This window comes from Streptococcus suis (assembly GCF_002964575.1).
Taxonomy (GTDB): domain Bacteria; phylum Bacillota; class Bacilli; order Lactobacillales; family Streptococcaceae; genus Streptococcus; species Streptococcus suis_R.
The window spans coordinates 1-56,611 of sequence record NZ_POQQ01000026.1 but is presented as its reverse complement, the minus strand read 5'-3'; the positions used below and the strand labels follow the sequence as shown (position 1 = coordinate 56,611).

Genomic DNA, 56,611 nt, shown 5'->3' with positions numbered 1-56,611 from the left:
GATTCAGATGCCATGAAAGCTGTTGTCAATTATCCGACTAAATTAGATGCCAATAGACAGACTGGCACAGCTAAAGATTTCTACTTTGGTGAAAGCTTTGACCAGGTGAAAGCTAACCTAGAGAGCAATGTCCGTAAGATTTTAGTTGCTAGCCTAAACGGTCAAGGACAGGCTTCTGAAGCCTACATAAAAGAGAAGATTACTGACAATAAGGAAGCCTTTCTTCTTGGTTTGACTTACTTGAACCGTTGGTATGACATCAATTACGGGGATGTAAATACCAAAGATTTGACCATCTTTGAACCTGATTTCTTCGGAAATGATGCTGCCTCTGCCCTTGATATGATTTTAGCAATCGGTAATGGTGGCTATGATGTTCTTCGTGCCCATAACAACGTAAGTACCTATGCTTCAGCTATTGGTAAGCAGAATAAGCAGGCTTCGCTCTTTGATATGGTGGAGGCTTATCGCAAACTCTTCTTGCCAAATCTGACAGACAACGAGTGGTTCAAACAAACAACCAAAGCCTATGTTGTTGAAAGCAAGTCGCAAGTAGCGGAAGTGGCTGCAAAACAGGAGGCGGCAGATACTTATAGTAAGTACAATATTGGTGCATACAGTAAGATTGTGAATAATAAAGTGACGAATCCAGAATGGAAATACGCTCACATGCTCTTACCGCTATTGACCTTGCCACAAGAGAATATCTTCATCATTACCAACCTGAATACAATTGCCATTGGTTCCTACGAGCATTATGTTACGGATTATTCAACAGCAGAAAATCGTGATAAGGTACGTCAGATGGTTGATTTAGCTGCTCAACGTCAACGGGATAATGCTGATTTCTGGTATAAGATTCTTGATGAAGAAAATCGTGAGAAGCTCTTCAGAACAATTCTTAACAATGAGGGGTATCTCATGTACGATGCGGCTGGTAATAAGTCCTATCGTGACTTAACGGCTGATATTGATGCCATTCAAGATTTCTACGGTCCAATTAACAAGTGGTATGGAGATAAAGGGGTTAAGACTGCCTACGCAGATGGTAAGGAAACCTATTTTGTTCATTATGATATGTTGTCGGACTACGGAACTGCACTCTATACGCACGAAATGGTCCATAACCAAGATGGTGATATTTATCTGAAAGGATACGGTCGCCGAAATGGACAAGGTATGGAAGTCTATGCTCAGGGTCTTCTTCAAAATGTCTTTAATACAACAGAGATGAACCTCGGTTTGAATGCTGTCTTCCTAGATTCATCAACCAATCGTGTGCATGTTGGTGAGCCAGTTAGTCGCTTCAATAGTGAGGCTGATTTGAATGCCTACTACCATAATCAGTTCGATGCACTTTATCTATTAGATTACTTAGAAGGTAGCGCTGTTCTTGGTAAGACGGATCAAGAGAAGAAAACATGGCTTCGCAAGATGGAGAACTATTATATTCAGAATAATGGCGTTGATACGCATGCTGGAAATAGTGCCCGTTCCTTGACGGATGACGAGGTTTCGAATCTGAAATCATTTGAGGATTTGATTGATAACAGCATTATTGTTCAACGTCAATATATGAATCCGAATCAGACAAGCAAAAAATGGGATCGCAATGGTTATATGAGTACGCCAATGTTTGCGGCCAACTTCTCTGCCCTTTCAAATTCGAAAGGTTCACCTGGCGACATGATGTTCCGTCGCATGGCCTTTGAGTTGCTTGCGGCTAAGGGTTATACGGAAGGATTTGTTCCGTATACTTCTGGTCAATTGTCTGATTATGCAATGAGTCAAAATTCTATTATCTATGATAATTGGAATAAGAAAGATACTGGACTGATTACAGACCAGCATGTTTTGGATCAAGTCTTTAAGGGTCAATATAAGACATGGGAAGAATTTAAGAAAGCTATGTTTGCTGAGCGTGTCAACAAGGCAACTGCAGGTAAGTTGAAACCATTTACCATGCAGTATGAACTTGGTAATTCAAACTCAACCAAGGAAGTGACTATCACAAGCTTTGAACAACTTCAAAAATTGATGAATGAAGCTGTGGATGCTGACTTAAAAGGCAAAACATTTACTCCAAATAACAGTAAAGTCCATGCATTGAAAGTTAAGATTTACCAAGCGATGATGCTGGATACAGCTGATTTCAGAGCATCTATTTTCAATCCATAATCTAAAACAAGTTGGTCTTGTGCCAACTTGTTTTTTGCTGTATACTAGAGGAAAAGTTCAGGGGGTATCGTATGCTTATCAAACCTATGGAGTCAGAGACGGAAATACAAGGCAAGGCTTATGTGCATTGGAAGTCTTGGCAGGAAGCTTATGCAGACTTGTTGCCACAGGAGTTTTTAGAGAATGTCTATACCTTAGAACGTTGTCAAGATTGGGCTGTTCGTTATCCTCAAAATATTTTGGTAGCTCTGGTGGATGAGCGGGTGGTCGGCTTTACCTGCTACGGCGCCAGCAGTCAGGAGGATTTACAGCCAGCGGGGGAGATTTATGCTCTTTATGTTTTGTCGGACTACTACGGACAAAAGATTGGTTATCAGCTCATGCAGGCGGCTTTGGAAAAATTGCAGAGCTACAAACAGATTTCCCTCTGGGTTTTGGAGGGGAATGCGCGTGCGATTGCCTTCTATGAAAAAGTTGGTTTTCGATTTGATGGTGTCAAAAAAACTGTCAATTTAGGGGCAGAACGTACAGAATATAGAATGATTTTTAAACAGAAAGAGAGAGAAAATGGCTAGAAAAGAAACGGTTACCTTGACCAATATGTGTTTGATTGAAGATAAGGATGGGAATGTCGTCGTGCAAATTCGGGACCCTGAACGCTATCGTTGGTCAGGTGTTGCCTTTCCTGGTGGGCATGTTGAAGAAGGTGAGAATTTTTATGACTCGGTTGTTCGGGAAGTTGAGGAAGAAACTGGCCTGGTCATCACAAACGCTCATCTGGTTGGTATCAAGCATTGGCCTGACAAGGAAGGGCATCGCTATCTGGTCTTTCTCTATAAGGCAACGGAGTTTACTGGAACCCTTCAATCAACTGAAGAGGGAGAGGTACGTTGGGTCAATAAAACAGACTTACCGCAGATGGACTTAGCCTATGATTTGCTAGAAATCCTAAAAGTCATGGATGACCCAGATTTGTCTGAGTTCTTTTATACTCGAAAAAATGATGATGGAGAGTGGGATAAGAATTTTAGGTAGGCTTGCTTCATTTTTTAAGTTGACGAAGACTGGAATATAGTATATACTATACTTGTTAATATATAAAAGGCAAAGGGGCCTGTTGTTCGCAATGAAGCGGAAGTTATAGAACAACGGGATAACTTTGCCTTTTTTATTTCTAAATTAGTTGATGACAGAGCATTTCTCTTTTGGAAAATATGAATCGAGAGGATGATTACATGGGGCTTGAATCGAAAAAAATTATGTTTGTTGGTCCAGTTGGGGTTGGAAAAACGACGTTGACACAACGGTTGAAAGGGCTTGATATCAATTACTTCAAAACACAAGCCATTCAATTTTATGATTCCATTATTGATACACCTGGGGAATTTTTACAACATCGGCGTTATTACAATGCCTTGTCTGTAACAGCAGCAGAAGCGGAGGTAATTGGATTACTAGCTTCAGCAACAGCCACCATGCAGACTTTTCCACAAGGATTCTCCTCTTTGTTTAACAAACCAGTGATTGGAATTATCACCAAGGTTGATTTGGTGACGGATCCTAGCAGCCTTGAGAAGGCTAGAGCGCAATTACTGGCAGCAGGTGCTAAGGAAATTTTTGAGGTATCATTAACAGATAATCAAGGAATTGACGAGATTCGGCGCTATTTGACCAAGGAAAGTTGAGGTGATGGGATGAAGGTAGAGCACGGTGGAAATATGAATCAGCTTGCCTGTGATTTGGGCTTTCATCCAGAGGAGTGTTTGGATTTTTCAGCCAATATCAATCCTCTTGGTCTTTCAGAAAACGTAAGATTAAGTGTCATACAAAGTTTAGATAAATTGGTCCATTACCCTGATGTGACTTATTCACAGTCCAAGGCAGCCCTGGCTGAATACCATTCTTGTCCGCCCCAGCAAATTCTTCTATCGAACGGTGCGGTAGAGATCTTTTATGACCTGGCTAGGTATTTGAAGCCTAAGAAGATATTGCTTTTAAGTCCGACATTTATGGAGTATGAAAAAGCCTTTAAGCAGGTTGGTGCAGAGCCTATTTATCATGTATTGGAAGGACCAGATTATAGTTGGACTTTTGAATCAATCTTACCCAACTTGGAGAAGCTGTCATCTGGGGATTTGGTCCTGATTTGTAACCCAAATAATCCAACAGGGACTTTGGTATCCAATCAATTCTTGTTATTGGTAGCTGAATTTCTAAGGCAAAAAGTGGCCTATTTGGTTCTTGACGAGGCCTTTATGGACTTTGTTTTAGACAAGGCTGTCTATTCTATGGTGGATCATTTGAAGGACTATCGAAATGTCATTGTTGTTCGCTCTTTGACAAAATTTTATGCTATTCCTGGCTTGAGGTTGGGTTATGCCTTATCTAGTAATACAGACTTTATTACAGCAATGGATGACATGCGACCACCTTGGACCATCAACGCATTGGCAGATGCCTTGCTACCTGTGATTCTCAAGGATAGTGAGTATCACCATGCGACAGAAGAGTGGCTCAAGAGTGAGCAGGAATTCCTTTATAGAGAATTGACTGCCTTGCCTTATTTGAAAGTCTTGCCACCGACTGTCAATTACATTTTCTTTGAATACGAGGGAAATGACAGTCTGAGGGAGCTTTTAATTCGAGAAAAAATATTTATTCGTTCCTGCCATAATTACCATCATCTGAACGACCGCCACTATCGAGTAGCCATTCGATCAAGAGAGGAAAATGGTCGCTTGATTGAGGCTTTAAGATCTGTGCTAGGAAAGTGTGATGGTCATGTCTAGGAACAAATGGTTTTCCTGTCCAGGTTCATGTGGGGAATTGTTTCAGGGGGTGAAGGACGGTCAAGAATTTTTGCTGACCTACGGTATCAATCGCAAGTCCTATGCAAGACTCATCAGAGAGGAGGAAGAAACGGAATTTGCAATAGGAGAAAAGGTTGTCAAGGTCTTGGATTATCTTGATCCGATAGAGGATGGATGGAAGCTAGAAAAGAAGTCCAGTCTTCCAATCGGAAAAGGAATGTCCAGTAGCACGGCAGATATGCTGGCAAGCCTACAAGCCTTAGCCTTTGTTCAAAATAGGCATTTGACTGCCGACGAAGTGACTAAGTTTTGTTGTCAGATTGAGCCAACGGATTCGATTGCCTTTGCTGACTGGACGGTCATCAATCCCTTGACGGGGCAGATATTGTTCCAAACGGATTGGAAACCAGAACTTTATGTCTATATTCTTGAACCCAGAAAGACTGAGTGGACAGTCGAGCTGGCAAGAATGACAGAATGTCCTACTTATCCAGTCCAAGCCTCAGAAGGACTGTTAGAACTGTTTCAGCAGGCTTGTCAGTCAAAAAATGAAATTCTTTTGGGGCAACTTGCAACTACTAGTGCCTTGTTGAACAATACTCGTCTGCCCAAGCCCTATTTGGCAGACATCCTGTCCATTGTGAAATCATTGGGACTGCTAGGTGTCAATGTGGCTCACAGTGGAACGGTTGTAGGTATATTGATGACAAAAAGTCAATTACCACTGATTTCTACAATAGAAGCTAATTTTTCTAAGGGAGAAATTGGCAAGTATTATGACCAACGCTACCTTTCAAAGATTTGTTTTGAAGGTGTTCGAAGGGTGAAAGGAGGTTAAGGTGGAAAAACTACAAGATATTTTGAGTGAAATTAGACCACTAGAAAAGCTTGAAATGGAAAAGGGCAAGAAGGTTTGTGACCAGCTAGCCAAGCCACTGGGTGCTCTTGGTAAAATGGAGACCATCTATGCGCGCTTGTTTGCCATGTTTCATGGAGACATTGACCTTTCTAAACAGATGGTAATGGTTTATGTAGCTGATAACGGCGTGGTTGCAGAGGGAATATCTGCTAACCCGCAGGAAACGACCTATATCGTAGCCCGTAATATGTTAGAAGGCAAAACGGGTCTGTGTGCCATTTCAAGACATGTAGGTTCAGATGTCAAGGTAGTGGATATAGGGTGCATGAAAGATGTTAATAGCGACCAAGTTTGTAAGGTCAGGAGAGGGACAGGCAATATTTTGAAAGAGCCTGCTTTGACTAGAGAGCAAGCTGTCGAAGCGATTTTGGTTGGCTATAGAGAAACGGTTGCCTGTATTCAGAAAGGCTATAGACTTTTTGGAACTGGGGAGATGGGAATTGGCAATACGACAACCTCAGCAGCTGTGATCAGTGCTCTTTTGAATGTAGAAGCTAGTCAAGTTACTGGCTACGGAGCAGGGTTGACAGAAGGGATGAAATCCCATAAAACACAAGTGATTGCTTCAGCAGTTGCTCGCCATGCTCCTTATAGTGATGTTCTGGACATTGTTGCAAAAGTTGGTGGATTAGATATGCTGGGTATGGTAGGAACCTATCTGGCCTGTGCTCATCATCAACTTCCCTGCGTGGTGGATGGCTTGATCTCCATTACAGGCTTGCTGATCGCTAGTCAATTAAATGCTCATGTTTTAGATTATTGTTTTGCTTCCCACCTTTCCACAGAACCTGCCTCTCGTTTGGTTTGTGAGCACCTGGGATTAGACCCCATGCTCTTGATGGATATGAGATTGGGAGAGGGATCGGGTTGTCCTTTAGCCTTCTTTTTAATGAGCAATGCAGTTTATACGATTGAATCAATGCCTACTTTTTCAGAGGGAAAATTGAGTAGGGATGATTATATCGACATTCGTCAATCAAAATAGAAAGTGAGAATTCAAATGCAGTTATATACAAAAACAGGTGACAAAGGCTTGACCAAGCTGGTTGGTGGTCAGAGTGTTGCAAAAGATGCAGAGCGTGTTAATGCTTATGGTACCATTGATGAATTAAATTCTTGGATTGGTTATATCATTACTAAAATGGATCCAGCAGATGCCTTGAAAGATGAATTGTTGCAACTACAACATTATCTTTTTGACTGTGGTTCGGATTTATCAACGCCGCATGGTGTCTATCCTTACAAGGTTGACAAAACCATGGTTGATTGGATTGAGGAGCGCATTGATACCTATGCGGATATCCCGCCAGCCTTGGAAGTGTTCATTTTGCCAGGTGGAAATGAAATTGCAGCAATGGTCCATATTGCACGCACTATAGCTAGACGTGCAGAGCGACACATTGTAGGCACTATGTGGACTACGGAGATAAATAAGGAAGTCTTGGTATTTGTAAACCGTCTGTCTGATTACTTCTTTGCCTTGGCGCGTGTGATCAATTTTACCCATCAGCAGCCAGATATTGCTTATGAAAGAGGGGCAAAAGTCTTTCATAATATTACCAAAGCTGATGTGGAGCGTTGGGCTAAGGCTAGGGAAGAAGGAAGATAGAGCATTTTTAAAACCGTTTTCGTTTACATATTGACATAATGCTCTAGAAGGTGTAGAATGATTTTATAAGAAAAATCATTTGACACAATGGCGTGTTAAAATCAATAAATGTGAGCAACGGGGCTACAAAAAATATCACTATTTTTTGTAGCCCTTTTTTGTTTGATAGAGGTGGAAATACATGAAACAATTTATGTTAGCAGGTGTTTCTAGTGGAGTTGGAAAAACAACTGTTACTCTAGGGATTTTAAAAGCTTTGACCGAGCAAGGTCTACGAGTACAACCATATAAGGTTGGTCCGGATTATATTGATACGGCTTATCATAGTCGGATTAGCAAGCGAATTTCCCGTAATTTAGATAGCTTTATGATTCCTGATCAAGCTGCTTTAGACTGGTCGTTTAGAAAATGGCATCAGGATGTTGACATTGCCCTTGTTGAAGGGGTGATGGGTCTATTTGATGGTTTGGGTACGGATAAAGATTGTGCTTCGTCGGCTGCGATTGCGAAGAAATTAGATATACCTGTTGTCTTGATCATCGATGGGAAAGCCACTTCAACATCAGCGGCGGCCATGGTACACGGTTTTTCAACCTTTGATCCAGACTTGACTATTGCAGGAGTAATTATCAATCGAGTTGCTTCACAAACGCATTATGAACTGATAAAAGGAGCTATTGAACGCTATACGGATGTGGAAGTTTTAGGCTACTTTCCTAAGAATATTCAGGTAGAACTGCCTTCACGACATCTAGGCCTAGTGCCTGATGTTGAGATGGAAAACTTGGAGAAACATTTCTCTATCTTAGGTCAGTTGGCTCAAGACCATATTGACTTAGACCGCTTGCTTGAGAAGGTAGATATAGCTGGTGAAGAACCGTCAAATCCATTCCGCACTTCAAAACATTTCCCGCTAAAAATTGGCTATGCTCTTGATGATGCCTTTCATTTTTACTATGAGGATAATTTGGATTTGTTAAGGGAATATGGGGTGGACTTGATTCCCTTTAGTCCCCTTAATGACAAAGAATTACCTGAAGCAGATGCTTACTATTTTGGAGGAGGGTTTCCAGAGGTCTATGCAAAGGAGTTGATGGAAAATCATTCTTTCAGGAAGTCTGTTTTGCAGGCCCATCAAGAGAACAAATCCATCTACGCAGAATGTGGGGGCCTGATGTATCTAGGTAAGGAACTGCAAACTGGAGAGGGTTCTTATGATATGGTAGGGATATTTGATGGTGTCAGTCTTATGACAGACCGGCTAAAAAGCTTTGGTTATTGCCAAGCTAAGACTCAGGTTAGGAGCTTATTTGGTCCAAAGGATACGGTTGTTAGGGGCCATGAGTTTCACCATTCAGTATTCCAAACCAATGAACCCACCGTCTTGCAACTGGAAAAAGTTCGAGATGGGCAGGTTGTTTCTAGCTGGACAGGTGGCTATCAAACTGGTAAAACCTTTGCTAGTTATCTGCATGTTCATTTTTATCAAAATCAGGTCTTGTTGGAAAATTGGCTCAGGAGTATTGGTGAGGAATAGCCTATGTATTTGATTGCGATATTCATTGCCGTTTTATTGGATTGGTTACTGGGAGATCCCTATAGTTGGCCTCATCCAGTCAAGCTGATCGGTCATTTTATCAGCCTGTTTTTGAAAGGCCAGCCTAATAGTCCAAAAGGGAAATATGTCTACGGGCTTTTATTATGGTTGGTTACAGTTGGACTGACAGTGGGAGTCACCTATTTCTTGCTGGCCCTATCTGCACGTTTTTCACCGATTCTTTATTGGGGAATGTGGATCTATCTAGCCTATACCACCTTATCGACAAGGTGTTTGGCTTTTGAGGCCTTGAAGGTCTTGAATACGTTAAAGACGGGGACTATTGAAGAGGCTAGATATCAGGTTAGTATGATTGTTGGACGTGATACTAGCCAGTTGACTGCAGAGGAAATTTCTAAGGCTACTATTGAAACAGTGGCGGAAAATACCAGCGATGGCGTCATTGGTCCCTTGCTATGCTTGTTCATCGGTGGACCAGTTCTAGCGATGGGCTATAAGGCAGTTAATACCTTGGATTCTATGGTTGGTTACAAGACGGAAAAATACAGGCAGATTGGCTTTGTTTCTGCCAAGTTGGACGATATGGCAAACTTGATCCCTGCTCGACTGACTTGGCTCTGCTTGATGATTGCTAGTCATATTTTACAATTAGATAGCAAAGAAGCTTGTCGCATTGGTTTTAGAGATCGTTACCAACATGCCAGTCCAAATAGTGCCTTTTCAGAAGCTGTGGTTGCAGGTGCCTTAGGTATTCAGCTTGGTGGTGCCCATATTTACCATGGCGAATGGGTTGAAAAACCAACCATTGGTGAAGCTGTTCGTCCTGTAGCATTTTCGGATATTGAAACGACTGTTCACTTACTATATATGAGTACAACAGTTTCTCTGATGCTATTTAGTGTGATTTATTCATTATTGACTAATTTTTAGGAGCCATACATGACTTATATTCAAAATCCATCCTCTATTGAGGAAACAAGTTTTAAGATTATCCAGTCCATTATTGATGAGGAGCATCCAGATTATCGTTTTCAAACAGAGATGGAAGAGTCTATTATCAAGCGGGCTATCCATACCTCAGGTGACTTTGATTATCTTTATAATTTGCGTTTTACCCATGACGCTAATCAGAAAATTGTAGAGGTTTTAAAAAATAAAGGGACCTTGGTACTGGATTCCAGCATTTCTCTCAATGGTATCAATAAGCGTGTCTTGGATCAAATGGGTGTAACCTATACCTGTCTGATAAACGATGAAGCTGTTGCACAACTAGCTAAGGAAAAAGGGATTACACGGGCTATGGCTGCTGTGGAAGTGGCAGCTAAGATTCCAGGTCCAAAAGTCTATGCCTTTGGCGGTGCTCCTACAGCCCTATCTTATTTGTTGGAATTGGTTGAGGCAGGACAAGTAGATGTTGAGGCAATCATTGGTGTACCAGTGGGCTTTATCAATGTTGAAGAATCCAAGTCAGACTTGCTGGCTTCGCCCATTCCTGCCATTGCAACGATTGGTAGAAAGGGTGGTAGTACCATTGTCGTCGCGATTATAAATGCTATCATATATCAGTTAAAAGAAGTTTTGACTGGGGATTATGTTCGCTATTCAACCCCAAAAAACAAGTAGGAGATGTTTATGGTTTATATGACAAATGCACATCAGATTGAGGCAGCAAGTTACAAAAAAATTCAGGAAATCATCACTGAGCAACACTCTGGGTTTGTGTTCACAGATCCCTACCAGGAGGCAGTTTTAAAGCGAGTTGTTTTTACCAGTGCAGACTTTGATTACCTCTACAATATACAGTTTTCTAATTATGCTATTGAGGAAATTGTAAAGGTCTTGAAAAATAAGGGGACCATCTTCACAGATACGACTATGGTGTTGGGAGGTTTCAATAAAAAATTGCTGGATCAACTTGGTGTTGCCTACCGTTGCTTAGTGAATGAGCCAGAAATTTTCAAAGAGGCCAAGGAGAAGGGAATTACCCGTTCAATGGCGGCTGTGGAACATGCAACCAAGGTCGATGGTCCCAAGCTCTTTGTTTTCGGAAATGCTCCAACCTCTATTTTTAAGGTTTTGGAAATGGTTGAAGCAGGTCTACTAGAACCTGTTCCAGTCATCGGGGTTCCAGTTGGTTTTGTTGGGGCAGCAGAATCAAAATTACAGCTCCATGAGAGCCAGTTACCAGCCATATCTGCGCTTGGTCGAAAGGGTGGCAGTACGATTGCAGCAGCTATCGTGAATGCTATACTCTATCAGTTGAAAGCTGAGGATAAGGAAGGGCAACTTTTCTCACCTTCAAAAAAAGGCTATTGTCAAGGTAACTAAGATGGATGAATATGTTTATGTTGATGGAAAAAAGCTAAAAAGAGGCTTTACGACAGGAACCTGTGCGACAGCGGCGACCGTTGCAGCTGTAAATATGATTTTACAACAGGAAATCGAGGAGAAGGTGACGGTAAAAACGGCTTCAGGCGTTCAAGTTACTATGGACGTTCACAAGCCTTCCTTTGGTGAACAAACAGCTACGGCAGCTATTCAAAAAGATGGAGGCGATGATGCCGATGCGACCCATGGATTATTGATTTTTTCAACGGTTACCTTATTGCCCCATCAGACGGAAATTGAAATTGATGGAGGTGAGGGAGTTGGTCGGGTGACGGAGGTTGGTCTGGCCAATGCGGTCGGTATGGCAGCTATAAACCCAACCCCTCGAAGGATGATTGAAGAACATGTTCGTGACTTGATTGGTCCAGATTGTGGAGCAAAAGTCTTGATATTTGTTCCTGGAGGCGAGGAAGTTGCTAAGGCAACCTATAACTCACGGCTGGGTATTTTGGGCGGTATTTCTATTTTAGGTACTACGGGGATTGTCAATCCCATGTCTGAAGATAGCTGGAAGGCAGCCATTACAGTCGAGTTGTCCATGCTTTATAATAAAGGCTATCGCTCCGTTGTCCTATCGCCTGGCAAATATGGCGAAGCCTTTGGAATGGATGGTCTAGGCCTGCCCAAAGAGCAGATTGTCAATATGAGTAATTTTGTGGGGCACGTTCTAAAAGAAGTTCAGAGAATTGGATTTACAAAGGTACTGATGGTTGGGCATATGGGCAAGTTAGTCAAGGTTGCATCGGGAACCATGTCCACTCATAGTAAGGATTCTGACGGACGCATTGATACCTTAATAGCTAATTTAGCCCTCATGGGTGCTCCTCTGGAAATGTTACAGAAGGTCAATGCTTGTTTGACAACAGATGCAGCAGCAACCATTATCAAAGAATATGGATATGAAGGGATTTATCAGATTTTAGCAGACAAGATTAAGGCTAAGACAGAGCGGTTGCTCAAGTACCGTCAACCTACGGTGACCATTGATGTTGTCTTATTTGGAACAGAGGATGGCTACCTAGCTTCAACCAAAAGCTTAGCGGAAATCCAGGAGGAGTGGTCATGATAGATGTGATTGGCATTGGTCCAGGAAATCCAGCCTACTGTCTGGTTGGTCAACTGGATCGTTGTGAGCAGGCAGACTATATCTTGGGAAGCGAGCGTCATTTAGAAGTCCTTCCTGATAGGCTCAAGGAGAAAGGGGTTATAGCTCCTAAAAAATTGAAAGACCTAGAAGCCTTATTGGCAACATATCCCCTAGAAGCTTCTATAGTTTACTTAGTTTCAGGAGATCCCTTGATCTACGGATTGGGCAAGTGGATGTCTGAGAAGTTTCCAGGTAGAGTTAGCATTTTATCGGGGATTAGCTCCATGCAATATTTGGCCAGCAAGGTTTGTTTGCCTATGAATGATGCTTATTTAACTAGTAGTCATGCTAAGCTTCCAAACTTTGATTTGATCATGAGTTTGCCCAAGGTCTTCATGGTGACAGATGCCCAGGTTGGTCCCTATCAAATTGCGCAGGAGGTCCTCAAAAGGGGACTTAAACGGAAAATCATTGTCGGTGAACATCTGAGCTACGAAGATGAGGAAATCAGTATTCTAGCAGCAGAAGATGTGGTTGATCGTGACTATAAAATGAATGTGGTGGTAATTGTAGATGAAGGATAGTGAATTTATTCGGACCAAGGTCCCTATGACAAAATCAGAGATTCGCGCCATTAGCATTGATAAACTAGATTTGACACATGCTAGACGGATGCTGGATGTGGGGTCTGGGACTGGTAGTGTTACGATTCAAGCGGCTTGTAGCTATCCTCAGTTAGAGGTAGTAGCTGTGGAGCAGAATCCTGATGCTTTAGCCCTAACCAGACAAAATATAGAGAAATTTCAGTGCCAAAACATCACTCTTTATGAAGGGAAGGCACCGATTGAACTGCAAGGTCCCTTCGATGCTATTTTTGTCGGTGGGACTGGTGGAAACATGCAGGAAATTTTTGACTGGTGTCAGAAACTTCTCCTTCCTGGAGGCAGGCTGGTCTTGAATTTTATACTTTTGGAAAATGCCTTAGAGGCAGCCCAGATTGCTGAAACCATGAATTGGGAAGACCTAGAACTCACCTCAGTACAAGTTGGCAACTGGACAAGTTTAGGAAAAGGTCATTACTTCAAACCACAGAATCCAACAATCGTGGTTTCTTGTCAAAAAGCTAAAAAGGAGTAGAGAGAATGTCGAAAGTACATTTTGTTGGTGCAGGTCCTGGTGATGTGGAACTGATTACCTTGAAGGGGTATAAGCAGTTATCCCAGGCGGATGTTGTGATTTATGCAGGTTCCTTGGTCAATTCAGCCCTATTGGATTACTGCAAGGAAGGTGCAGAAATTTATGACAGTGCAGGAATGCATTTGTTGGAAATTATTGATGTCATGGAAGCAGGTGTCAAGGCGGGCAAGGAGGTTGTTCGTTTACAGACAGGTGATTTCTCCATCTACGGCTCTATCCGTGAACAGATTGAGGAGATGAAGAAGCGAGGAATTACATTTGATTGTACTCCAGGTGTCAGCTCCTTCTTAGGAGCGGCTTCTAGTATTGGAACAGAATACACAGTGCCTGAAGTTTCCCAAAGTGTCATCATTACCCGCATGGCTGGCCGTACGCCTGTTCCAGAACGCGAGTCCTTACGAAGCTATGCCCAACACCGTACTTCAATGGCTATTTTCCTATCTATTCAAGGCATTGAAAAAGTGGTGGAAGAATTGGTTCAAGGTGGCTATCCGACCACTACACCTGTTGCGGTCATCTATAAGGCAACTTGGCCAGAGGAGAAAAAGGTTTTTGGCACACTCGAAACGATTGCAGAGAAGGTCAAAGAAGCGGATATCAGTAAGACGGCTCTGATTCTGGTTGGTGATTTTCTAGGTCAGGAATTCTATTATTCAAAACTTTACCATGAAGAATTTGAACACGAGTATCGCCATGGAAAAAGTAGCCATGCCCAGTAAGGTTGCCCTTGTTGCCCTAACAGAAACTGGCAAAGAAACGGCTCTAAGGTTGAAAAGCAAGTGGGCACGTCCCTGTCATATCTATAGCCTAGCTAAATTGGCAGATAATCAGGTGACAGGTTTTGATAAGCGTCCTACTCAGGCAATAGCAGAGCTCTTTCAACAAGTGGACGTTCTGGTCTGTATCATGGCGACCGGAATTGTTGTCCGTGCCATTGCCCCTGTTGTTCAGGACAAAGCAGCAGACCCAGCCGTCATTGTCCTAGATGAAAATGCGACAAATGTCATTAGTCTACTAAGTGGTCATCTGGGTGGAGCCAATGAAGTGACTAGGGAAATTGCTACTCTTCTGGAAGCTAATCCAGTCATTACAACGGCAACGGATGTTCAAAATGTTGTTGCCCTGGATACCCTTGCCAAATCCGTCAATGGTTGGCGATCTGACCTACGCCCCTTGGTCAAGGAATTTAATGGCTTGTTAGCAAATCGGGAAAGGGTCTATTTTTACCAAGAAAAACCTTGGATAGAAGATGTGCGGGGCTTAAGCCTTCTTGAAGCCAATCAAGTGGAAGAAGTCCTAGCTGGAGATGCCCCTCTTATTCTCTTGCAGACAAAGGAAATGGCCAGCAAACGTGAACATCTTGCAGTCATTTATCCTAAGCCCTATGTACTTGGAGTTGGGGCACGAAAAAATGTATCCTCTGAGATTTTTTATCGGAACTTTCAAGAATTTTGTCAGGAACAAGGTATTGAACAGACCGAAATTGCGAGGATTGTCAGTATTGACATCAAGAAGGATGAAGAGGCCATTTTGGATTTAGCAGAACAACTATCTTGCCCCTTTGATGTGTATAGCAAGGAGGACTTAGAGAAGGTTGCTGACAAGTATCCTTGTTCGGATTTCGTGAAAAAAACAGTTGGGGTAGGAAGTGTGGCGCTTGCTAGTGCAGACCTTGCCAGCGATGGCCAGGTTCTAACAAATCGATTTGCAAAAGATGGGTGTACCTTTGCTTTAGGTAAAGTCCCTATAAACTAATAGATATAAAGGAGAATGCTATGCTCTATGTGATTGGATTAGGTCCTGGGAAAGAGGAACTAATGTCTGGAGAAGCCCTCAAGGCTATCGAGGATTGTGAGATTATTGTTGGTTATTCGACCTATATGCGTTTGATTCTGCATTTGGTAGAAGGTAAGGAATTAGTGGCGACAGGTATGCGGAAAGAAATTGAACGCTGCCAAAAAGCGATTGATTTGGCTTTGGAAACAGGTAAGAATGTCGGTGTTGTATCCAGTGGTGATGCAGGCGTTTACGGCATGGCTGGCTTGATTTTAGAGCTGATTGGTGATGATTCTGATTTAGAAGTTAAGGTAATTCCAGGCATTACAGCTAGCTTGGGTGCTGCAGCAATTATGGGGGCTCCCTTGATGAATGACTTTTGTCATATCAGTCTGAGTGACTTAATGACTCCTATGCCTGTTATTGAAAAACGACTCCACGCAGCTGCACAGGGTGATTTTGTGATTTGTCTCTACAATCCACGTAGCAAGGGTCGGCCGGACCATCTGTCCAAAGCCCTTTCAATCATTGCGGAGTATAAATCACCAGATACCATTGTCGGCATCGGTAAGGATATTGGTCGAAAGAAAGAGGAGTATATCTTAACAACCATTAAAGACTTGGATGAGTCCTTGGTCGATATGACAACTATTGTTATCGTTGGAAATAAAGAAACCTATATCAAAAATGGTCGCATGGTCACTCCTAGAGGATACACTCTATGATGAAATTACTCTTGGGAGGAACCTCAGATAGCACAGAGATTTTGGCTCTGCTAAATGATCTAGATATCGAGGTAACAACATCGGTGGTGACAGATTATGGGAAACATCTGGCATCTAAATTCGGTCAACCAGTCATTCAGGGGCGTTTGACGGCAGAGGATATGGTCAGTTTTGTCCAAGAACACCAAGTGGATGAAATCATCGATGCCACTCACCCATTTGCTGATTTGGTTTCCAAGGAGGCTATGAGAGCAGCAGAGCTTGCTGGGATTTCTTACCTGCGGTATGAGCGGAAGGAAACGGGGGATTTGACGGGAGCCCTAGTGGTAAACTCTACAGAAGAAGCTATTTCTCTGATAAAAGAAAAAGGCTACTCTACTGTTTATTTGGGAACAGGAAGTAAGACCTTGCCCCTCTTTGTTAAGGGCTTACCTAATGTACGAATTGTGGCCCGTGTTCTTCCAACTTCTGAGGTTTTGCTGGCTTGCGAACGCTTGGGCATGGTCGCTGATCAGATTGATGCCATTAAGGCACCCTTTTCCAAGGAGTGCAACAAGGAATTGATTTTACGGTCCAAGGCTCAAGCCTTTGTCTCCAAAGAAAGTGGCAGTGTTGGTGGTATTCGTGAGAAAATCACAGGCTGTCAAGAATTGGGTGTCGATTGCATTATTATCGGCAGGCCTAAGGTGGACTATCCTAAGAAGGTGTCGTCCATAGAAGAATTAAAAGACTACATAGAAATAGTTCAAAACGAATGCCAAATAGTTTAACAATGAAAGGAGTTAGAATGACAGGATTTGTAAGTTTGTTGGGGGCGGGACCTGGTGACGTTGAACTGATAACGGTCAAGGGTGCTAGAAGATTGCGTGAAGCAGATGTTTTGGTTTATGACCGTCTAGTTAATCAGGACTTGTTTTCCTATCTATCAGACAAGTGTCAGCTGATTGATGTTGGAAAAAAACCAGGCATGCCTTGCATTCGCCAGGAAGAAATCGAGCGAATTCTCATTGAGAAAGCTAAGGAAAACAAACGTGTTGTCCGACTGAAAAGTGGAGATCCCTATATCTTCGGACGAGGTGGTGAGGAAGCACAAGCCTTGGTAGAGGCTGGAATTCCTTTTGAGATTGTTCCAGGAGTCACATCCGCTATTGCAGGAGCCACTTATGCAGGCATCCCAATGACTTTTAGGGATAAGGCGACCAGCTTCCATGTCTTTACAGGTCACCTGCAGGATGAAATGGAAAATCTGAATTGGGCAGCTATTAGTCAGCTCAAAGGTACCCTAGTCTTCTTAATGGGGATGAAAAATCTGTCGCTTATTACACAAGAACTTGTCAACAATGGTTTTTCCAAGGATACCCCTGTTGCTATTGTAGAATGGGCAACCCATCCAAGCCAACGTTCTATTGACGGTACCTTAGCTACCATTGAAGAATTAGCCCTGCAAGAGAATATGAAAGCTCCTTCTATCATCCTAGTAGGTGATGTGGTTTCGTTCAGGAAAGAATTAAATTTCTATGAACATCTTCCCTTGCATGGCAAGCGAATCTTTTTACAAGATTCTGCGACTGGGAAGTTACCAATCTACTTAAAAGATGATGGAGCGACCTTGGTTAAATTTCCAAGTCGTACACGGGTTAACAAGCTGGCCTTTGAACTACCAGATTGGTCACAAGTGGATGGAATGGTATTTTCTGATAGGCAGAGTTGGGAGCTGTTCTTAGCTCGATTGCGAGAAGAAGGGATTGATTTACGAAGTCTATCCCATGTTCAATTTGCAGCCATTGGTCACCATACTGCTAAGACACTGGAAGAAGCAGGGATTTTATTGGTAGCAAAAGGGATACAAAGTAAGGATCCGGTCATTAAGGATTTACTAGAAAAGACTGAGGACTCTTGGTATTTAGTGGCTCCAGAACACAAGCTGGCAGATTTAAGAAGCTTATATGACTTCCCTGTGCTGGTCACCCATAGTCTTGCATTTGATAAAGAATTAAGTCCTCAAGATTGGACGAATCTTGATTGTGTTTGCTTGCCAAATTCAGTTGCTGCGGCTAATTTTGTGACTCTCGTGGAGGAAACAGGGCTAGACCTTCAGGAACTGCCAATTATCGTTATGGGAGAAACAACACGTGATAAGCTGGTGGAAGCAGGCTATTCAAATATTATTGAAACGGACCAACCAACTATTCTAGCTGTTCGGGATAAATGCCGTGATATTTTAATAAAGGAGACTCTATGACAAAAGCTATATTATTGGTGAGTTTTGGAACAACTCATCCAGAAACCAGACAAAAAACGATTGGTGCCTGTGAATTGGCCATTAAAGACGCTTTTCCCCAGTATGCTGTTTATCAAGCCTTTACTTCCACAGTTGTTTTAAAACGCATAAAGGAAAATGAGGGACTGGACATTCCAACTGTTAAACAAGCTCTGGAACAAATGAAGGATGAGGGTATTCGAGAAGTTTACATTCAACCATTACACATTATTGCTGGATCTGAATTTGAAAAAATCTTGAATCAATCAAAAGAATTCCAATCCTATTTTGACATCATAAAAGTTGGTCAGCCCTTGCTCCACAGTGAAGACGACTATCAGCAAGTCAAGCAAGTACTGATTGACCAATATGGTCATTTTGGTGAACAGGCAGCTACTGTTTTAATGGGACATGGAAGCCAACATAATGCTTTTGTAGCCTATGCGGCTTTGGATCATATGTTGGCAGGGAGCTCAGTCCATATTGGTTGTGTAGAAAGCTATCCACCTGTTGAGCAGATTGAGGAGAAATTAAAATCTAAGGGAATCAAAGAAGTGCATTTAGCACCATTCATGCTTGTGGCGGGAGAACATGCAACCAATGATATGGTGTCAGACGATGAAGATTCGTGGAATACCTACTTTAGCCAACGCGGCTATGAAGTGATACCTCACTTAATTGGTTTAGGAGAATATGCAGCTATTCGGGATAGATATATTCAACACCTTAGTAAAATTATTGAATAGGAGTAGCTTATGGCGAGATTTTATGGAATCGGTATTGGACCTGGTGACAGCGAGTTAGTGACAGTAAAAGCCAGTCGTATCCTAGGAGAGCTTGATATTCTTTATACTCCCGAAGCCAAGAAAGGCACCAAAAGTTTAGCACTAGAAATTGCTAGTCCCTATGTTAGCGAAGACTTGACCATCAAGCAACGGCATTTTCCAATGGTGCGGGATAAGTCGCATAAAGAAAGTCAGTGGCTAGAAATCGCTGAGGAAATTGTTGCAGATGTTCGAGCAGGTAAGAATGTAGGCTTTATCACTCTCGGTGATCCCATGGTTTTCAGTACCTATAGTTATCTATTAGATATTATCGGAAACCGTATCGAAACCAAGACCATACCTGGAATAACATCTTATAACAGTATCGCTGCAGAAGCAGGCTTGCCCTTGGTCATGGATGAGGAATCCTTTGCAGTTGTTCCAGCGACTGCAGGTGTTCAACGCTTAGAGGCTGTATTAGCAACACATGAAACGGTTGTTATCATGAAGGTGGCCAATCATCTTGCTGAAGTGCTTCCCTTGTTAAAACAGTTTGATCTGCTTGAAAAAACGATTCTTGTTAGTCGTTCTAGTACAGAACAACAAGAGATTCGTCGTGGCATTGCCAATCTTTCTCAGGATGAAACATTATCCTATTTCTCAACTATGTTAGTCAAAAAACATTAAAAAATTAAAGGAGAATAACATGAAAAAGTTATTGAATCTTTTAGCACTTGTTGCTTTGCTGACCCTAGTTACAGCTACGCCAGTAGCAGCCATGCACATTATGGAAGGTTACCTACCACCTGCACATGCCTTGCTTTGGTTTGCTATCTTTGCACCCTTCTTCCTTTATGGATTGTTTCAACTAAAAAAATCGGTTCAGAGCAATCCTGAAAGCAAGGTTGGCTTGGCTTTGTCAGGTGCCTTTGTCTTTATTCTGTCAGCCCTGAAAATTCCATCTGTAACAGGTTCAACATCTCATCCAACAGGTGTCGGCTTTGGTACAGCTATGTTTGGTCCAAGTGTCATGGTAGTTTTAGGAACAATCTGTTTGCTTTTCCAAGCTCTTTTCTTGGCTCACGGTGGTTTGACAACTCTGGGAGCAAATGGATTTTCAATGGCAGTCGTAGGCCCATTTGTCGGTTACTTTGTCTATAAATTAGCTCTGTCTATGAAAGTCAATAAGCGCGTGGCTATTTTCCTCTGTGCCTTTGTAGCTGACTTGGCAACGTATTTAACTACTTCGCTACAATTATCATTGGCCTTTCCAGATGCACAAGCAGGTGTCGTTGGTGCTGCAATGAAATTTATGGGTGTCTTCATGGTTACACAGATTCCAATCGCTATCATTGAAGGTCTTTTGTCAGTAGTATTGTATAACTTGGTTGTAGCCAATGCTAAAAAAGAAGAAGTAGGGGTATTCTAAGATGAAAAAGCAAAATATTTTCTTGTTATTGACCTGTGTCTTAATTGCTGTCGGTGCCTTTTTCCTAGCACCTAAAGATGCTGAATTTGGTGGTTCGGATGGGGGAGCTGAAGTAGCCATTACAGAGGTTAATCCAGACTATGAACCATGGTTTGCTTCGATTTACGAACCAGCTAGTGGCGAAATTGAGAGTCTTCTCTTCACGCTTCAAGGTAGCATTGGTGTTGGTATTATTACCTATGTATTGGGTTATCATAAGGGAAAGAAATATGTTAATCATTGATCAATACGCCTACCAGAACAGACTGGTCGGGCTATCTCCCAAAGTAAAATTAGGGATTTACCTATTGTTGCTAGGAATTTCTTTTACAGGAATTCCTAGCCTACAATGGGCTATTATAGTGGCCGTATTTCCGGTGACTTGTTATGTAGCAAGGTTACATTGGAAAACCTATGCAAAATGGCTATTGTTAACCCTGCCTTTCGTTCTTATCAGTTTAGTAACCATGGCCGTGAGTTTTCAAGCATCTCCTTCGCAGGATGTCCTTCTCGCCTTGCCTTTGTGGAAGGGCTATGCAGTCATCAGCCAGGCCAGTCTAGTTCAAACCCTTGAGGTGTTTGTGAGAAGTTATGCTTGTTTGATGTCTACCTACTTTTTTGTTCTTACTGTACCATTTAGACAGTTGATTGACTTGCTAAGAAGTTTTCGTATTCCAAACGAATTATTGGAAGTTATTGTCTTTATGTATCGTTTTATCTTCATGTTTTTGGAAGAATTTCTCGTCATGCGGGATACACTTGATTTGAAATTTGGTTTTGGAACAATGAAACAGAGTTATCAAACCATGGGCTTATTAGCTAGTCAATTATTTACTAGATTGATGAGAGCAAATCGACAGATCAATGATATGTTAGAATTTCGCTTTGATCGTTAGGAGGTCATCATGCTGAGTGTGGAGAATATCAGTTATACCTATAATTTCGATTTTGGTAAGGTCCTAGAAGATGTGAGTATGGACTTTGACAAGGGGCAAATCGTCGGTGTCTTAGGAGCCAATGGTTCTGGTAAATCTACCTTGATGAAGGTCATCATGGGACTTTATCAGCCCCAAAATGGGAGGGTATTTTACCAAGAGAAACCGCTCGTTTATTCTAAAAAAGCATTATATGCCTATCGCCAAGAGGTCGGAATTGTTTTTCAAGACCCTGAACAACAATTGTTTTATTCAGTCGTGGAAGATGATGTGGCTCTTGCCCTTCGAAATCTTTCCTATCCTGAGCAAGAAATCAAGGAGCGGGTGGATAAGGCTTTAAAGGATATGCATATTGAACATCTGCGAAATCGGCCTGTTCACTATCTGAGCTATGGGCAGAAGAAAAAGGTTGCGATTGCAGGTGTCTTAGCCTTACAACCCAAGTACTTGTTGCTGGATGAGCCGACTGCAGGACTGGATCCGCGTGGTCGAGATCACATGATGATTTTGATGAAAAAGTTGGCCAAGCAAGGTACGAAGATAATCTTGACCAGTCACGATATGGATTTGATGTATGACTGTTGTGACTACGTTTATCTACTTGATAAGGGAAGATTGGTCTTGGAAGGAGATGTGGGCAGTGTCTTTTTAGAGAAGGAGACACTAGAGAAGGCGCGCCTATCTTTACCTTGGCTAGTTAAACTACATCTAGCAATGGGCCTTCCATTGGCAGAAAATGAACAGGTATTTTTTGAAAGGATTGGAAAAGACTATGGCAAAATCGTTGATGGTTCAAGGAACTGCATCTGATGCTGGTAAGAGTATTATCGTAGCGGGATTGTGTCGTATTTTTAAGCAGGATGGCCTGCGGGTTGTGCCCTTCAAATCACAGAATATGGCCCTGAATTCCTACATTACTAAAACAGGTCAGGAAATGGGACGGGCTCAGGTCTTTCAAGCAGAGGCTGCTCAGGTTGAACCAGATGTTCGCATGAATCCTGTTCTCCTCAAACCAACTTCTGACCGAAAATCCCAGGTTGTTTTCATGGGTCAGGTTTTGACCGATATGGATGCTGTTGAATATCACGAATTTAAGCAGGAACTGCTTCCTAAGATTAAGGATGTTTATGAGGAACTGAGTTCTGAAAATGATGTCATCCTTCTTGAAGGGGCAGGAAGTCCTGCTGAAATCAATTTGAACGACAGGGATATTGTCAATATGGGCATGGCGAGACTGGTGGATGCACCTGTTATCCTGGTTGCAGATATTGACAAGGGCGGTGTCTTTGCCTCGATTTATGGGACAATCATGCTCATGCCAGAGGAGGACCGCCAGCGGATCAAGGGAGTGATTATCAATAAATTCCGAGGGGATGTTGCCCTTCTTCAGTCAGGAATTGATATGATAGAAGAGTTGACAAAGGTTCCTGTCTTGGGTGTTGTCCCTTACGCTCAGCTCCATATTGACAGTGAGGATAGCGTGGCCCTTGTTCAGAAAAGTAGGAAATTCAATCTAGAAAAAGACCTGGATGTAGCGATTATCAACCTGAACAGGATGTCCAATTTTACAGATTTTAATAGTCTGGAAATGCATCCAGATGTATCTGTCCGCTATGTTGGATCCGCTGATGAGCTTGGCAGTCCAGATCTCTTGATTTTACCAGGAAGCAAGAATACCATTGAAGATATGGTCTATTTGGCAGAGTCAGGCTTGGATAAAGAGATCCATCGTTGTTTCCAAGAAGGAAGTGCTATTTTTGGCATCTGTGGTGGCTATCAGTTGCTGGGGCAAGAGCTCTCCGATCCTCTAGGGGTGGAATCGAGCATTGAGGATATGGCGGGGCTAGGTCTTCTGGAAACGACCACTATTTTCCGAGCCAACAAATGTACCACTCAAGTTCAGGCTAAGCAGGGAGATTACAGCTTAGAAGGTTATGAAATTCACATGGGGGAAACCCAGTTGGCTGACGGTGTTCAACCATTTTCAACTATTGTCTTGCAAAATGGAGAAGCGACGGACCGCCAGGACGGAGCCATTGGACATGGAGGTCAGGTTCAAGGAACCTATCTACATGGCATTTTCGACAATGTGGCCTGGACTCGTGACTACCTCAATCAACTGAGGATCAAAAAAGGTTTGCCTGCTCTCGACCAACAAGTAGAAACCATTCAGACCATGAAAGATAGAGAATACGATAAATTAGCAACTATTTTGAGAGAGTCGCTAGATATGACAGCTATCTATGACATCTTAGCTTGACCGTTAGGAAGGGAAAATGTATGCGAATTTATACAGGATATGGAGATAGAGGGAAAACCCGTCTTTATGGTGGTGACCGAGTTTCCAAGACCCATGAGCGCGTGGAAGCCTACGGGACTATGGATGAACTGTGTTCCCTGCTTGGAAGAATTGTTGCGGAGATGAGAGAATACGTAGAACTGGACGACCTTCGACTAGAGTGTGAGCAAATCCAGCAGCAGCTTTTTGATTGTGGCAGCGACCTAGCTACACCAAGGGAATTGCGGCCCTACAAGCAGGAAGAAGCTACTGTGAATTGGCTGGAAGAACGTATGGATGCCTATATGCACCAGCCACCGCAGTTGGAGAAGTTCATCATACCAGGTGGGCATTTGATTGCCAGTTCTTTTCATATGGCAAGGACGCTAACTCGACGATTGGAACGTCGGATGGTAGCCTTAATGGAGATAGAAGAAAAAGTAAATCCAGTCGGTCTTGTCTATATTAACCGTTTATCAGACTACTTTTTTGTCCTAGCTCGCCTGGTTAATTTTAGACTAGGGATTGCTGATACAGTCTATGAACGCAGCTCTAAGATTTTTCGAAGTCGGAAAAAGGAGGCATGATTATGTACCCTGTTATGATCAACATAAATGGAAAAAAAGTAGTTGTGATAGGTGGGGGAAAGGTTGCTTCCCGAAAAATTAAGGGCTTGCTAGATCAAGGAGCTTTGGTGACTGTCATCAGTCCAGACCTGCATTCCAGTATTGATGCGACGCAGGTGAACTGGCTTGCTAGACCCTATCAAAAAGGAGACTTAGAGGGGGCAAGATTAGCCTTTGCCTGTACCGACCAAGCCAGTGTCAATCTGCAGGTAATGGCGGATGCTGGACCTAGTCAGCTGGTCAACAATACAGGTGACAAGAACCATTCAGATTTTTATAATGTAGCAATGGCCAAGGGAAAAAATTGTTCAGTCATGATTTCAACAAATGGTGCTTCAGCTGCCTATTCAAAAGCTATACGTCAGAAAATCGAAGCACTATTAGAAGACTTAGAATGAAAAAGGTTAGTATGTTATGGACCTATTATATGTTGGATTGACCCATCAAAATACACCGTTTAGTTTGCTGGAGAGGGCACATTTTTCCGACGAGGAAGTGGACCAGGCCTTAGAGGCACTGAACCAAGAGAAAAGTATTTTTGAAACGGTCATTGTATCGACCTGTAATCGAACCGAGCTGTATCTAGTGGTGGACCAGCTCCATACCGGACGCTATTATGCTAAACGCTTTTTACTGAACTGGTTCCAGCTAGAAGCGGAGGAAGTGGAACCTTGTCTAATCTTCAAAGAAGCCAATCAGGTCTTAGAACACCTGCTCAGAGTGTCCATTGGCCTGGAATCGAAGATTTTAGGGGAAACTCAAATTCTAGGTCAGTTGAAACGGGCCTTTGCCCGAGCTCAGACAGTAGGAACGACTGGTGTCATCTTAAATCAAGTCTTTAAGCAGGTCATGACCTTTGCCAAACGAATGCATGAAGAGTACCGCATCAATGCTCGGCCTATTTCCATAGGATTAACAGCAGTGCAACTGTTGGAACAGACTGATTTTGACTATTCTGGAAAAAGGGTAGCGGTTATCGGCCTGGGTGAAATCGGCCAACTTGTGACCAAGTATTTGCTGAAAAAGCCTTTTGAACAAGTCCGTTTGGTCAATCGAACAGTTTCCAAGGCCCAGCATTTTCTGCAGGACCAACGTGTCCAGGCTTTTGGATGGGATCAGCTTGAAGCGGCAGTTGCGGATGCGGATGTCATTTTCTCAGCTGTAAAAGTAGGAGGCTACATTCTCTTTCCGCCTATGTTGAAAGAAAGTGTCATTGCCTTCGACCTTTGCCTGCCAAGGACTATTCACCCAAGTGAGCAGATGACCCTTTACACCATTGAGAATCTCAGCAATCAACTAGAAGTCTATCATGAAGAACGGAGAGAGATTGCTGAACAGATTGTTTTGGAAATAGAAGGAGAGTTGGTCAAATACCAAGCCTGGCAAGCTCAGTTGGGAATTGTGCCTCTCATCCGTGAACTGAGGGAGAAAGCCTTGCAAATTCATGCTACATCCCTAGAAAGTATCAATCGGAAGATACCAAATTTGACCGAGAGGGAACAGAAACAAATTTCTAAACACATGAAAGGAATTGTCAATCAGTTGATTCGAGAGCCCATTTTACAACTCAAGGAAATGTCTGTTGGAGAAAGGTCTGACTACGACATTGCCTTGGTCTGTAAACTGTTTGGCTTACAAGCAGATAGACTAGGAGAAGACGATGACAGTAATTAGAGTAGGGACCCGCCAAAGCCAACTAGCACTGACTCAGACCAATATGGTTGTAGATGCCCTTAAGACCTTGCATCCTGATCTTGCGTTTGAACTGGTTCCTTATAAAACGACAGGGGACAAGCTAGTCCATGTCAGCCTCCAAAAAATTGGTGGAAAAGGCGTTTTTGTCAAGGATATTGAAAAGGCATTGGTGGAAAAAGAGATTGATATCGCAGTTCATAGCTTGAAAGATGTTCCGGGGTTACTAGCTGAGGGATGTGTCATTGGAGCCAGTCCGGAGCGTGAGGATGTGCGTGACTGTTTGATTTTCAAAGAAGCTGGTATGACCTTGACTAGCTTGCCAGCTGGATCAATAGTGGGGACCAGCAGTCTCCGCCGTCAAGTTCAGCTCGAGGCTGTTCGGCCTGACTTGGTCTACAAGTCCCTGCGTGGAAATATCGATAGCCGTATCCAAAAGGTCCGTGACGGCCAGTACGATGCCATTGTCTTAGCAGTTGCGGGGATCAATCGGCTTGGCTGGACCCGCCAGGCTGACTTGGACATCGAATATTTGGATGAATCCATTTGTCTTCCTGCCGTTGCCCAGGCAGCTCTGGGAATCGAATGTCGGGCGGATGACCAGCAAGTTTTGGACATCTTATCCAGTATAAACCATCCTGAGACCGCCATCTGTGCCGGCATTGAGCGGGAATTTTTACGAGGAATGGGGGCTGATTGTACCTTCCCAATCGCTGCCCTGGCCAGACAAGTTGGAGCCGACTATCAGTTAGAGGTCATGCTAGCAGATAGCGAGAAGAACTGCCACCGCATCAGCCTATCTGGTCATGACGGCTTCCAGTTGGCCAAGGAGGCCGTGGAGAAATTAAATCAGCTAGGGGTTGAGCCAGCAAGATGACAGCAACGATTGTAGTAACAAGAGATGGGACCATAGATTTGGACCTGCAAGCAGCTTTGGAAAATGCGGGCTTTCAGCTAGCAACTGTTCCCCTAATAGCTTTTCAGGCCCATCCTCTTCCTCAGCAAGTCCAGCAAGAGTTGGAAAAGGCTGATTGGCTGTTCTGCACCAGTGCAACAGCCTTTGAGTGCTTCCTGCCCCATCTTCCATCTTCTATACAGATTGCCAGTATTGGTGAGCAGACCAGTCGTTCCATAAGGGAAGTAGGACGGTCAGTGACTTTTGAGTCTACTAGCCAGTATGGAAAAGATTTTGTAGCGGAGTGGTTGGCACTTGGCTTAGAAAGGCAAAAGATTTTGTTTCCGCAAAGTCACTTGGCCAATCCTATCATAGCAGAAGGTTTGAGGCAGGAGGGGCATGCTGTGCTGGCTTGGGAGATGTATGATACGGTTGCCAATCAGGCAGGTCAGGATCAGCTTGCTACCTATTTGGAATTGGATAGGGTACTGTGGACCTTTGCCAGTCCATCTGCCTGGCACAGTTTTACAGAGGTAATCAAAAAGCTTCCTGTCAGCCATAAAATAGCAGTCATTGGAAAAACAACAGCCCAAGCGGTGATGGAATCTGGTTATGAGGTAGACCTCATGCCAGACAAGCCTTCTATCACAGCCATGCTAGAAACCATCATGGATAAGGAGAAACGATATGGTATTTTTTAGACACAGACGTCTGAGAAGGACAGAAGGGATTCGTGATCTAGTCAGGGAAACCCAGCTACTGACCACAGACTTGATTTATCCTATCTTTGTGAAAGAAGGTCTTGATGACAAGCAGGAAGTAGCTTCCATGCCAGGAGTTTATCAATTCCCCCTGCATCAGTTAGTCGATGAAGTAGCAGAAGTTGAAAAATTAGGGTTAAAGAGTATCATACTTTTTGGCATTCCCAAGGAAAAAGATGAGATTGGTAGCCAGGCCTCCTGTGAAACAGGCATTGTTCAGGAAGCGATTGGCCTGATAAAGAAGCACTTCCCTCAGCTTGTCGTGATTGCAGATACCTGCTTGTGTGAATTTACCAGTCATGGACATTGTGGGGTGTTAAAAGGTCAGGAGGTGGACAATGACGCATCCTTGCCCCGCTTGGTAGAAGTTGCCCTGAGTCAAGCAAGGGCTGGTGCGGATATCATTGCTCCGTCCAATGCCATGGACGGCTATGTCGAAGCTATCCGTCAGGGACTGGATCAGGCTGGTTTTGAAGACATTCCCATCATGTCTTATGCCATTAAGTTTGCCTCTAGCTTTTATGGACCGTTTCGTGACGCTGGCGAAAGTGCTCCAAGGTTTGGCAATCGGAAGACCTACCAAATGGATCCTGCTAATCGCTTAGAAGCCTTGAGAGAGGCCCAGAGCGATGAGAAAGAAGGTGCTGACTTCCTCATGGTCAAGCCAGGTCTAGCCTTCTTGGACATTCTACGAGAATTAAGGCAGCAAACTAAGCTTCCCCTAGTTGCTTACAATGTCAGTGGAGAATATGCCATGGTCAAGGCTGCAGCTCAAAATGGATGGATTGATGAGAAGGCAGTTATCCTTGAAACCTTGACAGGCTTTAAACGTGCGGGTGCAGACTTGATCATCACCTACTTCGCAAAAGATGTAGCCCGCTATTTGAAAGAGGAAGGATAAGATGATGCAGACTCAACAATCTAAGCTCGCATTCGAACAAGCCCAAACGGTTTTTCCAGGTGGGGTCAATAGTCCAGTTCGAGCCTTTAAGGCCGTAGAGGGCAGTCCAGTATTTATTGATAAGGCCAAGGGTGCTTATCTCTACGATGTGGATGGAAATCGCTACATCGACTACGTTCTATCCTGGGGACCAATGATTTTAGGTCATGCAGAAGATCGGGTCATTGAAGCGGTCAAGTCAGCCGTGGAATGTGGCACCAGTTTCGGAGCACCAAGTCCCTTGGAAACTCGCTTAGGCCAGCACCTGCAGGAGAGAATTCCCTATCTGGAACGGCTGAGAATGGTCAGTTCGGGGACGGAAGCTACCATGAGTGCTATTCGCTTGGCACGTGGAGTGACCCAGAGGGATAAAATCGTCAAGTTTGTTGGCTGTTACCATGGACACAGTGATTCCTTCCTCGTACAAGCAGGGTCTGGGGTTGCCACCTTTGGCTTACCAAATTCTCCTGGAGTGACAGAAGCAACTGCTCAGGATACTCTTACTCTTCCCTATAATGATAAGGCTAGTCTTCAGGCCTGTTTTGAAGAGATGGGTTCAGAAATTGCCTGCGTCATTATCGAAGCTGTGGCAGGAAATATGGGACTGATTCCAGCAGAGCAGGACTTTATCCAAGCTATTCGTGACCTCACAAGCCAATATGGTGCCTTGTTTATTATCGATGAGGTGATGACAGGCTTTAGGGCCAGCTATACTGGAGCTACGGGCTTGTATGGTGTGGAGCCAGACTTGTTGTGCTTTGGTAAGGTTGTTGGCGGTGGCTTCCCAATGGCACTATTTGGAGGTAAGAAGAAGTATATGGACTATATCGCTCCCATGGGGGCAGTCTATCAGGCAGGTACCTTGTCAGGAAATCCGATTGCTATGACAGCTGGCTATGAAACCTTGGCGTCCTTGACACCGGATATCTTTAAGGACATGGAGGCACGAACCGATCAGCTTTGCCTAGGTTTGAAAGAACTGGCTGTCAAGTACCAGATTCCCCTCCAGGTTGTACAGGTTGGTACCATGTTTGGATTTTTCTTTAACGAGCGGCCTGTTCGGAATTTTGAAGATTCCAAGGCCAGCGACCAAGAAGTCTTTGCCCGTGTCCATGCAGGTTTACTCAAACAAGGGATTTACCTAGCACCTTCCCAGTATGAATCAAATTTCATGTCCGCAGCGCATACCAAGGAAGATATTGAGCAGACCTTGCAGGCCTTTGATACTGTTTTTGGAGAAATATATGGGTAAAATTGTCTTGGTAACTGGAGGAGCTCGAAGTGGCAAATCGCAGTTCACAGAAGAGCAAATCTGGGAGAAAGAGCGAGTATGTTATATAGCGACAGGAATGAGTTCAGGCACCGACAGTGAATGGCAGGAGCGGGTCCGGCTGCACCAAGAACGCCGCCCAGCTTCTTGGACAACCCATGAGCAGTTTGCAGATCTTGGATCCTGGTTGAAAGACCAAACCTACGACTACTATTTGCTGGACTGTGCTACCATGCTGACGACTAATCTCCTCTTTCAGCTGGTTGAAACCTATTTCCCTGAGAAAATAGCTATGGAGGATACTAACTTTCTCAGCAAGGAAGAACAGGCCTTTATCAGTCGACAGATTCAGGCTCAATGGCAGGCTATCCTACTTGCTCATGGGGTAATGGATAGTCAGCTCTACATTGTCACCAACGAAATTGGACTGGGCATCGTTCCAGATACCAAGTTGGGACGGTATTTTAGAGATCTACTTGGAAAGGTGAATCAGTTCTTAGCGAAGGAGGCGAGTGAGGTTTATCTGGTGTTTTGTGGCCTTGCTCAACGCTTAAAATGATACATGCACTGATTATTTACACACAATTTTTTAGCCGAATTCCCATCAACAAGGAAGTGGATATTGCTCATATCCAAAAAGGAGTTCCCTATCTGACCCTATTTGGACTTTTACTAGGGAGTATTACAGGCCTGTTTTACTACCTAGCTCAAATGGTCTTACCAGGCATTGTTGCTTGGTGCCTTAGTTTTCTCTTTGATGTCTTGCTGACAGGAGGATTTCACTTAGACGGCTTGGCAGATACTGCAGACGGACTCTTTTCATCCAGGAAAAAGGAGAGAATGTTGGAAATCATGAAGGACAGCCGTATTGGTAGCAATGGTGTTCTGGCCTTGATTCTCTACTATGCTTTGATGTTGGTGGCCTATCCTTATCTTCCTGAGCCAGGCTGGTTTATCGTGGCGGCCCTGTCCATGATTGGAAAGGCAGGACTAGCCCTGCAGCTCTATCAGATGCGCTATGCACGGGCTGAGGGGGGGACAGGCAACTTTTTCTCAGGGACGACAGGTGGCCAAATCGTTCTGTCTCAGGTCTTGCCGCTAGCCAGTCTAATGTATGTCTTTAGCTACAAAGGTTTACTTGCCTACGGCCTTATCTTACTTGGCTCGCAGGTCTATCGCCGGTTTGTCTACCAAAAAATTGACGGCCACACTGGTGATACCTTAGGAGCCTTTGTCGAAGTGGCTCAACTCCTATTTATTATTGGGTTAATCATATGAAAATCTACCTCATGCGTCACGGTGAAACCGATTTGAACAAAAAACGCTGTTTTTACGGAAGCTTGGATGTTTCCATCAATCAAAGAGGGAAAGAGCAGGCTCTAGTCTTGGAAAATCAGATGCGAGATATTCCTATTGACAAGGTCTATGTCAGCTTTTTAAGACGTAGCCAGGAAACAGCCCAGCTTGTCTTTCCTATACATCATTCAATCCCCTTAAAAAACATGGATGAAAAAGGTTTTGGACTGTGGGAAGGCCTGACTGCCGATCAGATTCAGGAACAATTTCCGCTGGAATGGGAGGCCTGGTTGGCAGCGCCATTTACCTACAGACCACCGGAAGCGGAAGCCTTTAGAGACTTTCAAGACCGGGTTTGGACTGAAACGGACAGATTGGTCAATGAACATCTACAGTCACTGGCCCTTGTTGCTCACTTAGGTGTTCTAAGGTTGATTTACCAGCGTTTAGTAGATCCATCAGCCCTATTTTGGGATATTGATTTTCCCCAAGGAACTGTGACAGTGGTAGAAAAAGAAGGAACAAATGTTACTGCATATCTTTTAGGAAAAGAGGTTGTAGATGATAAAAACAATTCATGACTCTGTACAGCTGACAGATCAGTTGTACACTAGAAATCGAGTGGTGCTGGCTCCCATGACCCTCAGTGTCTGTCAGTCGGGAGGCTATGTATCGCAAGATGATATTGACTTTTACACTCGTCGTGCTGGCCAAGTGGGCATGGTCATTACTGGCAGTGCCTATGTGCATACGCAAGGGCAGGCATTCAGAGATAGTTTCAGCGTAGCAGAAGATGATAAGATTGAAGGGTTAGCTCGCCTGGCTCAAGCCATCAAGGACCAAGGGGCTTTAGCAGTCTTACAAATCTATCATGGAGGCCGCATGGTTCCCCCAGTTTTAATTGAAGGAAAACCAGTAGCTCCTAGTGCTATTATTGGTTCTCATGGTCATGTGGTAGAACCTCGTTCTCTTAAGCATTTGGAAGTAGATGAGATATTACAGGCCTTTCTTGATGCAACGAGAAGGGCCATCAAAGCAGGTTTTGATGGAGTGGAGTTACATGGGGCCAATACTTACTTAATCCAGCAATTCCTTTCTCCCCATTCCAATCGACGACAGGATAAGTGGGGAGGTAGTTTGAATAACCGTATGCGGTTTGCCAAGACCTTGGTTAAGCAGGTCAAAAAACTAGTCAAGGAAGAAGCAGATAGACCGTTTTTGGTTGGCTACCGTTTCTCCCCAGAAGAGATTGAAGATCCAGGTATTGAATTATGGGATAGTTTGCAGCTGATAGAGCAGCTGATAGCAATGGGGGTAGACTATCTTCATCTCTCCTTAAGTCATGTTTTCCGACCTTCCCTGCGAAATCCTGATGCATTAGAGCCTATCATTCACTCCGTCATAAAAAAAATCAATGGACGAGTGCCCCTGATTGCAGTTGGTGGGATTCAGACCTGTCAAGATGTGGAAGAGATTCTAGCAGAAGACATCCCACTCTTCTCTGTTGGTAAGGCCATGTTACTAGATCCCGACTGGCCAATCAAGGTTTCTCAAGGACGGGAGTATGACATCATTACCCGCTATCGAGATGAACTGCAAGAAGAGTTGAAACTCCCGACAGCATTTGTCAATTCCTTGCGGGATTATTTAGAGGGAAAATAGTGATGTTTAAGAATGAGGTATCATGTGTGATGGAAATGCTGAACAGTAGATACCTATTCTTACAATAAAGGAGTAAAAGGTGAAAAAAACATTTGAGACACGTAAGCTATATTTTGGCTTTCCGGTATTCTTTTTGGGTTACAAAGATGATATTCATGGATACAATATAACAACCTCAAGTTCTGCTTATTCTTTAGGCAGTATGATGGTGATTGGCATGAGGACAAAGGGAAATGCAGTGACTGAAATCAGCAAACATGGTCACTTTACTGTCAATATTCCAAGAGAAGAGCTGATTGAGGAAGTGGAACTTGCTGGTTTTAATAGCCGTAAAGATAAATTTTCCTTAACTGGTTTGACCTACACAGTTGGTGAAACAGTTGATGCTCCTTTGGTAAATGAATGCCCAATTTCTATTGAGTGCGAAGTTGTTGAACTTGTAGAATGTGGTAAGTTGACCAACATTATCGGAAAAGTAACGCGCAGAGTAGTAGAAGAAGACTTGCTTGATGAGCATGGTGATTTTAAGGGCAGTGAATTTTCACCTATCAGCTATATCGGTGATGGTTCAGGTCGACACTATCGTTACTATAATGAAAAATCCTTACGAATGGGAACTCTGATTAAAAAACGAAGAGAAGCGGAAGGGAAGTCTGATTAGCCAAAATAAACCACCCTTCATTTCAAGGGTGGTTTGTCGTTTATGTTAAGAAAGCATTTATACATCCTTGTATAGTCTGTTAAGCATCATTGATTAACTGTGGCTTTCCCGATTATCGGCCCTGCTTCGTTGCAGTAAGGTAGTTTTTCTACCTTTAGAAAATGAAAGGTACTTAAACGTAGAGCCAATAATGGAAAATACCGCAGTAGATGCGCTATCCAAACTGACATCACACCTTACATCGAGGCGTGAGATCTACTAAAATTTGAAACCAAAGACCTGACTTAAAGCAAAGCTTATCACAGTGGCGGGACCGCGTTGGATTTGCACCAAACTTCCATGTTTTCAAAAGTACTAAAATCAATTCCTAGCATCATTATTATAACTTATCTCCACCAGTTTGACAACTAATTTGTATCAAAATGAGGACTCTATTATAAACCCTCTATTATAAACTGAGAAGCTCTATTCATCCATCACTCTATTATTAGAGAGCATATTTCTTTCATAAAGACAGATTTTAGCGGAGATACAAAAGAAGAAGCTGAACGATGGGAGCTTGAAAACTAGTCATAAATAGAAGCGTCGAACGAGGACCACAGGTTCTTAGATGTTCATTTAGGTCAGGGGGCTAGGAGTAAAAAAGTTCATAAAAATTTCAAGAAAAATCATTATTTCTGTTGATATGTTAATGGCTTTATGTTATAATTTTTTCGTGGTACAAAGGCGTACTAATCAATAAGCAATGTAGCTATATGAAACGACTATGACTTAATGGAGAGTTTTAGTCTGGTTTTCATATGGCTTATTTTTATGGAAAAGTTACATAGAAAGGAGAAGAAATGTACAAGATTTTCTATAAAACAGAATTGTGCATAGGAGAGGGTGCTCTAGAGCAGCTAAGAAGTTATAAGAATGAGCACATCTTGGTTGTTGCAGATCCCTTCCTAAAGCAAACTGGTCAATTGGACAGTGTATTAAGTCATCTGGATCCTAGCAATCAGAGTCATGTTTTTGATGATATTGTACCAGATCCACCGATTGAAACCATTATTGCGGGTATTCAGTCAGTAGGTGGTCAACAAATCAGTATCATCCTTGCGATTGGTGGTGGTTCCGCTCTTGATGCAGCTAAAGCTATTTACTATTTTGGTAAAAAAATGGCTGTGTTTACAGATGTGATTCTAATTGCTATTCCAACAACCAGTGGAACCGGTTCAGAAGTGACAGAATTTGCCGTTATTACTGATAGGCAAAAAGAAATCAAGTATCCCTTGGTTTCAAGAGAAATACTACCAGATGTAGCCATTTTAGATTCCTGTCTAGTATCTTCTTTGCCTGGAAATATAACAGCAGATACGGGGATGGATGTTCTGACCCATGCCATTGAAGCCTATGTTTCGACCAAGGCAACAGATTTTTCAGATGCTCTAGCAGAAAAAGCCATTAAATTAGTTTTCGAATACCTACCTAAAGCCTACCAAAACGGAAACGATTCAGTGGCTCGTGAAAAAATGCATGTTGCGTCAACTCTGGCAGGCATGGCCTTCAATACTGCATCCTTAGGGATCAACCATGGCTTAGCCCATGCGACAGGAGCAAAATTCCATATCCCTCATGGACGAGTAAATAGCATTCTAATGCCCTACGTCATCCAGTATAATGCCAATATCAGTGCTCGTGGCCTAGGTGATAGTGATAAAGCAACAGCTATTCGTTATCAAGAAATTGCTAAGCTAATCGGTTGTAGTGCTACTAGTCCTGTTTTGGGTGTTCGACAGTTGATTGACGCAGTGAAAAAATTGCAACGAAAACTGGATTTGCCGATGACCTTACGGGAATATGGTGTGTCTGTTAGTGACTTTAATCAGTACAAGGAAGAAATTGCAGCAGCAGCGGTAGTAGATAAGTGTACTGCTACAAATCCACGACAACCGAGCACGGAAGAAGCTTTGGCAGTTTTGGAAAATGCTTTCTAGAATTATGTTGATAATTACCCTACTTCGTGTTATAATATACTAACTAGGGTGTTATCCAAACTTCTATTGAGGGAAGGTGGACAAACTGGAAGAAAAACAGAGAATGATACAAGAGTATGTACCAGGGAAACAGATAACCCTGGCCCATCTCATTGCAAATCCTGATGAAGTTATTTATGAAAAACTTGGTTTGCTGGTCGATAAAAAAGGAGCTATTGGCATACTGACGATTACTCCTAGTGAAGCTTCCATCATTGCGGTAGATCTTGCGACCAAGGCGGCAGATGTTCAGATCGGCTTTGTTGACCGATTTAGTGGCTCTGTTGTCATGACAGGAGATGTTTCATCTGTTGAGGCTGCTCTAGTAGCTGTGTTACAAGGCTTGGAGGAAATTCTTCATTTTTCAAGTACAGTTGTAACGCGGACATAAGCTTTCAGAAGAGGTAGGTATGAAAGGTAGAATACTAATAGCAGACAAGGATCCAATGGTTAGACGTGAAGTTAGAGAACTATTGGAAAAGGCTGATTTCGAAGTTGTGGCAGAGGCTAGTGATGGCTTTGAAGCAATAGAATTAAGTCAAAAATACCGTTCGGATTTAGTTGTGATGTCTATCCAGCTACCTCTATTAGATGGTTTGACAGCCTGTAAAAAAATATTGGATGATAATCTGGCCTATAGTGTTCTCTTGTTAACTACCCAAAGTGATGAACAGTATATCGAGAAAGCCAAAAGATATGGTGTTAGTGGTTACTTAGTAAAACCTCTTGATGCTAAATCATTGATTCCTATGGTGGAAGTATGTATTGCAAGAGGTAGACAATTTCAGCACTTGACCAGTGAAATGGCTAAATTGACGAAGAAAATCAATGACCGTATCATCATTGAAAAAGCAAAAGGCTTATTGATGTCCCGTGATCATCTATCAGAATCAGCAGCCTTTAAGCATATTCGAACTATCAGTATGCAAAAGCGAGTTCCCATGGTGGAAATTGCTAAATTGTTGGTTATGCATGATGAGTTTTAATAATAGATATACAATACAGTGAACCAAGTCCTGTGATAGTAAGCAGTATTACAGGATGCTAATCGAATAGAAGAGGCTGACAATGATGTAAGCCTAAAAGCAATGACGCTTGAAGAGTGGTAATAGACGAGTTCTATTAGCATTTCTTTAAGTGTCTTTTTTTGGAGGTAAGGTGATGTCCGATAAGATTTTAAGTGTTGGCATTGATATTGGTACTGCTACGACCCAACTGGTGTTATCTGAATTGACTGTGGAGAATATTGCCTCCGTTTTCACTATTCCACGTGTATATATTACAGATAAGCGAGTTCTGTATAGGAGTGAAATTATCTTTACTCCCATTTTTGAAAATCTTTTGATAGATGTTGAGTCTATAAAAGAATTTGTCAGATTGGAATACCAAAAAGCAGGTATTTCGAAGGATATGATTCAGATGGGGGCTGTCATCATAACGGGTGAAACAGCTAGGAAGGATAATGCTAGCCAAGTCCTAGAGGCCTTAAGTGGCTATGCAGGTGATTTTGTTGTTGCTACTGCTGGTCCAGACTTGGAGAGTATTATCTCTGGTAAGGGAGCAGGTAGTTATCAGTACTCTCAGGAGCACCACACTTCTGTAGCAAATATTGATATTGGTGGAGGAACATCAAATATCTCTGTTTACCGTGAAGGAGACTTGATTGATACCGCTTGTTTTGATATTGGCGGTAGGCTTGTGAAAATTGATCCAGCTAGTCACCATATTACCTATATTGCTCCAAAACTACAAGAAATTATTGTCAAAGAAAAATTAAACTTGGCGGTAGGAGCTCTCCTTAATCGACCAGATCTGGAACGCCTGATAGCTATTCTGGTATCTGTACTAGAGCAAAGTTTGGGCTTAGATACAAATAGTCCCTACTATGAGTTGCTGCAGACCAACCATGGATTGAAATTGGACTATCCCATCCAGTGTGTTTCATTCTCAGGTGGTGTGGCCGATGCGATTTTTCAAGCGGATCGTTCTGTCAGTGAATTTCACTATGGAGATATAGGGATACTACTTGGAAAAGCAATAGCACAATCGAAAATCTTCTCAAACAAGAAGGTAATTGAGTCGGTAGAAACCATTAGGGCTACGGTGGTTGGTGCAGGAAGCCATACGACAGAGGTAAGTGGGAGCACTATTACCTATATTTCAAAAATTTTGCCGATCAAGAATATCCCAGTTTTGAAATTATCTAGTCAAGATGAGATGGGGTCGCAGCAAAATTTGGCGGAGGCTATCAGGGAAAAAAGCCGATGGTTCATGCTTGAAAATGAAGTTCAAGAATTGGCTTTAGCCTTAGATGGTATAAAGAGTCCAAGTTTCGTAAGGGTACAAGAATATGCCCAGGCTATTCTTGAAGGGATGAAAGATAGTATTGATCGAGGAATTCCTTTGTTGGTTGTTGTCAAGGAAGACATGGCAAAGGTACTTGGTCAAAGCTTGTTTGCATTGTTGCCTAAAGATTATCCCTTTGTTTGTATCGATTCTGTTGATGTGCAAAATGGAGATTACATTGATATTGGCAATCCTTTAGTTGAAGGCTCGGTTTTACCTGTCGTTGTAAAAACCCTAGTATTCAGTTAATCAGTCAATATCAAAAGGAGGATAAATTTAATGATATTAAAAACAAAGTTATTTGGTCGAGTCTATGAATTTCATTCTGTGAAAGAAGTCTTGGCCAAGGCTAATGAATTTAAATCAGGAGATCATTTGGCTGGCGTAGCGGCCGAGTCGGCAGAAGAACGCGTGGCAGCCAAGGTAGTTTTGGCTCAGCTAAAACTTTCTGATTTGTTCAATAATCCAGTCGTTCCATATGAAGAGGATGAGGTAACGCGTATTATCATTGACGACGTTAACCTTCGTACCTATGAAAAGATTAAAAACTGGACAGTTGAAGAACTACGTGAATGGATTTTGGACAATAAAACGACCAATATCGATATTCAATGGTTATCACGTGGTCTGACCTCAGAAATGGTTGCTGCAGTAGCTAAGCTAATGACCAACTTGGACTTGATAGTAGCAGCACAGAAAATTATCATTACTAAGACTGCAAATACAACAATTGGTGTTCCAGGAACCTTCTCATCTCGTTTACAACCTAACCACACAACTGATGATCCAGACGGTATTATGGCTTCAACCATGGAAGGATTTGCATACGGATGTGGAGATGCATTGCTTGGTTTGAACCCAGTGGATGATTCAGTGGAAAGCACCAAACGGATTTTGCATAAGTTCAATGACTTCATTGAAGAATATAAAATTCCAACTCAACATTGCGTGCTGGCCCATGTAACAACACAAATTGAGGCCATGAATCAGGGAGCTCCGACAGGATTGGTCTTCCAGTCTATTGCTGGATCTGAGAAAGGAAATACAGCCTTTGGTTTTGATGCTAAAATCATTCAAGAGGCTCGTGACACAGCCTTGAAAGTAGGTACAGCAGCAGGTCCAAACGTTATGTACTTTGAAACAGGTCAGGGATCAGAATTGTCCTCAGATGCCCATCATGGAGCTGACCAAGTAACTATGGAAGCACGTTGTTATGGTTTTGCAAAACGTTTCGATCCATTCCTTGTTAATACTGTAGTTGGTTTCATTGGTCCAGAGTACCTCTACGATTCCAAACAAGTTATTCGTGCAGGTTTGGAAGATCATTTCATGGGTAAATTGACAGGTATTTCTATGGGATGTGACATTTGCTACACTAACCACATGAAAGCTGATCAAAATGATGCTGAAAACTTGCTTGTTCTTCTTGGTGCTGCAGGTGTCAACTACATCATGGCTATTCCACATGGTGACGATATTATGTTGAACTACCAGACAACTGGTTACCATGAAACAGCGACCATGCGTGACTTGTTAGGTAAGCGTCCAATCAAAGAATTTGAAATCTGGATGGAAAATATGGGCTTAATGAAAGATGGCCATCTGACTGAAATTGGTGGTGATGGTTCAGTCTTCATGAAGTCAAAGATATAGGAGGAAGTCACTGTGAATGAACTAGAATTAAAAGAAATGATTCGCTCCATTTTGAATGAAATAACTGAAACGCCAGTTGTGTCAGAACAAATGGATGCCCCTTCCTCTTCGCATCAACCTAAGCAAGAAGATTGCCAAATTGAAGATGGAATCATTCCTGATATTACCGAGGTAGATATTCAGAAACAATTCCTTATTCCAAATGCTATCAATGAAGAGGCCTATCGTAAGATTAAACAATTTACACCCGCTCGTTTAGGTTTGTGGAGGGCAGGAAACCGTTATAAAACGCAAACAATTTTACGCTTTAGGGCAGACCATGCTGCAGCCCAAGATGCTGTTTTCTCCTATGTCTCAGAAGATTTCGTTAAAGAAATGGGCTTTATCCCAGTACATACCAAGGCTTCCTCTAAGGACGAATACCTAACGCGACCTGATTTGGGAAGAATTTTCCCAGAAGATCAGCAGGAAATCATTAAAAATAGCTGCAAGAAGAATGCTAAGGTTCAAATTGTTGTAGGTGATGGATTGAGTTCGTCAGCCATTGAAGCAAACATAAGAGATTTCCTTCCAGCCTTGAAGCAAGGTTTGAAAATGTTTGGTCTAGAATTCGACGAAGTACTCTTTATCAAACACTCCCGTGTTGGAGCTATGGACCATATTGCAGAATTAACAGGTGCTGAAGTCGTTTGTATCTTGATTGGAGAACGTCCGGGACTAGTAACGGCAGAATCTATGAGTGCTTATTTGGCCTACAAACCTACAATGGGCATGCCAGAATCACGTCGGACAGTTGTTTCCAATATCCACAAAGGTGGTACTCCTGCGGTTGAGGCAGGTGCTTATGTTGCGGAAATCATTAAAAAGATTTTGGACAATAAAAAATCAGGTGTTGATTTGAAATAAAAAGGAGGTCCTATTGTGATAAACGAACGTTTAGGAGCATCTGTACTTAGTGCTCTACTCATTTCCAATGTTGATGCTAGCCTGGCTGCTTCCTTGGAGCTAAAACCGCATCATAGAAGTTTAGGGATTATTACATCAGATTGTGATGATGTAACCTATGTTGCGCTAGATGAGGCAACTAAGTCTGCCGATGTTGAAGTGGTTTATGCAAGAAGTATGTATGCTGGTGCTGGTAATGCCTCAACAAAACTTGCTGGCGAGGTCATTGGTATTTTAGCAGGTCCTACTCCTGAGGAAGTACGAAGTGGCTTGGATGTTGCCATTTATGAAATCGAAAACGGTGCAAGCTTCTATAGTGCAAATGATGAGAACACAATCCCATATTTTGCCCATTGTGTTTCCCGTGCAGGTTCTTATCTTTCCCAAGGCGCAAATGCCGAAGAGGGAACTGCTATTGCTTACTTGATTGCACCGCCAGCAGAAGCAATGGTTGGACTTGACGCAGCTCTGAAAGCTTCAGATGTGACCATTGGTGCCTTCTATGGTCCGCCAAGTGAAACAAACTTTGCTGGAGGTCTTCTAGTAGGTTCGCAATCAGCTTGTAGAGCTGCCTGTGATGCCTTTGCTAGAACAGTTATCTCTATTGCAAGTAACCCGAAGAATTATTAAAGGGGGATTAGATGGCTAAAAGAGCACTAGGACTAATTGAAGTAAAAGGGTATCTAGGTGCTGTTGTAGCTGCCGACCTAGCTGTAAAAGCAGCCAATGTTTCCATTATCAATATTGAGAAAATCAAATCAGGTTTGAATACCGTACATATTACAGGAGATGTTGGTGCTGTAAAAGCAGCAGTAGCTGCTGCAGTCGCAGAACTCGAAAATAAATCTTTTTATCGTGGTAGCCATGTCATTGCTAGTATGGATGAGCAGACTGAAAAACTGATCAGGGCTGAGAAGAAACTCAAAAAAGAAGAGCCCCTTCCAGTTGAAGAACAAAAAGTGGAAGAGCAAGCTGAGTCTCTCAATCCATTGAAGGAAGAAGTTGCTGTTTCTGCAAATCTTGTAGAAAGCCCTGAGCCATTGGGAACTACAGAGCAAGTTAATGAACAAGCTAAGGAAACTACTGAAGTAGTGGAAATACCTACAAGCATAGAAGAGGAAGTGGTCGAAACACCTATTGTTCCTAAGTTTTCACAAACAGAGCTGGAAAAATTAAAAGTTGTCAAACTCAGAAGCATAGCCTACCGTGAAAAAGATATTCAATTAAGCAAAAAAGAAATAAAATTTGCTAACAAGCGTCAGCTTGTCCAAGCCTTGATGGAACTCTCAAGAAAGGAGTAATACTGAATGTACTTAGAAGATAAGGATTTAGTATCAATACAGGAAGTTCGCAACCTTGTTCGCCAAGCAAAAATTGCTCAACGTGAACTAGCGCAGATGTCCCAAGAACAGATTGATACGATTGTCAAAGTCGTTGCAAAAGCTTGTTACGATGAGCGTGAACGATTGGCTAAGATGGCTGTTGAAGAAACGGGATTTGGTCGCTGGCAGGATAAAGTTATCAAAAATACAGTGGCTTCAAAGGTTCTTCTGGAGCATATCAAGAATATGAAGACTGTAGGTATCTTGCGCGAAGATACAGAGAAAAAGATTATCGAAGTTGGTGTACCAGTTGGCGTGATTGCTGGTCTGATTCCTTCGACAAACCCGACCTCAACAGTCATGTATAAAGCCCTCATCTCCTTGAAGGCTGGAAACAGTATCGTCTTTTCTCCACACCCAAGCGCCTTGAAGTGTATTGTTGAAACAGTGGAGATTATTAAACGCGCTGCTAAAACAGCTGGCTGTCCAGATGGAGCCATCAGTGTTATTGAAAAAACTTCCATTGCGGCAACTAATGAGCTCATGCGCCACAAAGATACAAATCTTATTTTGGCAACAGGCGGCACAGCCATGGTAAAAGCAGCTTATTCATCTGGAACGCCTGCGATTGGTGTAGGACCTGGTAATGGACCAGCCTTTATCGAACGGAGTGCGGATATTCCAACAGCTGTTCGCCATATTATTGAGTCTAAAACTTTTGATAATGGTGTGATTTGTGCCTCTGAGCAATCTGTCATTGTTGAAGAGGACATGAAAGACATTGTTATCGCAGAATTTAAAAAGCAAGGTGCTTACTTCTTACCACCTGCTGATGCTAAAAAATTGGGAGAGTTTATCATTCTTCCAAGCGGTGCAATGAACCCGAAAATGGTTGGTAAGACACCACAAATCGTTGCTGAACGAGCAGGTATCTCGGTACCAGCAGACGCAAGGGTCTTGATTGCAGAAGAAACACGAGTTGGAAAAGATGCACCATATTCAATGGAAAAACTAGCTCCAATTCTTGGTTTCTATACTGTTAAAACATGGGAAGAGGCTTGTGATTTAAGTATTAAAATTCTGCATCATGAAGGGGTTGGACATACCCTGTCCATCCACTCTAAGAATGATGAGATTATTCGTGAGTTCGCCCTGAAAAAACCAGTTTCCCGTCTATTAGTCAACACCCCTGCAGCTCTTGGTGGTGTTGGTGGCACAACAGGTTTGTTCCCAGCCTTCACCTTAGGATGTGGAGCAGTCGGAGGAAGTGCAACATCTGATAACGTTAGTCCACACAACCTTTACAATATCCGTCGTGTCGCTTACGGGACATCTGAATACACCGATTTCTTAAAAGCAGAAAATTTGATGGATAGTTATAAAGGAACAGTTGCGGGTGCAACAAGGGAAACGCTCTCATCTTCAAGTCTTAAAGAAGATGAACTGGTTGAACTACTTGTAAAACAAGTATTAGCTAAATTAAGTCATTAAAAAATAATTTTTGGAGGTCATAACAATGGCAAGTGCAAACGCATTAGGAATGGTAGAAACACGCGGCTTGGTTGGTGCAATCGAGGCAGCAGATGCAATGGTCAAAGCAGCAAACGTTACCCTTGTTGGTAAAGAACAAGTTGGTGGCGGCTTGGTAACTGTATTGGTACGTGGAGATGTTGGCGCTGTTAAAGCTGCAACAGATGCAGGTGCAGCGGCAGCAGAAAATGTAGGTGAGTTGGTATCTGTACACGTTATCCCACGTCCACATTCAGAAGTAGAAGTTATTTTACCACAAGCTAAAAAAGAAGAAGAATAAAAATCGGAGGACATAACAATGGCAAGTGCAAACGCATTAGGAATGGTAGAAACACGCGGCTTGGTTGGCGCAATCGAGGCAGCAGATGCAATGGTCAAAGCAGCAAACGTTACCCTTGTTGGTAAAGAACAAGTTGGTGGCGGCTTGGTGACTGTATTGGTACGTGGAGATGTTGGCGCTGTTAAAGCTGCAACAGATGCAGGTGCAGCGGCAGCAGAAAATGTAGGTGAATTAGTATCTGTACACGTCATCCCACGTCCACATTCAGAAGTAGAAGTCATTTTACCAAAATAGCGAATAAGTGTACTGGCTACCTAGATGTGTAAAAGGATTTGGGTAGCCAGTTGATTAAAAAATCGTTAAAGGATGTGAGTGTATGTCGGTTTTTACAGAAGTAAAGATTAGAAAGCTACTCAAGGAGCTTTCTATTGCTGACGGAGGAGTTTTCCAGTTAGGTGAACATGAAAAACTGACTCCATCAGCAAGAAGTTACTTGAATGACCATCATATTCGAGTGGTCCAAACGCGTTCCAATAATCAGCAACTTACGACATCTCCACAAGCGATACATCAAAAAGTAACTACTTTAGAAGATTCCGCAATCTATCCACTATTATTTCGTCTAACGACACTGTATCCACATTTTCTTAAAAGTAAACGTGAACTCTATCTTTCATTCGAACAATCAAAATTTGAGAAAGTCAGCAAAGTATTGACAACGATTGAAAGTATGGTATCTGGTCAGATACTGGATGAACTTCACGATTATGATGACCTACTACCGTCGGTGACAGAACTGGATGAATATAGTCAGCAAAGGGAAATGGATTTTAAAAAGCTTTCCTTAACCTGTGCTGTAACGAACTGGAAACTAGCTCTGTACGAAACTTACATAGCCTTAGCTACGCTTGAACAGGAGCTATCGCTGATCGGTTCTCGAGAAAATGATCTATATTTGGCTAAGCTTATTCATTTGTTACATTCTCTTCAGATTTTCCTTTGGATGACGATGGATGAGTGAAAGGTAAGGAGTGATTAGAATGGAAATGCAAGAACTAATTGATAAGATTGCTACAAGAGTTCAGGATGAATTAGAAGGAAGCTTTGAAATTGAGGCAAGTGGACGCCATATCCACCTTTCTCAAGAAGATTTGGAAACCCTATTTGGAAAAGGTTATTCTCTAACCAAAGCCAAAGATTTATCCCAGCCTGGACAATTTGCTTGTAAAGAGCGCTTGACTATTCTGGGTCCCAAAGGCTCTTTTCAGAATGCGGTGATACTTGGTCCCGTCCGTGGTGCTACACAAGTTGAAGTTTCATTGACAGATTGCTTGAAGCTCGGTGTTAATGCTCCTATTCGAGAGAGCGGGCAGATTGAGGACACACCAGGAATTGTCTTGATAAATGGAAGTCAGGTAGTATCTCTGGATAAGGGATTGATTGTTGCTAAACGTCATATTCATATGACCCCAGAAGATGCTGCTAAAGCAAATGTAGTGAATAAGGAAATTGTGCAAGTAAAAGTAGGTGGAGAACGAGGACTAATTTTTGATGATGTAGTCATTCGAGTTCACCCTAAGTTTGCGACCTTTATGCACATTGACTATGATGAAGCCAATGCTTGCGGATTTAAAAAAGGAATGCGTGGTCGCATTATAAAAAAAGGATAGAGATGGGGTAGAAAGGGTTAAAAATGGATAATTTAGAATTTTTAGTTCAAGAGATTACCAATCGCCTTCTAGACCGCCTTAATGGTAGTTCCCATCACATCAAACTGTATCTTATTGGCGATAAGACAGTGAGTGGTTTTTCAGAAGAAGAATACCGTATTGTACAGGGTATTGATGAGGCAGAACATATTATTGCAAATGGTTTGCCCTTAGATTCCCTCTTGCGAATTGCTCAGCTTTGTCCCAATAGTTCAGACGAAACGGAAGTTGTTAATAGTCTATTAGCTGGTAGAAAGGTTCTGGTTTCAAATGAATCTTTTGACCTAGAGTGCTACAGACAGTCAGCTAAGAAGTTGCTTTACCAAGAACTACTTCAGAGAAAATTAAAACTGGAGCAGTATGGTGTGCAGTTTTACTCTCAGAAGGACTTGCCAGCCCTTTTGAAACAAGGCCATATAGAGGTTCAACCCATTCATCAAACTACTGAGAAAAAAGTTTCAAAAAAACCAAAACTCATCACAGAATCTAGGCTGCGTGCTTTAGATTTGGAAGATGATGGAATGTTTCATGTTGAAAAGGGGACCATTATAACTGCCTTGGCGCGTGACTATTTAAATCGCCGTCGAATAACAATCATAGAATAAAAGGAGAGAGAGTATGTTTGTTGGAACAGTAAAAGGGAGTCTTTGGGCTACTAGAAAAGATGAGAACTTAAATGGATTGAAGTTTTTAGTGGTCGAGCGCCAACTAAATGAACAACAAACAGATCCATCTTTGGTTGTTGTCGCGGATTGCATCGGTGCTGGAGAAGGTGATCAAGTGATGGTGACTACAGGCAGTGCAGCTAGAGTTAGCTTGAATAGAGAAAATGTTCCTGTTGATATGGTCGTTGTCGCTATTATTGATAAGGTTGAGTACACAGCTGATGCAGAATAAATTCACTAGAAAGTGAGAAGGGGAATTATGAGTATAAATGAAATCATCATCTACATCATGGTCCTATTCATGTTGGCCGGTGCAGTCGATAAATGTATCGGAGGAAAGTTAGGGCTTAGTGAAAAATTTGAGGAAGGTATCATGGCCATGGGGGCTTTGGCACTTTCGATGGCCGGTATTATGGTTGTTGCACCATTATTAGCGGATATTCTCAAACCAATTATTGTCCCACTATACGGCATGGTTGGTGCAGACCCATCTATTTTTGCTACAACATTCATTGCTAACGATATGGGTGGAGCCCCATTAGCTCTTAGTCTAGCTGATGATCCTATCGTTGGAAACTTTGCTGCCTATGTACTAGGATCTATGATGGGACCAACGATTGTATTTACCATCCCGGTTGCATTGGGAATCATTGAAAAAGATGACCGTCCATTACTGGCTAGAGGTATTTTATACGGCTTGGTAACAGTTCCAGTTGGCTGTTTAGTAGGAGGATTCCTGGTTCCTGGTTTACCTGTAGGGACATTGATGATTAACCTCATTCCAATAGTGATTGTTTCTGCTTTGATTTTTGTCGGTCTTTTGTTAGCACCGAATGGAATGATTAAAGGCTTTGAGATTTTTGGTCATATTATTGTGGTGATTGCAACTCTCGGTTTGGCTTTCGGTGCGGCTCAACTATTAACAGGTAATGAATGGTTAAATAGCCTTTATCCAAGCGGGGCAGAAACACTAATGGAAGCCTTTGGTGTCGTTGGTTCTATTGCTGTGACCTTAGCAGGAGCCTTTGGTTTAGTGGCTATCTTTACAAAAGTTGCCAATAAGCCACTTTCAGCAATTGGTAAATCATTGGGTATGAATGAAGTCGGTGCAGCAGGTCTAGTCGCATCTTTGGCAAACAATATTGCTATGTTCCAAATGATGAAAGATATGGACAAACGCGGTAAGATTATCAACGTTGCCTTCGCTGTATCAGCATCATTTGTTATTGGCGATCACTTGGGCTTCACTGCTGGTCAAAATCCAGATATGATTCTTCCGATGATGGTCGGAAAATTGGTTGGTGGTGTAACGGCAGTTCTACTTGCTTTTGTACTCACTAAAAAAGAAGCTGAGTAGTGGAGGGACTTTATGAGTGACATCAATCGTAGCCAGATAGAAGAACTGGTTAGAAAAATTTTATTAGAAAGTTTTGTAGCTGGAGATTCTTTTAAAAAATCTAGCTCGACAGGTATTCTTTCCTTCAACCTACCTCATATAGAGGTTAGGCCTGAGGATCGTTTAGACACAGGCAATAGCAAGGATGTGGTCTATACCCGTGACCTCCTAACTCTGGAAGAAAGTCCTCGTCTGGGACTTGGCTTGATGACAATGGAAAAAACAACATTCCCATGGCATCTTGACTATGATGAAGTGGATTATGTCATTGAGGGACAATTAGATATCATTACTGGCAATGAGGTGATGACCGCAGGGCCTGGTGAAATTCTCTTTATTCCTAAGGGAAGTGATATTCAATTTTCTGTCAAAGATAAGGCAAGGTTTATCTATGTGACGTATCCTGCGGATTGGCAAAATCAATAAAAAATTTTAAGACAAAATGTAAGCGTTATCGCATAAAGCGATGAAGATGTAAAAAATTAAGTAGAGGAAGATTATTATGGCAAACAAATGTAATGTTACCGAATTTATTGGTTCTAACCCTATTGGTGATACTATTGGATTGGTGATTGCAAATGTCGATCAACAGGTACTTAGTGCGATGAAGTTGGAAAAATCTTACCGCTCACTTGGTGTGGTAGGTGCTCGTACTGGTGCTGGTCCTCACATTATGGCTGCCGATGAAGCAGTAAAAGCAACCAATACAGAAATTGTAAAAATCGAATTGCCTCGTGACACCAAAGGTGGCGCTGGTCATGGTAGCTTGATCATCTTTGGTGGTGATGATGTTTCAGATGTGAAGCGGGCAGTAGAAGTAACCCTTGGAGATATCGCCCGTACCTTTGGTGATGTCTATGCCAACGAAGCTGGTCACATTGAATTGCAATACACTGCGCGTGCTAGCCATGCCTGCCAAGCTGCCTTCGGTGCAGAAGTTGGTCGCGCCTTCGGTCTGATTGTGGGAGCCCCAGCTGCCATTGGTGTTGTGATGGCTGATACCGCTGTAAAAGCAGCAGATGTAGATGTGATTGGTTATGCTTCTCCAGGAAATGGAACAAGCAATTCAAACGAAACTATTCTCTTTATCAGTGGTGATTCTGGTGCGGTTCGTCAAGCTGTTATTTCTGCCCGTGAAATTGGTAAAGAATTGTTAGGTACGCTTGGTGAAACACCAGTTAATTCTCAACCTTCATATATTTGATAGATAGGGAGAAAGAATATGAAATCAAAACGTTTTGAGGCATTAAGTAATCGCCCAATCAACCAAGACGGATTTGTAACAGAGTGGGTTGAAGAAGGCCTTATTGCAATGGAAAGTCCCAACGATCCAAAACCAAGTATTAAAATTGTAAACGGTAAAGTGGTTGAATTGGATGGAAAACCAAAAGAAGAATTTGACCTGATTGACCAGTTTATTGCCAACTACGGTATTGATTTGACTCGAGCAGAAGAAGTCGTGAAAATGGATTCAAAAGAAATTGCCAATATGATTTTGACTCCTTCTGTTCCTCGTTCTGAAATTGTCAAATTGACCAAGGCTATGACTCCAGCTAAAATCGTTGAAGTCGTGAGCCACATGAACGTAGTTGAAATTATGATGGCTGTTCAGAAAATGCGTACCCGCAAACAAACAGCTACGCAATCACACGTTACCAACGTAAACGACAACCCTGTACAAATTGCAGCGGATGCAGCAGAAGGTGCCCTTCGTGGATTTGCAGAGCAAGAAACCACCGTTGCGGTTGCTCGTTACGCACCATTCAACGCCCTAGGGATTATGATTGGTTCACAAGTTGGTCGTCCAGGCGTATTGACCCAATGTGCTTTGGAAGAAGCGACAGAGTTAGACCTTGGTATGAGAGGATTTACAGCCTACGCAGAAACCATCTCTGTCTATGGTACTGAGGATGTCTTCACAGACGGTGATGATACTCCTTGGTCTAAAGCTTTCTTGGCATCTGCCTACGCTTCTCGTGGCTTAAAGATGCGTTTCACATCAGGTACTGGTGCCGAAGTGCAGATGGGACAAGCAGAAGGCAAGTCTATGCTTTACCTAGAAGCTCGTTGCTTGTACATCACAAAAGCAGCAGGTGTACAAGGTACCCAAAACGGTTCTGTATCATGTATCGGTATTCCTGCGGCCGTTCCAAGCGGCATTCGTGCAGTCATTGCTGAAAACTTGATTGCTACCATGCTTGATTTGGAATGTGCTTCTTCAAATGACCAAACCTTTACTCACTCAGACCTTCGTCGTTCTGTCCGCACCTTGATGCAGTTGGCACCAGGTACAGACTTCATCAACTCAGGTTACTCTTCTACACCAAACTACGACAACATGTTTGCAGGCTCTAACTGGGATGCAGAAGACTATGACGATTATAACATCTTGCAACGTGATTTGCGGGTTGATGGTGGTTTGCGTCCAGCTCGTGAAGAGGAAGTTGTTCAAGTTCGTCGTAAAGCAGCTAAAGTTATGCAAGCTCTCTTCAAAGGTCTTGGTTTGCCAGCTATTACAGATGAGGAAGTTGAAGCAGCTACCTACGCACATGGTTCAAAAGATATGCCAGAACGTGATAAGGTTGAAGATATCAAGGCAGCTGTAAACCTCTTAGAACGCGGTGTACAAGGTGTTGACCTTATTAAGGCCCTTGCCAATAATGGTTTCCCAGATATTGCCAATGAGCTTGTAAATCTCTTCAAGCAACGTGTTGCTGGAGATTTCTTGCAAACATCAGCTATCTTTGACCGTAATTGGAATGTTATCTCAGCAATTAACTCTCCAAATGACTATGTCGGTGTCGGCACAGGTCACCGTCTGGTTGGAGAAGAATGGGAAAAAGTGAAGAACATTCCAAATGCCATCGATCCACGTGATATCTAGGAGGTAATCATTATGACAACCATCAATGAGGACGTACTACGTTCCATTATTGCAGAAGTAATCAAGGAAGTTGGCCTAAGCAATAGTACTCCTGCAACTCAAACTACTACAAGTGCTAAGAAAGAAGTCCTGCCAGAAAAGGCTGTTGTTCGCACCATCGGCGTTGCTAAACCAAGCCAATCTGTTGATGAAGTGGTTATTGCAGTAGGTCCTGCTTTTGGCACCCAACAAACCAAGACCATGGTTGATATTCCCCATACCGAAGTGTTACGACAAGTGATTGCAGGTATTGAAGAAGAAGGCTTGAAGGCGCGTGTTGTCAAGGTATATCGCTCATCAGACGTTGCCTTTGTGGCAGTAGAAGGCGACCACCTATCTGGTTCAGGAATTTCAATCGGCATTCAGTCTAAAGGAACAACCGTTATTCACCAAAGAGATTTGCCACCATTGAGTAACTTGGAGCTCTTCCCACAAGCACCACTCTTGACAGCTGATACCTACCGTTTAATTGGTAAAAATGCTGCCAAATATGCTAAAGGTGAAACACCAAACCCTGTTCCAACCTTGAATGACCAAATGGCTCGTCCGAAGTACCAAGCCTATTCAGCCTTGCTTCATATCAAAGAAACCAAGCTTGTTGAAAAAGGTCGTCCAGCTGATGAAATTGAATTGATTTAAGAAAATCTTCAAGGAGAAATCGAAATGAGTGAATCAGTAGAACTATTAGTAAGAAAAATCTTAGAAGAGATGAATGGACAAGACAAGCCTGCAACTAGTGGCCTACCGAAAGGTGTTGAGGCAACTGCGGCAGACTATCCTATTGCCCAAAAACACCCAGACTGGATTGTCGTTGGTGATAATAAGAAATTTGACGATATTACCTTGGAGAACATTGTAAATGGCACTATCACTTCAAAAGACTTGCGTATTAAGCCAGAAATCCTCTTAAAACAGGGTGAAATCGCTCGAAATGCAGGCCGTGAAGCGATTGAATACAACTTCTCTCGTGCCGCTGAATTGACTAAGGTACCAGATGAACGCGTTTTGGAAATCTACAACGCCCTTCGTCCATACCGCTCATCAAAACAAGAACTCTTGGACATCGCAACTGAATTAGAAAATGTCTATGGTGCGAAAATCTGTTCAGGCTTTGTTCGTGAAGCAGCAGAACACTACGAACGCCGTAAGAAACTAAAAGGCGACAACTAATCTGAAAATCGAAAGGAGGAGGAAGGAATGAAGTATATTATCGGTATTGACATTGGAAATTCATCTACTGAGTCTGCCTTGGCTCAGGTACACGATAATGGAACCGTCCAGTTTCTGTCCTCTGCGATTGCAGATACAACTGGTATTAAGGGAACAAAAGAAAATGTTCATGGCATTTACCAATCCCTGAAATTACTCTTAGAACCAACCTCTGTTGGTATCAAGGATGTTGCACTGATCCGTATCAACGAAGCAACCCCAGTCATTGGAGATGTTGCAATGGAAACCATCACGGAAACAGTCATAACCGAATCAACCATGATTGGCCACAACCCAAGGACACCTGGTGGACTTGGGTTGGGGGTTGGTTATACCGTTGATATCTTGGATTTGATCAATAAGCCAATGACAGATAGCTATATCGTTGTGGCTTCCAAGCATGTGGATTTTGATGCAGTTGCTCAACTTATCAACGCCTATGTTTCAAGAGGCTATAAGATTGTTGGTGCTGTCTTGCAGGCTGATGATGGCGTTCTGGTCAATAATCGTCTAGAGAAAAAGATTCCAATTGTAGATGAAATTTCCTATATAGACAAGGTACCGCTAGGAATGTTGGCAGCTGTTGAAGTTGCAGAAGTTGGTAAAGTTATTTCTCAACTCTCCAACCCTTATGGCATTGCGACTGTCTTCCAGCTGGATGCCCAAGATACCAAGCAGGTCGTACCGATTGCCCGTGCCCTGATTGGTAATCGCTCTGCAGTTGTTATCAAGACACCAAAAGGGGATGTTCAAGCAAGAACTATTCCTGCAGGGACCATTAAAATCATTGGGCAACAACAGACTACCAGTGTAGACATTTCAAAGGGTGCAGAAGCCATTATGGACCACGTTTCACGAATTCAGCATATTGAAAATGTGCTGGGTGAAGCAGGAACCAATGTGGGTGGTATGCTGGAAAAAGTACGGCTCACCATGGCTAATTTGACAGAGAAACAACTGGACCAGATTAAGATTCAGGATATTTTAGCAGTAGATACCTTTGCTCCTATTACTGTAAAAGGTGGTTTGGCTGGTGAATTTTCTATGGAGCAGGCTGTCGGCATTGCCTCCATGGTTAATTCTGACAAGTTACAGATGTCCCTGATTGCCCAGGAAGTTGAAAAGGAATTAGGCGTACCTGTTGAAATCGGAGGTGCAGAGGCTCATTCAGCTATTCTTGGTGCCTTAACAACACCGGGGACCAGTCAACCCATGGCTATCTTAGACTTGGGGGCAGGTTCGACAGATGCTTCTATTATCAACAAAAAAGGGGATATACAAGCTGTTCACCTAGCAGGTGCCGGAGATATGGTCACCATGTTGATCAATACAGAGTTGGGGCTTGAGGATCGGCATTTGGCAGAGGATATCAAAAAATATCCGCTTGCCAAGGTTGAAAGTATTTTCCATATTCGTCATGAGGATGGCAGTGTCCAATTCTTTGACAAGCCCTTGAGTGGAGACTTATTTGCCCGAGTGGTGATTGTCAAAGATACTGGAGAGTTGATACCGCTTGACACAGATTATTCAATAGAAAAAATCAAGATTGTCCGTCAGACAGCTAAAGAACGGGTCTTTGTGACCAATGCTATTCGGGCCTTAAAGACGGTCAGTCCAACTCAAGACATCAGAGATATTCCATTTGTGGTTATCGTTGGAGGTTCAGCACTGGATTTCGAAATTCCACAGTTGATAACTGATGCACTATCTCAAAGCAGTATCGTCGCAGGACGAGGAAATATCCGAGGAACAGCTGGACCAAGAAACGCAGTAGCAACAGGCTTAGTCCTATCTTACTGTAAAGAAAAGTGGGGTGACGCTCATGTTATATCAAGCAACTAAGCCGGTTATCCTCATCTACCAGAAGGGAACTGTTGATCAAGAGAAGTTGACCCAAGTAGAGCTTGGCATGGAGGAGGAAGGGATTCCTTTTTTGAAGGAAGTAATAGAAGCTACTTCTGAAGAAGGTATCGTTTCGCTAGCTTTCCAAGCGGCCCAATCCTCCCCCCTCTCAGTAGGTCTAGCCATCAATGACCAGGAAATTGTTCTCCACTATCGGAATTTGCAAAAGGAACAATTTTTCTATCGTTTAGATGACTATCCAAGACAGTCCAATCGGGTCTTAAGGATTTTAGGAACAAATGCAGCCAAACTTGTTAAAGGCACTCCCCTGATACCAGATGCTGCCCTGGAAACATCCTTTTAGAAATAGGTGATCGGAGAGAAAAGATGAACGAAAATCAACATCAAATCAACGAAATCCTGCTTCAACGAATCATTGAGAAATGCCAAGAACTGTTAGAAAAACAGGACAGTTTAAAACCCGTCAATCTTTATGACCGTGCTTTTGACATTGTTCATCGTGCCAGAGAAAAGGCACAGGAATTAAAGGTTCCTGTTGTGATTACCCTGGTAGATGCAGCAGCACAGGTTATCCTAACCAATCGCATGGAAGATGCCCTCTTGGTCAGCTATGATATGGCTTATAAAAAAGCCTATACAGCCGTAGGTATGAAAATGCAGTCAAAAGATTTAGCACTTCTTACAAAACCAAATCATTGGCTCTTTCAGTTAGAAACAATGTCAGAAGGACAAATTGTCAGCCTATCAGGTGGCATTCCAATTTATTCTAATGGACGGATTATCGGTGCAATTGGGATCAGTGGCGGTAACGCTATAGAAGATCAAACAATTGCAGAATATGCAATAGAAGAAATACATGATAAAAAATAGTAGAAGGAGATTTTCACGATGGAGAAATACATTGGTGAATTTTTAGGAACTCTGGTTCTGATAGCCTTTGGTACAGGCTTTGGTTCTTCAATTAGTTTAAAACACGCCCTCTCTAAAAATATGTCCCCTAGTTTCCTAACTGTTATTTTTGCTTGGGGCTTTGCGGTAATGTGTGGTGTTTATGTGGCTGGTTTCTTCGAATCAGGCGGTCACCTCAACCCAGCCGTAACCATTGCATTTGCCTTAGGTGGACTATTTGATTGGAGTATGGTTGCTGGCTATATCATTGCGCAAATTTTAGGAGCCTTCGCTGGTGCAGCAATCGTTGTTTTACATTACTATCCACATTTCCAAGCGACAACAGCAGAGGAAGGCAACTCAGTCGGAATTTTTGCAACTGGTCCAGCTATTGCAAATACGACCTTTAACTTCTTGAGTGAAGTCATTGCGACCTTCTTCTTTATCTTCGTTTTATTATTGATGAATACTGCAGGTTTTGCAGTTGGTCTTGCTCCTGTCGTAGTAGCCTTTCTAGTAATGGCTATCGGACTTTCATTTGGTTCTACGACTGGTTATGCTATCAACCCTGCGCGTGACTTTGGTCCTCGTTTGGCTTATGCACTTTTGCCAATTCCAAACAAGGGTGGAGCCAACTGGGGCTATGCTTGGATTCCAATTGTAGCACCAACTGTTGGTGCAACTCTGGCTGTATTCGTATTTAAAGCCTTGGGAATGGGCTAGTCCCTCTCTCATTGCAGAAAGTATTTGAAGAAAGGATGAGTAATGAAGAAAATTTTTGCAATCAATGCTGGTAGTTCATCTTTAAAATTTCAATTATTGGCTATGCCTGATGAGGAAATCATTGCTAAAGGTATATTTGAAAGAATTGGAGAACCTGAATCGGCATTTACTTTGGTTTACCAAGGACAAAAGGAAACAGAAAAGCTAGTTCTTTCAAGCTATAAAGAGGCAGTGAATTATCTGCTAAAAAGATTAGATGAAAAAGGGATTATACAATCCTTAGCAGATATTGCTGGGATTGGGCATCGTGTGGCTCATGGTGGTGATTACTTTAAGGCCTCTGCTTTGGTGGATGATCATGCCCTCACTAAGATTGATGAATTTTCCTTCCTTGCTCCTAGCCATAACCCTGCAAATTTAGAAGTCATCAAAGCCTTCAAGGAGCTTTTGCCAAATACTCCGAATGTGGCAGTTTTTGATACAGCTTTTCATCAAACCTTAAGCGAAGAATACTTCCTTTACCCTCTGCCTAGAAAGTATTATGACAAATACCGCTTACGCAAATACGGTTTTCATGGCACCAGTCATAAATACATTTCTTTAATTACCAAGGAAGTATATAAACAGCAAGGGCTTGATACGGATCAGTTGAAGGTCATCAGTTGTCATCTTGGTAACGGAGCAAGTATCTGTGCTATTAAGGGGCAACAATCCATCAATACTTCTATGGGCTTTACCCCTTTGGCAGGTCTGATGATGGGATCCAGAAGTGGGGATATTGACCCTGCCATCCTCCCTTTCCTCATGGAAGTGGAAGATTTGACCCCAAATCAACTGACAGCTATTTTAAATAAAGAATCTGGCCTCCTAGCTGTTTCCGACATTAGCAATGACTTGCGTGATATTGAAGAAGCCTATCATAAGGGACATTCTCATGCAATTACTGCTATCGAGATGTTTACTAATCGGATAGCGCATACGATCGCAACCTATATAGTAGATTTAGGTGGAGCAAATGCCATTGTTTTCACAGCAGGAATCGGAGAAAACTCAAGGTTGATACGTGAGAAAGTCGCAGAAAAACTTTCTGTTTTCGGTGTAAAACTTGATCATGAAGCAAATGAAAGTAGTAAAAAACTGATTAGTAAAGATGATTCCAGTATCAAGTTATTTGTGCTTCCAACCAATGAAGAACTAATGATTGCAAGAGATACAATGGAATTGATCTCATAAAATTACATATTTCCTCCAGAGGCTGGGCAAAAACTAGCTTCTCACATATAAAAAAACGAGCAATTCCAATTAGGATTTGCTCGTTTTCCATTTCATGCTTTATAATTATAATAACGACAAAACAACTAGAAAGGCATGAAAATGTATAAACAG

65 protein-coding genes and 1 riboswitch (1 of these 66 cut by a window edge) are annotated in these 56,611 nt (G+C 42.5%); all 65 genes read left to right on the top strand.

Annotation, left to right across the window (positions count from 1 at the left end):
* Window positions 1-2,178, top strand: partial view of a ZmpA/ZmpB/ZmpC family metallo-endopeptidase gene (locus C1E58_RS01985; RefSeq protein WP_105209152.1) — the 3' portion only. The gene continues 4,410 nt to the left of window position 1, outside the view; the window shows 2,178 of its 6,588 coding nt (coding positions 4,411-6,588); the start codon falls outside the window, past its left edge; it ends in the stop codon at window positions 2,176-2,178.
* Window positions 2,179-2,249: 71 nt separating this feature from the next.
* A complete protein-coding gene (locus C1E58_RS01980) occupies window positions 2,250-2,753 on the top strand; it encodes a GNAT family N-acetyltransferase (protein WP_161951249.1) in 504 nt (167 codons plus the stop codon).
* On the top strand, window positions 2,746-3,213 hold the full coding sequence (locus tag C1E58_RS01975; RefSeq protein ID WP_105209151.1) for an 8-oxo-dGTP diphosphatase: 468 nt from the start codon (window positions 2,746-2,748) through the stop codon (window positions 3,211-3,213). The genes C1E58_RS01980 and C1E58_RS01975 overlap by 8 nt, the downstream gene beginning before the upstream one ends.
* Before the next feature lie 179 nt (window positions 3,214-3,392).
* A complete protein-coding gene (locus C1E58_RS01970; protein ID WP_238142210.1) occupies window positions 3,393-3,863 on the top strand; it encodes a EutP/PduV family microcompartment system protein in 471 nt (156 codons plus the stop codon).
* Window positions 3,864-3,872: 9 nt separating this feature from the next.
* Entirely contained in the window at window positions 3,873-4,967 is a 1,095-nt protein-coding gene (gene cobD / locus C1E58_RS01965; RefSeq protein ID WP_105209150.1) for a threonine-phosphate decarboxylase CobD, read from the top strand.
* A complete protein-coding gene (locus tag C1E58_RS01960; protein ID WP_105209221.1) occupies window positions 4,960-5,826 on the top strand; it encodes a kinase in 867 nt (288 codons plus the stop codon). The genes cobD and C1E58_RS01960 overlap by 8 nt, the downstream gene beginning before the upstream one ends.
* 19 nt (window positions 5,827-5,845) lie before the next feature.
* The gene (gene cobT / locus C1E58_RS01955) at window positions 5,846-6,892 is read left to right on the top strand and encodes a nicotinate-nucleotide--dimethylbenzimidazole phosphoribosyltransferase (protein ID WP_419579954.1); all 1,047 of its coding nucleotides are present in this window, start codon (window positions 5,846-5,848) and stop codon (window positions 6,890-6,892) included.
* A gap of 15 nt (window positions 6,893-6,907) precedes the next feature.
* The gene (locus C1E58_RS01950; RefSeq protein ID WP_105124931.1) at window positions 6,908-7,516 is read left to right on the top strand and encodes a cob(I)yrinic acid a,c-diamide adenosyltransferase; all 609 of its coding nucleotides are present in this window, start codon (window positions 6,908-6,910) and stop codon (window positions 7,514-7,516) included.
* Between the two features lie 181 nt (window positions 7,517-7,697).
* Window positions 7,698-9,053, top strand: coding sequence for a cobyrinate a,c-diamide synthase (locus C1E58_RS01945; RefSeq protein WP_105209148.1), 1,356 nt, complete (start codon window positions 7,698-7,700; stop codon window positions 9,051-9,053).
* Between the two features lie 3 nt (window positions 9,054-9,056).
* Entirely contained in the window at window positions 9,057-10,004 is a 948-nt protein-coding gene (gene cbiB / locus C1E58_RS01940; RefSeq protein WP_105209147.1) for an adenosylcobinamide-phosphate synthase CbiB, read from the top strand.
* Window positions 10,005-10,013: 9 nt separating this feature from the next.
* Window positions 10,014-10,697, top strand: coding sequence for a cobalt-precorrin-8 methylmutase (locus C1E58_RS01935; RefSeq protein ID WP_105209146.1), 684 nt, complete (start codon window positions 10,014-10,016; stop codon window positions 10,695-10,697).
* A gap of 9 nt (window positions 10,698-10,706) precedes the next feature.
* On the top strand, window positions 10,707-11,402 hold the full coding sequence (locus C1E58_RS01930) for a cobalt-precorrin-8 methylmutase (protein ID WP_105209145.1): 696 nt from the start codon (window positions 10,707-10,709) through the stop codon (window positions 11,400-11,402).
* 1 nt (window position 11,403) lies between these two features.
* Window positions 11,404-12,528 (top strand): cobalt-precorrin-5B (C(1))-methyltransferase CbiD, encoded by a 1,125-nt coding sequence (cbiD, locus tag C1E58_RS01925; protein WP_105116876.1) that lies wholly within the window; start codon window positions 11,404-11,406, stop codon window positions 12,526-12,528.
* On the top strand, window positions 12,519-13,133 hold the full coding sequence (locus tag C1E58_RS01920; RefSeq protein ID WP_161951248.1) for a cobalt-precorrin-7 (C(5))-methyltransferase: 615 nt from the start codon (window positions 12,519-12,521) through the stop codon (window positions 13,131-13,133). The genes cbiD and C1E58_RS01920 overlap by 10 nt, the downstream gene beginning before the upstream one ends.
* A complete protein-coding gene (locus C1E58_RS01915; RefSeq protein ID WP_105124924.1) occupies window positions 13,123-13,686 on the top strand; it encodes a decarboxylating cobalt-precorrin-6B (C(15))-methyltransferase in 564 nt (187 codons plus the stop codon). Before C1E58_RS01920 ends, C1E58_RS01915 begins: the two co-directional genes overlap by 11 nt.
* Before the next feature lie 5 nt (window positions 13,687-13,691).
* Window positions 13,692-14,465, top strand: coding sequence for a cobalt-precorrin-4 methyltransferase (locus tag C1E58_RS01910; protein WP_105209143.1), 774 nt, complete (start codon window positions 13,692-13,694; stop codon window positions 14,463-14,465).
* Window positions 14,413-15,501 carry a cobalt-precorrin 5A hydrolase gene (locus C1E58_RS01905; protein WP_419579951.1) on the top strand — a complete coding sequence of 363 codons (1,089 nt, stop codon included), beginning with the start codon at window positions 14,413-14,415 and terminating at the stop codon, window positions 15,499-15,501. The genes C1E58_RS01910 and C1E58_RS01905 overlap by 53 nt, the downstream gene beginning before the upstream one ends.
* A gap of 20 nt (window positions 15,502-15,521) precedes the next feature.
* Complete coding sequence (cobJ, locus tag C1E58_RS01900; protein ID WP_105106638.1) at window positions 15,522-16,247, top strand: precorrin-3B C(17)-methyltransferase; 726 nt, start codon at window positions 15,522-15,524, stop codon at window positions 16,245-16,247.
* A complete protein-coding gene (cobK, locus tag C1E58_RS01895; RefSeq protein WP_105124922.1) occupies window positions 16,244-17,017 on the top strand; it encodes a precorrin-6A reductase in 774 nt (257 codons plus the stop codon). The genes cobJ and cobK overlap by 4 nt, the downstream gene beginning before the upstream one ends.
* A 17-nt stretch (window positions 17,018-17,034) precedes the next feature.
* Window positions 17,035-18,489: a uroporphyrinogen-III C-methyltransferase gene (gene cobA / locus C1E58_RS01890; protein WP_105209142.1), complete on the top strand. Its 1,455-nt coding sequence runs from the start codon at window positions 17,035-17,037 to the stop codon at window positions 18,487-18,489.
* Entirely contained in the window at window positions 18,486-19,253 is a 768-nt protein-coding gene (locus tag C1E58_RS01885) for a sirohydrochlorin cobaltochelatase (RefSeq protein WP_105124920.1), read from the top strand. The genes cobA and C1E58_RS01885 overlap by 4 nt, the downstream gene beginning before the upstream one ends.
* A 9-nt stretch (window positions 19,254-19,262) precedes the next feature.
* Entirely contained in the window at window positions 19,263-19,958 is a 696-nt protein-coding gene (locus tag C1E58_RS01880) for a cobalt-factor II C(20)-methyltransferase (protein WP_105124919.1), read from the top strand.
* Between the two features lie 19 nt (window positions 19,959-19,977).
* Window positions 19,978-20,700 carry an energy-coupling factor ABC transporter permease gene (locus tag C1E58_RS01875; RefSeq protein ID WP_105209141.1) on the top strand — a complete coding sequence of 241 codons (723 nt, stop codon included), beginning with the start codon at window positions 19,978-19,980 and terminating at the stop codon, window positions 20,698-20,700.
* Window position 20,701: 1 nt separating this feature from the next.
* Window positions 20,702-20,983, top strand: coding sequence for an energy-coupling factor ABC transporter substrate-binding protein (locus C1E58_RS01870; protein ID WP_105116866.1), 282 nt, complete (start codon window positions 20,702-20,704; stop codon window positions 20,981-20,983).
* Window positions 20,970-21,635: a cobalt ECF transporter T component CbiQ gene (gene cbiQ, locus C1E58_RS01865; RefSeq protein ID WP_105116865.1), complete on the top strand. Its 666-nt coding sequence runs from the start codon at window positions 20,970-20,972 to the stop codon at window positions 21,633-21,635. Before C1E58_RS01870 ends, cbiQ begins: the two co-directional genes overlap by 14 nt.
* A gap of 9 nt (window positions 21,636-21,644) precedes the next feature.
* Window positions 21,645-22,484: an energy-coupling factor ABC transporter ATP-binding protein gene (locus tag C1E58_RS01860; RefSeq protein WP_105124917.1), complete on the top strand. Its 840-nt coding sequence runs from the start codon at window positions 21,645-21,647 to the stop codon at window positions 22,482-22,484.
* Window positions 22,447-23,934: a cobyric acid synthase gene (locus C1E58_RS01855; RefSeq protein WP_105124916.1), complete on the top strand. Its 1,488-nt coding sequence runs from the start codon at window positions 22,447-22,449 to the stop codon at window positions 23,932-23,934. Before C1E58_RS01860 ends, C1E58_RS01855 begins: the two co-directional genes overlap by 38 nt.
* Before the next feature lie 20 nt (window positions 23,935-23,954).
* The gene (locus C1E58_RS01850; RefSeq protein WP_105209140.1) at window positions 23,955-24,539 is read left to right on the top strand and encodes a cob(I)yrinic acid a,c-diamide adenosyltransferase; all 585 of its coding nucleotides are present in this window, start codon (window positions 23,955-23,957) and stop codon (window positions 24,537-24,539) included.
* A 2-nt stretch (window positions 24,540-24,541) separates the two neighbouring features.
* Window positions 24,542-24,976, top strand: a complete 435-nt coding sequence (locus tag C1E58_RS01845; protein ID WP_105209139.1) for a precorrin-2 dehydrogenase/sirohydrochlorin ferrochelatase family protein — start codon at window positions 24,542-24,544, stop codon at window positions 24,974-24,976.
* Between the two features lie 16 nt (window positions 24,977-24,992).
* Window positions 24,993-26,252, top strand: coding sequence for a glutamyl-tRNA reductase (gene hemA / locus C1E58_RS01840; RefSeq protein WP_105209138.1), 1,260 nt, complete (start codon window positions 24,993-24,995; stop codon window positions 26,250-26,252).
* Window positions 26,239-27,147, top strand: a complete 909-nt coding sequence (hemC, locus tag C1E58_RS01835; RefSeq protein WP_105209137.1) for a hydroxymethylbilane synthase — start codon at window positions 26,239-26,241, stop codon at window positions 27,145-27,147. Before hemA ends, hemC begins: the two co-directional genes overlap by 14 nt.
* Entirely contained in the window at window positions 27,144-27,866 is a 723-nt protein-coding gene (locus C1E58_RS01830; protein WP_105209136.1) for a uroporphyrinogen-III synthase, read from the top strand. Before hemC ends, C1E58_RS01830 begins: the two co-directional genes overlap by 4 nt.
* Window positions 27,853-28,827: a porphobilinogen synthase gene (hemB, locus tag C1E58_RS01825; RefSeq protein WP_105209135.1), complete on the top strand. Its 975-nt coding sequence runs from the start codon at window positions 27,853-27,855 to the stop codon at window positions 28,825-28,827. Before C1E58_RS01830 ends, hemB begins: the two co-directional genes overlap by 14 nt.
* A 4-nt stretch (window positions 28,828-28,831) precedes the next feature.
* The gene (gene hemL, locus C1E58_RS01820; RefSeq protein WP_105209219.1) at window positions 28,832-30,118 is read left to right on the top strand and encodes a glutamate-1-semialdehyde 2,1-aminomutase; all 1,287 of its coding nucleotides are present in this window, start codon (window positions 28,832-28,834) and stop codon (window positions 30,116-30,118) included.
* A complete protein-coding gene (gene cobU / locus C1E58_RS01815; protein WP_105209134.1) occupies window positions 30,111-30,695 on the top strand; it encodes a bifunctional adenosylcobinamide kinase/adenosylcobinamide-phosphate guanylyltransferase in 585 nt (194 codons plus the stop codon). The genes hemL and cobU overlap by 8 nt, the downstream gene beginning before the upstream one ends.
* On the top strand, window positions 30,692-31,414 hold the full coding sequence (gene cobS / locus C1E58_RS01810; RefSeq protein ID WP_105209133.1) for an adenosylcobinamide-GDP ribazoletransferase: 723 nt from the start codon (window positions 30,692-30,694) through the stop codon (window positions 31,412-31,414). Before cobU ends, cobS begins: the two co-directional genes overlap by 4 nt.
* Entirely contained in the window at window positions 31,411-32,013 is a 603-nt protein-coding gene (locus tag C1E58_RS01805) for a histidine phosphatase family protein (RefSeq protein WP_105209132.1), read from the top strand. Before cobS ends, C1E58_RS01805 begins: the two co-directional genes overlap by 4 nt.
* Entirely contained in the window at window positions 31,994-33,094 is a 1,101-nt protein-coding gene (locus C1E58_RS01800) for an NADH-dependent flavin oxidoreductase (protein WP_105209131.1), read from the top strand. The genes C1E58_RS01805 and C1E58_RS01800 overlap by 20 nt, the downstream gene beginning before the upstream one ends.
* Before the next feature lie 79 nt (window positions 33,095-33,173).
* Window positions 33,174-33,755, top strand: a complete 582-nt coding sequence (locus C1E58_RS01795; RefSeq protein ID WP_105209130.1) for a flavin reductase family protein — start codon at window positions 33,174-33,176, stop codon at window positions 33,753-33,755.
* A gap of 221 nt (window positions 33,756-33,976) precedes the next feature.
* A riboswitch (adenosylcobalamin (AdoCbl) riboswitch) is annotated at window positions 33,977-34,121 on the bottom strand.
* Window positions 34,122-34,597: 476 nt separating this feature from the next.
* Window positions 34,598-35,734 carry a 1-propanol dehydrogenase PduQ gene (locus tag C1E58_RS01790; RefSeq protein WP_105209129.1) on the top strand — a complete coding sequence of 379 codons (1,137 nt, stop codon included), beginning with the start codon at window positions 34,598-34,600 and terminating at the stop codon, window positions 35,732-35,734.
* An 85-nt stretch (window positions 35,735-35,819) separates the two neighbouring features.
* Entirely contained in the window at window positions 35,820-36,164 is a 345-nt protein-coding gene (gene eutS, locus C1E58_RS01785) for an ethanolamine utilization microcompartment protein EutS (protein ID WP_024380898.1), read from the top strand.
* A 19-nt stretch (window positions 36,165-36,183) separates the two neighbouring features.
* Window positions 36,184-36,759 (top strand): ANTAR domain-containing response regulator, encoded by a 576-nt coding sequence (locus C1E58_RS01780; protein WP_024380897.1) that lies wholly within the window; start codon window positions 36,184-36,186, stop codon window positions 36,757-36,759.
* Window positions 36,760-36,934: 175 nt separating this feature from the next.
* Complete coding sequence (gene eutA, locus C1E58_RS01775) at window positions 36,935-38,368, top strand: ethanolamine ammonia-lyase reactivating factor EutA (RefSeq protein ID WP_105209128.1); 1,434 nt, start codon at window positions 36,935-36,937, stop codon at window positions 38,366-38,368.
* Between the two features lie 30 nt (window positions 38,369-38,398).
* On the top strand, window positions 38,399-39,772 hold the full coding sequence (locus tag C1E58_RS01770) for an ethanolamine ammonia-lyase subunit EutB (protein WP_105116848.1): 1,374 nt from the start codon (window positions 38,399-38,401) through the stop codon (window positions 39,770-39,772).
* 90 nt (window positions 39,773-39,862) lie between these two features.
* On the top strand, window positions 39,863-40,678 hold the full coding sequence (gene eutC / locus C1E58_RS01765) for an ethanolamine ammonia-lyase subunit EutC (protein ID WP_419579752.1): 816 nt from the start codon (window positions 39,863-39,865) through the stop codon (window positions 40,676-40,678).
* A 15-nt stretch (window positions 40,679-40,693) separates the two neighbouring features.
* The gene (eutL, locus tag C1E58_RS01760) at window positions 40,694-41,347 is read left to right on the top strand and encodes an ethanolamine utilization microcompartment protein EutL (RefSeq protein ID WP_105116846.1); all 654 of its coding nucleotides are present in this window, start codon (window positions 40,694-40,696) and stop codon (window positions 41,345-41,347) included.
* A gap of 11 nt (window positions 41,348-41,358) precedes the next feature.
* Entirely contained in the window at window positions 41,359-42,018 is a 660-nt protein-coding gene (locus C1E58_RS12490; protein ID WP_105209127.1) for a BMC domain-containing protein, read from the top strand.
* Between the two features lie 6 nt (window positions 42,019-42,024).
* The gene (locus C1E58_RS01750; RefSeq protein ID WP_105209126.1) at window positions 42,025-43,530 is read left to right on the top strand and encodes an acetaldehyde dehydrogenase (acetylating); all 1,506 of its coding nucleotides are present in this window, start codon (window positions 42,025-42,027) and stop codon (window positions 43,528-43,530) included.
* Between the two features lie 25 nt (window positions 43,531-43,555).
* Window positions 43,556-43,849: an ethanolamine utilization microcompartment protein EutM gene (eutM, locus tag C1E58_RS01745; RefSeq protein ID WP_024380890.1), complete on the top strand. Its 294-nt coding sequence runs from the start codon at window positions 43,556-43,558 to the stop codon at window positions 43,847-43,849.
* Between the two features lie 18 nt (window positions 43,850-43,867).
* On the top strand, window positions 43,868-44,143 hold the full coding sequence (pduA, locus tag C1E58_RS01740; RefSeq protein ID WP_105209125.1) for a propanediol utilization microcompartment protein PduA: 276 nt from the start codon (window positions 43,868-43,870) through the stop codon (window positions 44,141-44,143).
* Between the two features lie 82 nt (window positions 44,144-44,225).
* Window positions 44,226-44,870, top strand: coding sequence for a hypothetical protein (locus C1E58_RS01735; protein ID WP_105209124.1), 645 nt, complete (start codon window positions 44,226-44,228; stop codon window positions 44,868-44,870).
* A 25-nt stretch (window positions 44,871-44,895) separates the two neighbouring features.
* The gene (eutD, locus tag C1E58_RS01730) at window positions 44,896-45,519 is read left to right on the top strand and encodes an ethanolamine utilization phosphate acetyltransferase EutD (protein ID WP_419579953.1); all 624 of its coding nucleotides are present in this window, start codon (window positions 44,896-44,898) and stop codon (window positions 45,517-45,519) included.
* A gap of 23 nt (window positions 45,520-45,542) precedes the next feature.
* Window positions 45,543-46,163, top strand: coding sequence for an ethanolamine utilization protein (locus tag C1E58_RS01725; RefSeq protein WP_105209122.1), 621 nt, complete (start codon window positions 45,543-45,545; stop codon window positions 46,161-46,163).
* Between the two features lie 13 nt (window positions 46,164-46,176).
* On the top strand, window positions 46,177-46,455 hold the full coding sequence (locus C1E58_RS01720; RefSeq protein WP_024380885.1) for a EutN/CcmL family microcompartment protein: 279 nt from the start codon (window positions 46,177-46,179) through the stop codon (window positions 46,453-46,455).
* A 27-nt stretch (window positions 46,456-46,482) separates the two neighbouring features.
* Window positions 46,483-47,580 carry an ethanolamine utilization protein EutH gene (locus C1E58_RS01715; protein WP_105209121.1) on the top strand — a complete coding sequence of 366 codons (1,098 nt, stop codon included), beginning with the start codon at window positions 46,483-46,485 and terminating at the stop codon, window positions 47,578-47,580.
* Window positions 47,581-47,592: 12 nt separating this feature from the next.
* Window positions 47,593-48,045 carry a cupin domain-containing protein gene (locus tag C1E58_RS01710; RefSeq protein ID WP_105209120.1) on the top strand — a complete coding sequence of 151 codons (453 nt, stop codon included), beginning with the start codon at window positions 47,593-47,595 and terminating at the stop codon, window positions 48,043-48,045.
* 76 nt (window positions 48,046-48,121) lie between these two features.
* A complete protein-coding gene (pduB, locus tag C1E58_RS01705) occupies window positions 48,122-48,823 on the top strand; it encodes a propanediol utilization microcompartment protein PduB (RefSeq protein ID WP_105209119.1) in 702 nt (233 codons plus the stop codon).
* A gap of 18 nt (window positions 48,824-48,841) precedes the next feature.
* Window positions 48,842-50,503, top strand: a complete 1,662-nt coding sequence (locus C1E58_RS01700) for a propanediol/glycerol family dehydratase large subunit (RefSeq protein ID WP_105209118.1) — start codon at window positions 48,842-48,844, stop codon at window positions 50,501-50,503.
* Window positions 50,504-50,515: 12 nt separating this feature from the next.
* On the top strand, window positions 50,516-51,181 hold the full coding sequence (locus tag C1E58_RS01695) for a propanediol/glycerol family dehydratase medium subunit (RefSeq protein ID WP_105209117.1): 666 nt from the start codon (window positions 50,516-50,518) through the stop codon (window positions 51,179-51,181).
* Between the two features lie 24 nt (window positions 51,182-51,205).
* On the top strand, window positions 51,206-51,712 hold the full coding sequence (locus C1E58_RS01690) for a diol dehydratase small subunit (protein WP_105209116.1): 507 nt from the start codon (window positions 51,206-51,208) through the stop codon (window positions 51,710-51,712).
* 27 nt (window positions 51,713-51,739) lie between these two features.
* Complete coding sequence (locus C1E58_RS01685) at window positions 51,740-53,593, top strand: diol dehydratase reactivase subunit alpha (RefSeq protein ID WP_105209115.1); 1,854 nt, start codon at window positions 51,740-51,742, stop codon at window positions 53,591-53,593.
* Window positions 53,574-53,957: a glycerol dehydratase reactivase beta/small subunit family protein gene (locus tag C1E58_RS01680; RefSeq protein ID WP_105209114.1), complete on the top strand. Its 384-nt coding sequence runs from the start codon at window positions 53,574-53,576 to the stop codon at window positions 53,955-53,957. The genes C1E58_RS01685 and C1E58_RS01680 overlap by 20 nt, the downstream gene beginning before the upstream one ends.
* 23 nt (window positions 53,958-53,980) lie before the next feature.
* Entirely contained in the window at window positions 53,981-54,484 is a 504-nt protein-coding gene (locus tag C1E58_RS01675; protein ID WP_105116834.1) for a GlcG/HbpS family heme-binding protein, read from the top strand.
* An 18-nt stretch (window positions 54,485-54,502) separates the two neighbouring features.
* The gene (locus C1E58_RS01670) at window positions 54,503-55,225 is read left to right on the top strand and encodes an MIP/aquaporin family protein (protein ID WP_105209113.1); all 723 of its coding nucleotides are present in this window, start codon (window positions 54,503-54,505) and stop codon (window positions 55,223-55,225) included.
* A gap of 42 nt (window positions 55,226-55,267) precedes the next feature.
* On the top strand, window positions 55,268-56,458 hold the full coding sequence (locus C1E58_RS01665) for an acetate/propionate family kinase (RefSeq protein WP_105209112.1): 1,191 nt from the start codon (window positions 55,268-55,270) through the stop codon (window positions 56,456-56,458).
* Window positions 56,459-56,611: the final 153 nt, after the last annotated feature.

Bases quoted from the DNA above. Each gene is read 5' to 3' on its own strand.
- C1E58_RS01980 (WP_161951249.1), top strand. From the start codon at position 2,250: ATGCTTATCAAACCTATGGAGTCAGAGACGGAAATACAAGGCAAGGCT.
- C1E58_RS01975 (WP_105209151.1), top strand. From the start codon at position 2,746: ATGGCTAGAAAAGAAACGGTTACCTTGACCAATATGTGTTTGATTGAA.
- C1E58_RS01970 (WP_238142210.1), top strand. From the start codon at position 3,393: ATGAATCGAGAGGATGATTACATGGGGCTTGAATCGAAAAAAATTATG.
- cobD (WP_105209150.1), top strand. From the start codon at position 3,873: ATGAAGGTAGAGCACGGTGGAAATATGAATCAGCTTGCCTGTGATTTG.
- C1E58_RS01960 (WP_105209221.1), top strand. From the start codon at position 4,960: ATGTCTAGGAACAAATGGTTTTCCTGTCCAGGTTCATGTGGGGAATTG.
- C1E58_RS01950 (WP_105124931.1), top strand. From the start codon at position 6,908: ATGCAGTTATATACAAAAACAGGTGACAAAGGCTTGACCAAGCTGGTT.
- C1E58_RS01945 (WP_105209148.1), top strand. From the start codon at position 7,698: ATGAAACAATTTATGTTAGCAGGTGTTTCTAGTGGAGTTGGAAAAACA.
- cbiB (WP_105209147.1), top strand. From the start codon at position 9,057: ATGTATTTGATTGCGATATTCATTGCCGTTTTATTGGATTGGTTACTG.
- C1E58_RS01935 (WP_105209146.1), top strand. From the start codon at position 10,014: ATGACTTATATTCAAAATCCATCCTCTATTGAGGAAACAAGTTTTAAG.
- C1E58_RS01930 (WP_105209145.1), top strand. From the start codon at position 10,707: ATGGTTTATATGACAAATGCACATCAGATTGAGGCAGCAAGTTACAAA.
- cbiD (WP_105116876.1), top strand. From the start codon at position 11,404: ATGGATGAATATGTTTATGTTGATGGAAAAAAGCTAAAAAGAGGCTTT.
- C1E58_RS01915 (WP_105124924.1), top strand. From the start codon at position 13,123: ATGAAGGATAGTGAATTTATTCGGACCAAGGTCCCTATGACAAAATCA.
- C1E58_RS01910 (WP_105209143.1), top strand. From the start codon at position 13,692: ATGTCGAAAGTACATTTTGTTGGTGCAGGTCCTGGTGATGTGGAACTG.
- C1E58_RS01905 (WP_419579951.1), top strand. From the start codon at position 14,413: ATGAAGAATTTGAACACGAGTATCGCCATGGAAAAAGTAGCCATGCCC.
- cobJ (WP_105106638.1), top strand. From the start codon at position 15,522: ATGCTCTATGTGATTGGATTAGGTCCTGGGAAAGAGGAACTAATGTCT.
- cobK (WP_105124922.1), top strand. From the start codon at position 16,244: ATGATGAAATTACTCTTGGGAGGAACCTCAGATAGCACAGAGATTTTG.
- cobA (WP_105209142.1), top strand. From the start codon at position 17,035: ATGACAGGATTTGTAAGTTTGTTGGGGGCGGGACCTGGTGACGTTGAA.
- C1E58_RS01885 (WP_105124920.1), top strand. From the start codon at position 18,486: ATGACAAAAGCTATATTATTGGTGAGTTTTGGAACAACTCATCCAGAA.
- C1E58_RS01880 (WP_105124919.1), top strand. From the start codon at position 19,263: ATGGCGAGATTTTATGGAATCGGTATTGGACCTGGTGACAGCGAGTTA.
- C1E58_RS01875 (WP_105209141.1), top strand. From the start codon at position 19,978: ATGAAAAAGTTATTGAATCTTTTAGCACTTGTTGCTTTGCTGACCCTA.
- C1E58_RS01870 (WP_105116866.1), top strand. From the start codon at position 20,702: ATGAAAAAGCAAAATATTTTCTTGTTATTGACCTGTGTCTTAATTGCT.
- cbiQ (WP_105116865.1), top strand. From the start codon at position 20,970: ATGTTAATCATTGATCAATACGCCTACCAGAACAGACTGGTCGGGCTA.
- C1E58_RS01860 (WP_105124917.1), top strand. From the start codon at position 21,645: ATGCTGAGTGTGGAGAATATCAGTTATACCTATAATTTCGATTTTGGT.
- C1E58_RS01855 (WP_105124916.1), top strand. From the start codon at position 22,447: ATGGCAAAATCGTTGATGGTTCAAGGAACTGCATCTGATGCTGGTAAG.
- C1E58_RS01850 (WP_105209140.1), top strand. From the start codon at position 23,955: ATGCGAATTTATACAGGATATGGAGATAGAGGGAAAACCCGTCTTTAT.
- C1E58_RS01845 (WP_105209139.1), top strand. From the start codon at position 24,542: ATGTACCCTGTTATGATCAACATAAATGGAAAAAAAGTAGTTGTGATA.
- hemA (WP_105209138.1), top strand. From the start codon at position 24,993: ATGGACCTATTATATGTTGGATTGACCCATCAAAATACACCGTTTAGT.
- hemC (WP_105209137.1), top strand. From the start codon at position 26,239: ATGACAGTAATTAGAGTAGGGACCCGCCAAAGCCAACTAGCACTGACT.
- C1E58_RS01830 (WP_105209136.1), top strand. From the start codon at position 27,144: ATGACAGCAACGATTGTAGTAACAAGAGATGGGACCATAGATTTGGAC.
- hemB (WP_105209135.1), top strand. From the start codon at position 27,853: ATGGTATTTTTTAGACACAGACGTCTGAGAAGGACAGAAGGGATTCGT.
- hemL (WP_105209219.1), top strand. From the start codon at position 28,832: ATGCAGACTCAACAATCTAAGCTCGCATTCGAACAAGCCCAAACGGTT.
- cobU (WP_105209134.1), top strand. From the start codon at position 30,111: ATGGGTAAAATTGTCTTGGTAACTGGAGGAGCTCGAAGTGGCAAATCG.
- cobS (WP_105209133.1), top strand. From the start codon at position 30,692: ATGATACATGCACTGATTATTTACACACAATTTTTTAGCCGAATTCCC.
- C1E58_RS01805 (WP_105209132.1), top strand. From the start codon at position 31,411: ATGAAAATCTACCTCATGCGTCACGGTGAAACCGATTTGAACAAAAAA.
- C1E58_RS01800 (WP_105209131.1), top strand. From the start codon at position 31,994: ATGATAAAAACAATTCATGACTCTGTACAGCTGACAGATCAGTTGTAC.
- C1E58_RS01790 (WP_105209129.1), top strand. From the start codon at position 34,598: ATGTACAAGATTTTCTATAAAACAGAATTGTGCATAGGAGAGGGTGCT.
- C1E58_RS01780 (WP_024380897.1), top strand. From the start codon at position 36,184: ATGAAAGGTAGAATACTAATAGCAGACAAGGATCCAATGGTTAGACGT.
- eutA (WP_105209128.1), top strand. From the start codon at position 36,935: ATGTCCGATAAGATTTTAAGTGTTGGCATTGATATTGGTACTGCTACG.
- C1E58_RS01770 (WP_105116848.1), top strand. From the start codon at position 38,399: ATGATATTAAAAACAAAGTTATTTGGTCGAGTCTATGAATTTCATTCT.
- eutC (WP_419579752.1), top strand. From the start codon at position 39,863: ATGGATGCCCCTTCCTCTTCGCATCAACCTAAGCAAGAAGATTGCCAA.
- C1E58_RS12490 (WP_105209127.1), top strand. From the start codon at position 41,359: ATGGCTAAAAGAGCACTAGGACTAATTGAAGTAAAAGGGTATCTAGGT.
- C1E58_RS01750 (WP_105209126.1), top strand. From the start codon at position 42,025: ATGTACTTAGAAGATAAGGATTTAGTATCAATACAGGAAGTTCGCAAC.
- eutM (WP_024380890.1), top strand. From the start codon at position 43,556: ATGGCAAGTGCAAACGCATTAGGAATGGTAGAAACACGCGGCTTGGTT.
- pduA (WP_105209125.1), top strand. From the start codon at position 43,868: ATGGCAAGTGCAAACGCATTAGGAATGGTAGAAACACGCGGCTTGGTT.
- C1E58_RS01735 (WP_105209124.1), top strand. From the start codon at position 44,226: ATGTCGGTTTTTACAGAAGTAAAGATTAGAAAGCTACTCAAGGAGCTT.
- eutD (WP_419579953.1), top strand. From the start codon at position 44,896: ATGCAAGAACTAATTGATAAGATTGCTACAAGAGTTCAGGATGAATTA.
- C1E58_RS01725 (WP_105209122.1), top strand. From the start codon at position 45,543: ATGGATAATTTAGAATTTTTAGTTCAAGAGATTACCAATCGCCTTCTA.
- C1E58_RS01720 (WP_024380885.1), top strand. From the start codon at position 46,177: ATGTTTGTTGGAACAGTAAAAGGGAGTCTTTGGGCTACTAGAAAAGAT.
- C1E58_RS01715 (WP_105209121.1), top strand. From the start codon at position 46,483: ATGAGTATAAATGAAATCATCATCTACATCATGGTCCTATTCATGTTG.
- C1E58_RS01710 (WP_105209120.1), top strand. From the start codon at position 47,593: ATGAGTGACATCAATCGTAGCCAGATAGAAGAACTGGTTAGAAAAATT.
- pduB (WP_105209119.1), top strand. From the start codon at position 48,122: ATGGCAAACAAATGTAATGTTACCGAATTTATTGGTTCTAACCCTATT.
- C1E58_RS01700 (WP_105209118.1), top strand. From the start codon at position 48,842: ATGAAATCAAAACGTTTTGAGGCATTAAGTAATCGCCCAATCAACCAA.
- C1E58_RS01695 (WP_105209117.1), top strand. From the start codon at position 50,516: ATGACAACCATCAATGAGGACGTACTACGTTCCATTATTGCAGAAGTA.
- C1E58_RS01690 (WP_105209116.1), top strand. From the start codon at position 51,206: ATGAGTGAATCAGTAGAACTATTAGTAAGAAAAATCTTAGAAGAGATG.
- C1E58_RS01685 (WP_105209115.1), top strand. From the start codon at position 51,740: ATGAAGTATATTATCGGTATTGACATTGGAAATTCATCTACTGAGTCT.
- C1E58_RS01680 (WP_105209114.1), top strand. From the start codon at position 53,574: ATGTTATATCAAGCAACTAAGCCGGTTATCCTCATCTACCAGAAGGGA.
- C1E58_RS01675 (WP_105116834.1), top strand. From the start codon at position 53,981: ATGAACGAAAATCAACATCAAATCAACGAAATCCTGCTTCAACGAATC.
- C1E58_RS01670 (WP_105209113.1), top strand. From the start codon at position 54,503: ATGGAGAAATACATTGGTGAATTTTTAGGAACTCTGGTTCTGATAGCC.
- C1E58_RS01665 (WP_105209112.1), top strand. From the start codon at position 55,268: ATGAAGAAAATTTTTGCAATCAATGCTGGTAGTTCATCTTTAAAATTT.